The sequence below is a fragment of the Bacillus sp. FSL K6-3176 genome, from assembly GCF_038003325.1.
GTDB lineage: Bacteria > Bacillota > Bacilli > Bacillales > Bacillaceae > Bacillus > Bacillus altitudinis.
Map to the genome: position 1 here is coordinate 1,896,970 of NZ_JBBOOX010000001.1, position 57,671 is coordinate 1,954,640.

At 42.9% G+C, this 57,671-nt stretch carries 44 protein-coding genes and 1 pseudogene (2 of these 45 only partly in view); 19 read left to right on the plus strand and 26 right to left on the minus strand.

Annotated elements, in window-relative coordinates:
* A protein-coding gene (locus MHB38_RS09760; protein ID WP_017367394.1) for a hypothetical protein crosses the window boundary here: on the minus strand, positions 1 to 391 show its 5' portion. Its footprint begins 164 nt before the window's first position; the window shows 391 of its 555 coding nt (coding positions 1–391); the start codon lies at positions 389 to 391; the stop codon falls past the left edge of the window.
* Between the two features lie 125 nt (positions 392 to 516).
* On the opposite strand from MHB38_RS09760, the gene MHB38_RS09765 reads away from it, so the two are divergent.
* The 6 genes from MHB38_RS09765 (at position 517) to MHB38_RS09790 (ending at position 8,250) form a co-directional block, all read left to right on the plus strand.
* Positions 517 to 1,650: a CdaR family transcriptional regulator gene (locus tag MHB38_RS09765; RefSeq protein WP_341003226.1), complete on the plus strand. Its 1,134-nt coding sequence runs from the start codon at positions 517 to 519 to the stop codon at positions 1,648 to 1,650.
* Positions 1,651 to 1,727: 77 nt separating this feature from the next.
* Positions 1,728 to 3,137: a glycolate oxidase subunit GlcD gene (gene glcD, locus MHB38_RS09770; protein ID WP_035391821.1), complete on the plus strand. Its 1,410-nt coding sequence runs from the start codon at positions 1,728 to 1,730 to the stop codon at positions 3,135 to 3,137.
* Positions 3,134 to 4,474, plus strand: a complete 1,341-nt coding sequence (locus MHB38_RS09775; protein WP_341003229.1) for a (Fe-S)-binding protein — start codon at positions 3,134 to 3,136, stop codon at positions 4,472 to 4,474. Before glcD ends, MHB38_RS09775 begins: the two co-directional genes overlap by 4 nt.
* Positions 4,475 to 4,552: 78 nt before the next feature.
* Positions 4,553 to 6,040 (plus strand): spore germination protein, encoded by a 1,488-nt coding sequence (locus MHB38_RS09780; protein ID WP_008346623.1) that lies wholly within the window; start codon positions 4,553 to 4,555, stop codon positions 6,038 to 6,040.
* A 12-nt stretch (positions 6,041 to 6,052) separates the two neighbouring features.
* Positions 6,053 to 7,153, plus strand: coding sequence for a GerAB/ArcD/ProY family transporter (locus MHB38_RS09785; protein ID WP_202734403.1), 1,101 nt, complete (start codon positions 6,053 to 6,055; stop codon positions 7,151 to 7,153).
* Positions 7,150 to 8,250 (plus strand): Ger(x)C family spore germination protein, encoded by a 1,101-nt coding sequence (locus tag MHB38_RS09790; RefSeq protein WP_224563578.1) that lies wholly within the window; start codon positions 7,150 to 7,152, stop codon positions 8,248 to 8,250. Before MHB38_RS09785 ends, MHB38_RS09790 begins: the two co-directional genes overlap by 4 nt.
* A 43-nt stretch (positions 8,251 to 8,293) precedes the next feature.
* On the opposite strand, the gene MHB38_RS09795 is transcribed toward MHB38_RS09790, so the two are convergent.
* Complete coding sequence (locus MHB38_RS09795) at positions 8,294 to 8,524, minus strand: excisionase family DNA-binding protein (protein WP_008346618.1); 231 nt, start codon at positions 8,522 to 8,524, stop codon at positions 8,294 to 8,296.
* Between the two features lie 167 nt (positions 8,525 to 8,691).
* Here MHB38_RS09795 and MHB38_RS09800 point away from each other — a divergent pair, with 167 nt between their 5' ends.
* The 3 genes from MHB38_RS09800 to MHB38_RS09810 are packed head-to-tail and all read left to right on the plus strand — an operon-like array spanning position 8,692 to position 10,641.
* Entirely contained in the window at positions 8,692 to 9,099 is a 408-nt protein-coding gene (locus tag MHB38_RS09800) for a GtrA family protein (RefSeq protein WP_445661575.1), read from the plus strand.
* Between the two features lie 4 nt (positions 9,100 to 9,103).
* Positions 9,104 to 9,985, plus strand: coding sequence for a UTP--glucose-1-phosphate uridylyltransferase GalU (gene galU / locus MHB38_RS09805; protein WP_017359504.1), 882 nt, complete (start codon positions 9,104 to 9,106; stop codon positions 9,983 to 9,985).
* Between the two features lie 53 nt (positions 9,986 to 10,038).
* The gene (locus MHB38_RS09810; RefSeq protein WP_007499192.1) at positions 10,039 to 10,641 is read left to right on the plus strand and encodes a DedA family protein; all 603 of its coding nucleotides are present in this window, start codon (positions 10,039 to 10,041) and stop codon (positions 10,639 to 10,641) included.
* Between the two features lie 39 nt (positions 10,642 to 10,680).
* Here the strand turns inward: MHB38_RS09810 and MHB38_RS09815 are convergent, their stop codons facing one another.
* Positions 10,681 to 11,502, minus strand: coding sequence for a uroporphyrinogen-III synthase (locus MHB38_RS09815; protein WP_255835897.1), 822 nt, complete (start codon positions 11,500 to 11,502; stop codon positions 10,681 to 10,683).
* A gap of 148 nt (positions 11,503 to 11,650) precedes the next feature.
* On the opposite strand from MHB38_RS09815, the gene MHB38_RS09820 reads away from it, so the two are divergent.
* Positions 11,651 to 12,271 carry an acetate uptake transporter gene (locus MHB38_RS09820; protein ID WP_007499188.1) on the plus strand — a complete coding sequence of 207 codons (621 nt, stop codon included), beginning with the start codon at positions 11,651 to 11,653 and terminating at the stop codon, positions 12,269 to 12,271.
* A gap of 38 nt (positions 12,272 to 12,309) precedes the next feature.
* Here MHB38_RS09820 and MHB38_RS09825 read toward each other — a convergent pair whose 3' ends face one another.
* Positions 12,310 to 13,329: an LLM class flavin-dependent oxidoreductase gene (locus MHB38_RS09825; protein ID WP_008346608.1), complete on the minus strand. Its 1,020-nt coding sequence runs from the start codon at positions 13,327 to 13,329 to the stop codon at positions 12,310 to 12,312.
* Positions 13,330 to 13,513: 184 nt separating this feature from the next.
* Between MHB38_RS09825 and MHB38_RS09830 the strand changes: the two genes are divergently transcribed.
* Positions 13,514 to 18,457: a beta strand repeat-containing protein gene (locus MHB38_RS09830; RefSeq protein WP_445661576.1), complete on the plus strand. Its 4,944-nt coding sequence runs from the start codon at positions 13,514 to 13,516 to the stop codon at positions 18,455 to 18,457.
* A gap of 33 nt (positions 18,458 to 18,490) precedes the next feature.
* Here MHB38_RS09830 and MHB38_RS09835 read toward each other — a convergent pair whose 3' ends face one another.
* The 7 genes from MHB38_RS09835 to gltB all read right to left on the minus strand — a co-directional run bounded on the left by MHB38_RS09835 (position 18,491) and on the right by gltB (position 30,187).
* Complete coding sequence (locus tag MHB38_RS09835; protein ID WP_017358859.1) at positions 18,491 to 19,051, minus strand: CatB-related O-acetyltransferase; 561 nt, start codon at positions 19,049 to 19,051, stop codon at positions 18,491 to 18,493.
* Between the two features lie 64 nt (positions 19,052 to 19,115).
* Positions 19,116 to 20,483, minus strand: a complete 1,368-nt coding sequence (locus MHB38_RS09840) for an MATE family efflux transporter (protein ID WP_017358860.1) — start codon at positions 20,481 to 20,483, stop codon at positions 19,116 to 19,118.
* Positions 20,484 to 20,502: 19 nt separating this feature from the next.
* Positions 20,503 to 21,987: a D-alanyl-D-alanine carboxypeptidase/D-alanyl-D-alanine endopeptidase gene (gene dacB / locus MHB38_RS09845; RefSeq protein ID WP_341003250.1), complete on the minus strand. Its 1,485-nt coding sequence runs from the start codon at positions 21,985 to 21,987 to the stop codon at positions 20,503 to 20,505.
* Positions 21,988 to 22,118: 131 nt separating this feature from the next.
* Positions 22,119 to 23,099 (minus strand): pectinesterase family protein, encoded by a 981-nt coding sequence (locus tag MHB38_RS09850; RefSeq protein ID WP_008346597.1) that lies wholly within the window; start codon positions 23,097 to 23,099, stop codon positions 22,119 to 22,121.
* Between the two features lie 99 nt (positions 23,100 to 23,198).
* Positions 23,199 to 23,891, minus strand: coding sequence for a DUF421 domain-containing protein (locus tag MHB38_RS09855; protein ID WP_008346595.1), 693 nt, complete (start codon positions 23,889 to 23,891; stop codon positions 23,199 to 23,201).
* Between the two features lie 223 nt (positions 23,892 to 24,114).
* Complete coding sequence (gene gltD, locus MHB38_RS09860; RefSeq protein WP_008346585.1) at positions 24,115 to 25,599, minus strand: glutamate synthase small subunit; 1,485 nt, start codon at positions 25,597 to 25,599, stop codon at positions 24,115 to 24,117.
* Positions 25,600 to 25,615: 16 nt separating this feature from the next.
* Positions 25,616 to 30,187 carry a glutamate synthase large subunit gene (gene gltB / locus MHB38_RS09865; protein ID WP_138825896.1) on the minus strand — a complete coding sequence of 1,524 codons (4,572 nt, stop codon included), beginning with the start codon at positions 30,185 to 30,187 and terminating at the stop codon, positions 25,616 to 25,618.
* A 153-nt stretch (positions 30,188 to 30,340) separates the two neighbouring features.
* On the opposite strand from gltB, the gene MHB38_RS09870 reads away from it, so the two are divergent.
* From MHB38_RS09870 to MHB38_RS09880, 3 genes are all read left to right on the plus strand, one after another.
* Positions 30,341 to 31,243 carry a LysR family transcriptional regulator gene (locus MHB38_RS09870; protein ID WP_008346581.1) on the plus strand — a complete coding sequence of 301 codons (903 nt, stop codon included), beginning with the start codon at positions 30,341 to 30,343 and terminating at the stop codon, positions 31,241 to 31,243.
* 94 nt (positions 31,244 to 31,337) lie between these two features.
* A complete protein-coding gene (locus tag MHB38_RS09875) occupies positions 31,338 to 33,071 on the plus strand; it encodes an ABC transporter ATP-binding protein (protein ID WP_060832390.1) in 1,734 nt (577 codons plus the stop codon).
* The gene (locus tag MHB38_RS09880) at positions 33,068 to 34,897 is read left to right on the plus strand and encodes an ABC transporter ATP-binding protein (RefSeq protein ID WP_341003255.1); all 1,830 of its coding nucleotides are present in this window, start codon (positions 33,068 to 33,070) and stop codon (positions 34,895 to 34,897) included. The genes MHB38_RS09875 and MHB38_RS09880 overlap by 4 nt, the downstream gene beginning before the upstream one ends.
* A 59-nt stretch (positions 34,898 to 34,956) precedes the next feature.
* On the opposite strand, the pseudogene MHB38_RS09885 reads toward MHB38_RS09880, so the two are convergent.
* Positions 34,957 to 35,779 (minus strand): annotated as a pseudogene (locus tag MHB38_RS09885) (MerR family transcriptional regulator).
* 88 nt (positions 35,780 to 35,867) lie between these two features.
* On the opposite strand from MHB38_RS09885, the gene MHB38_RS09890 reads away from it, so the two are divergent.
* Complete coding sequence (locus MHB38_RS09890) at positions 35,868 to 36,437, plus strand: GNAT family N-acetyltransferase (protein ID WP_236809916.1); 570 nt, start codon at positions 35,868 to 35,870, stop codon at positions 36,435 to 36,437.
* Positions 36,438 to 36,635: 198 nt separating this feature from the next.
* On the opposite strand, the gene MHB38_RS09895 is transcribed toward MHB38_RS09890, so the two are convergent.
* From MHB38_RS09895 to proC, 3 genes are read right to left on the minus strand one after another with little or no spacing between them, the layout of a single operon-like run.
* Complete coding sequence (locus tag MHB38_RS09895) at positions 36,636 to 37,904, minus strand: glutamate-5-semialdehyde dehydrogenase (RefSeq protein ID WP_241511217.1); 1,269 nt, start codon at positions 37,902 to 37,904, stop codon at positions 36,636 to 36,638.
* A gap of 18 nt (positions 37,905 to 37,922) precedes the next feature.
* A complete protein-coding gene (gene proB / locus MHB38_RS09900; protein ID WP_025207481.1) occupies positions 37,923 to 39,041 on the minus strand; it encodes a glutamate 5-kinase in 1,119 nt (372 codons plus the stop codon).
* Positions 39,042 to 39,068: 27 nt separating this feature from the next.
* Positions 39,069 to 39,866 (minus strand): pyrroline-5-carboxylate reductase, encoded by a 798-nt coding sequence (proC, locus tag MHB38_RS09905; RefSeq protein ID WP_234879642.1) that lies wholly within the window; start codon positions 39,864 to 39,866, stop codon positions 39,069 to 39,071.
* Positions 39,867 to 40,335: 469 nt separating this feature from the next.
* Here proC and MHB38_RS09910 point away from each other — a divergent pair, with 469 nt between their 5' ends.
* Entirely contained in the window at positions 40,336 to 41,532 is a 1,197-nt protein-coding gene (locus MHB38_RS09910) for a cytochrome P450 (RefSeq protein ID WP_341003264.1), read from the plus strand.
* 118 nt (positions 41,533 to 41,650) lie between these two features.
* Complete coding sequence (locus tag MHB38_RS09915) at positions 41,651 to 43,690, plus strand: molybdopterin oxidoreductase family protein (protein ID WP_341003265.1); 2,040 nt, start codon at positions 41,651 to 41,653, stop codon at positions 43,688 to 43,690.
* Between the two features lie 46 nt (positions 43,691 to 43,736).
* Here the strand turns inward: MHB38_RS09915 and MHB38_RS09920 are convergent, their stop codons facing one another.
* The 3 genes from MHB38_RS09920 to xylA form a co-directional block, all read right to left on the minus strand.
* Positions 43,737 to 44,423: a glycoside hydrolase family 11 protein gene (locus MHB38_RS09920; RefSeq protein ID WP_007500674.1), complete on the minus strand. Its 687-nt coding sequence runs from the start codon at positions 44,421 to 44,423 to the stop codon at positions 43,737 to 43,739.
* Positions 44,424 to 44,516: 93 nt separating this feature from the next.
* Positions 44,517 to 46,010: a xylulokinase gene (xylB, locus tag MHB38_RS09925; RefSeq protein WP_341003266.1), complete on the minus strand. Its 1,494-nt coding sequence runs from the start codon at positions 46,008 to 46,010 to the stop codon at positions 44,517 to 44,519.
* Positions 46,011 to 46,043: 33 nt separating this feature from the next.
* The gene (gene xylA / locus MHB38_RS09930) at positions 46,044 to 47,381 is read right to left on the minus strand and encodes a xylose isomerase (RefSeq protein ID WP_341003268.1); all 1,338 of its coding nucleotides are present in this window, start codon (positions 47,379 to 47,381) and stop codon (positions 46,044 to 46,046) included.
* A 213-nt stretch (positions 47,382 to 47,594) separates the two neighbouring features.
* On the opposite strand from xylA, the gene xylR reads away from it, so the two are divergent.
* A complete protein-coding gene (xylR, locus tag MHB38_RS09935) occupies positions 47,595 to 48,755 on the plus strand; it encodes a transcriptional repressor XylR (protein ID WP_255233823.1) in 1,161 nt (386 codons plus the stop codon).
* Between the two features lie 46 nt (positions 48,756 to 48,801).
* On the opposite strand, the gene MHB38_RS09940 is transcribed toward xylR, so the two are convergent.
* From MHB38_RS09940 to csaA, 3 genes are all read right to left on the minus strand, one after another.
* The gene (locus tag MHB38_RS09940) at positions 48,802 to 50,409 is read right to left on the minus strand and encodes a glycoside hydrolase family 43 protein (RefSeq protein ID WP_341003270.1); all 1,608 of its coding nucleotides are present in this window, start codon (positions 50,407 to 50,409) and stop codon (positions 48,802 to 48,804) included.
* Positions 50,410 to 50,433: 24 nt separating this feature from the next.
* Complete coding sequence (locus MHB38_RS09945; RefSeq protein WP_341003272.1) at positions 50,434 to 51,825, minus strand: MFS transporter; 1,392 nt, start codon at positions 51,823 to 51,825, stop codon at positions 50,434 to 50,436.
* 516 nt (positions 51,826 to 52,341) lie between these two features.
* Complete coding sequence (gene csaA / locus MHB38_RS09950; RefSeq protein WP_017367427.1) at positions 52,342 to 52,674, minus strand: chaperone CsaA; 333 nt, start codon at positions 52,672 to 52,674, stop codon at positions 52,342 to 52,344.
* 264 nt (positions 52,675 to 52,938) lie between these two features.
* On the opposite strand from csaA, the gene MHB38_RS09955 reads away from it, so the two are divergent.
* Positions 52,939 to 53,418, plus strand: a complete 480-nt coding sequence (locus MHB38_RS09955) for a hypothetical protein (RefSeq protein WP_007500681.1) — start codon at positions 52,939 to 52,941, stop codon at positions 53,416 to 53,418.
* On the opposite strand, the gene MHB38_RS09960 is transcribed toward MHB38_RS09955, so the two are convergent.
* The 5 genes from MHB38_RS09960 to MHB38_RS09980 all read right to left on the minus strand — a co-directional run.
* Complete coding sequence (locus MHB38_RS09960; protein WP_341003274.1) at positions 53,415 to 55,040, minus strand: YndJ family protein; 1,626 nt, start codon at positions 55,038 to 55,040, stop codon at positions 53,415 to 53,417. The two genes, MHB38_RS09955 and MHB38_RS09960, sit on opposite strands and share 4 nt — an antisense overlap.
* Positions 55,033 to 55,638: a DUF4166 domain-containing protein gene (locus MHB38_RS09965; RefSeq protein WP_052320501.1), complete on the minus strand. Its 606-nt coding sequence runs from the start codon at positions 55,636 to 55,638 to the stop codon at positions 55,033 to 55,035. Before MHB38_RS09965 ends, MHB38_RS09960 begins: the two co-directional genes overlap by 8 nt.
* Positions 55,601 to 56,482 carry a hypothetical protein gene (locus MHB38_RS09970; RefSeq protein ID WP_052320502.1) on the minus strand — a complete coding sequence of 294 codons (882 nt, stop codon included), beginning with the start codon at positions 56,480 to 56,482 and terminating at the stop codon, positions 55,601 to 55,603. The genes MHB38_RS09965 and MHB38_RS09970 overlap by 38 nt, the downstream gene beginning before the upstream one ends.
* 151 nt (positions 56,483 to 56,633) lie before the next feature.
* Positions 56,634 to 57,206: a TetR/AcrR family transcriptional regulator gene (locus tag MHB38_RS09975; RefSeq protein WP_008346533.1), complete on the minus strand. Its 573-nt coding sequence runs from the start codon at positions 57,204 to 57,206 to the stop codon at positions 56,634 to 56,636.
* A 3-nt stretch (positions 57,207 to 57,209) separates the two neighbouring features.
* Positions 57,210 to 57,671, minus strand: the 3' portion of a protein-coding gene (locus tag MHB38_RS09980; protein ID WP_052320504.1) for an MBL fold metallo-hydrolase. 258 nt of this gene lie beyond the right edge of the window; only the last 462 of its 720 coding nucleotides appear in the window; the start codon falls outside the window, past its right edge; its stop codon occupies positions 57,210 to 57,212.

Consider the following 57,671-nt stretch of genomic DNA (forward strand, 5'->3'; position numbering starts at 1 on the left):
ATGTTGAGAGCATCTCTTTTAGTAATCCAGTATCTTTTTTAGGACGCTTCAATCCGAATAACACGGTATACGTCTGAAATACTTCATCCCATTCTATGGCAAGTCCGTCGGCTCTCACCACATCAAACCACTTCGACTCGATATAAATGAATTCTTTTTGTTGTTTTTTTACGTATGTAAGAGGTGTATTTAAAAAGGAAGCATTTTCTGTTTGAATCATTTCCTCCGATTCCTTGTCTACACGTTCTATATAAACATCAGCAAAGCGTGCTTCTTCTGTCATTTTTGCCCCTTCTAACGGCCAATTTTGACTTGCGGCTTTGTTATATTCAAAGTCGGTGAGCGCCTGCCCTTCTTTCAATAAATCTTGTAAGCGATTTTGCAGTGACATGACTGTATCTCCTTTCATCTACTTCATATGCGTTTTTTATTTTAGCATAACACATGAAAAGAAAGATATGCCTGAGCATATGATGGTATGATAGTGGAAAAAGAAACATCTCGGAGGGGACCGTTTTGCTCACAATGACACTGGCAGAAAAAATCGTAGATGAGGTCAAAAAGGTACTGACGGAAGAAATCATCATCACACAAACAAACGGTACCATTATTGCTGCAACAGATCCAGCACGCATTGGTCAATTTCATGAAGGAGCATATGTCACATCCTTAGAAGGGCAGAAACGAATTCTCACAAAGGATGATGTGCTGCAGATGAAAGGCGTCAAAGCCGGTATCAATCTGCCTATTTATTTTAAACAAGAAGTCATTGGGGTCATTGGAATGACAGGTGATCCTAGGCATGTCTCCCCTTTTGGCGACATTTTACGTAAAATGACGGAGCTGCTCATTCAAGAACATGAATTTTTTCAAGAAACGGAAACAGATGAACGGCAGCTTGAAGCCTTTGTGTTCGACTGGCTTCATCTGCCAGAGACAGCGGCAGGTATGACCGAGAAAGCGCAGCGGCTTGGCCTTGATGTCAACAAGCAGCGTGTCGCTATTCTCATTGATTGTCAAGAAGAATCGTTTATGAAGCAGGATCAATATAAACTGATGAAGGACAAATTGCAACTCACCAATCAGGAGATCATTGTGCGCTGGGGGCATGCACGTTTTTTGCTCATGCTACAAGCCAAACCAGATGGTCGAGAAACATGGCACAAGCGCTTGTTCCATATTCATGCTGCGCTCACAGCGCTGTCACCATCGAGGATTTTAATGGGGGCAGGAAAACCAGCAGCTTCTCATGTCATGAAGCAGTCCTTTCATCAAGCGTTTCGCGCTTTAAAATTGGCGCATGCTGAAACACCCATTGTGTTTGATGAAGATTTGACGCTTGAACTTTTTATGGAGGAAATCAGTCAGGAAACAAAAGATGCGTTTCTTGATCGAACGATTGCGTCCCTTTTCCCCTATCCCGAACTAGTGAAAACATTGCGGAAACTCATCGCTTCGGATTACTCATTGAAACATACAGCAGAAGCCATGCATGTCCATATTAATACACTTCATTACAGATTAAAACGGATTCAGGATTTAACGACACTTGATCCAAAGCGTATGCAAGATGCGATGCTTTTTTATTTGGCCTTGCTGCTTTTAGATCATGATACAAAAAATACGATAAAACAGCCTGATATTTTGTAGAATCGTCTATAGTCATGTGACGGTTCTTTTTTTATACTGGTAGAAACGAGACGTTAAATGAGCGGGAGTGATTGTATATGCTAGATTCAGAATTTTCAAATCAATTAAAAGAGATTGTCGGTGCGCCCAATGTCCAAGACAGCAAGGCGGATCGTCTTGCCTACTCTTATGATGCGACACCAAATTTTCAACAGATGCCAGATGCGATCGTGCGGCCTCACACGGCTGAAGAAGTGCAGCAAATTGTGAAACTGTGCGCCTCATACAAGGTACCGATCGTCCCAAGAGGCTCAGGGACGAATCTTTGCGCAGGAACATGCCCTACTCAGGGCGGATTGGTGATTCTCTTTACTAGAATGAATCAATTATTAGAAATAGACGAAGAAAATTTAACCGCAACGGTGCAGCCTGGCTTAATTACGCAGGAATTGATTCATCAAGTAGAGGAAAAAGGTCTCTTCTACCCGCCTGATCCAAGCTCTATGAAAATCTCCACATTAGGCGGCAATATTAACGAAAATTCAGGGGGGCTGCGGGGGTTAAAGTATGGAGTGACAAGGGATTATGTCCTTGGGCTTGAAGTGGTTTTGCCAAATGGTGACATCATCAAAACAGGCGGAAAGCTTGCAAAAGATGTCGCTGGATATGATATGACTCGATTGTTCGTTGGTTCAGAAGGAACACTCGGGATTGTCACAGAAGCGGTGCTAAAGCTCCTGCCGCTTCCAGAAACGAAACAAACAATGCTTTGTTTATACGAAAGCCTGGAAGAAGCTGCGACTTCTGTATCGGCTATCATTGCTGAGCGTATCATTCCTGCTACATTAGAATTTATGGATCAGCCGACCCTTGAAGTCGTTGAAGATTTTGCAAACATCGGCCTGCCCACCGACGTTCAAGCTGTGTTATTAATTGAACAGGACGGCAACCCTGAAGCTGTTTCTCGTGATATCCAAAAAATCGCAGAAGTCTGTGAGCAACACGGGGCTACAAGCGTCAAGATTGCACATTCAGAAGAAGAGGCAAGTGCGCTCTTAACAGCGAGACGCTCTGCTTTATCTGCCCTCGCTCGATTAAGTCCTACAACGATTTTAGAAGATGCTACCGTTCCCCGGTCTGAAATTGCCAATATGGTTCGTGCAATCGAAGACATTGCACGAAAGTACGAGGTGAACATTTGTACGTTTGGTCATGCCGGTGATGGCAACTTACACCCCACTTGTGCGACAGATGCAAGAAATGAAGAAGAAATGAAACGGGTAGAAGCTGCTTTTCAGGCCATTTTTGAAAAAGCCGTTGCCCTTGGCGGCACGATTACAGGCGAACATGGCGTGGGCCTCATGAAAGCGCCCTATTTGGAGCTGAAGGTCAAAAAAGAAGGAATCGCTGCCATGAAGGCGATTAAACAGGCACTTGACCCTGCACATATCATGAACCCAGATAAAGTGTTTGGAAAAGCCTCAAGAAAGCGAGTGGTGGTCTCATGAGTTCTTCTTCTAAGCAAAAAGAGATCCAGCAGCAGTTTCAGGAGCAAATGGATGAAAAGGAGCTGCTTAATTGCATGCGCTGCGGATTCTGCCTCCCTTCCTGCCCTACCTATATTGAATCTGGACAACAAGAAACGCACTCCCCTCGGGGCCGAATTGCGTTAATGAAAGCTGTAAGAGATGGTGTCATTGAGCCAGATGAAGATGTTGAACATTCCCTTAATCTTTGTCTTGGCTGCCGTGCATGTGAACCAGTCTGCCCTTCTGGCGTCAAGTATGGACAGCTGCTAGAAGATGCAAGAGATATTATTCAACAACATAAAAAACAATCGTTTCCCGTCAAATTGATGAGACGTGTTGTGTTTAAAGGTCTCTTTCCATCACAAAGTCGTATGCGACAAGCTGCTAGTTTTCTTCGATTTTATCAAACATCTGGTCTGCAAACAGCCGCCAGGAAGACTCGCATACTGAAGGTGCTTCCCTCCCATTTACAGTTGATGGAACAGGCACTTCCAAAGGTGCCGCCTCAAAAGAAAAAACGTTTGAATGAATATAAAGCCATTGGTCAGGCAAAAAAACGGGTGGCGTTTTTTACTGGCTGTTTAATGGATACAGTTTTCTCAAACACAAACAAAGCGACCATTCATCTCTTGCAGCTGGCAGGCTGCGATGTGATCGTTCCTCCTATACAAACGTGCTGCGGCGCGCTACATGGTCATAGCGGAGAAAAAGACCAAGCAAAACAGTTAGCCAAGCTGAATATTGAAGCATTCGAGAAAACAGATGCCGATGCGATTGTCATGAATGCGGGCGGCTGCGGCGCCTTTTTAAGTGATTACGGTCATTTGCTTCAGGATGACCCAGATTTTCAAAAACGAAGTAAAGCCTTCTCACAGAAAATAACCGATATTTCAAGCATCCTTGTAGAGCTGGAATTTCACCGCCACGTGCCACTGGCTCTGCCAGCGCAAGTGATCACCTATCAAGACTCCTGTCATTTACGAAATGGAATGAATGTACTACAGGCGCCGAGGGTGCTTATGAACGCCATTCAAGGAGTAACGTTTAAAGAAATGAAAGATGCTGGCCGCTGCTGCGGATCTGCAGGAATCTACAATATCTTGCAGCCAGACATGTCGATGCAAATTTTAGATCATAAAATGACTGAAGCGAGCAACACAGCTGCAGCTGCCATTGTGACGTCGAATCCAGGTTGTCAATTACAAATGGCAGCTGGCATCAAAAAGGCAGGACATATGCCTAGCATGAGAGCGATTCATCTGGCTGACTTTTTATTAGAAGCCGTTCAATATGGAAAAAAAGCGTCCAGTTCATGAAGCTGAACGCTTTTTTTATGCATATCTTCAGATGATCGGTTGGATAATAGAGGCAAATCGCGGAAGGAGATGGTTCAAGTGCTGAAGAAAAACAAATCAAAACAGAAAGACCCGAATTCAGTATTTGAAGCATTATCGCGCTCTTCTGATTTTATCAATGAATTATCCAGTTCCGGAGGTTTTCTTTACAGAATTTCTTTTTTTCGATCTTTAATTAATGGCAATCTCCTTCATGAACAAATCTTGCCTTTTATTCAACAATTGCATCTAACACCCACCCTTGAAGAGCTGAAAGAACACATCCCAATTGAACAAGCTGTGATTACGAAGGACCTTCAAAAAGTGGAAGAAGCTCTTCATCGAGGCAGTATTGCTGTTCGAATTGAGACAGATTGGGGCAATACGCTTCTCTTGCCGATTGAAGAAAAGAAAGGCAGACAAGTGGGCCCGCCTGAGATTGAATTCGGAATCATTAGTGCGCAAGAAGCGTTTGTAGAAGTGCTCGATACAAATTTAAACTTGCTCAGACGCAGGCTGCCCACTCCTGACCTTAAAGTAGTTGAACACACAGTTGGTACCCTTTCTCAAACGAAAGTAGCCGTTGTATACATAGAGAATATCGCCAACCCGCAGAACATTGAAACCGTTCTTCAGCGGATTCAAGATGTTGACTATGACCAAATTCTAGATTCCAATTATCTTGCGCAAATGCTTTATGATGTGTCCAATACAATCTTTCCATTGTTTTTAAATACAGAACGGCCAGACAGGGTTTCCTCAGGTTTAACGGAAGGAAAAATAGCCATTATGGTTGACGGTTCGCCTCATACCCTGCTTGCACCTACAATTTTACTCGAGTATTTTTCTACAATGGAAGACTATAACATGTCTTGGATCGCAGCATCCTCCTTTCGGCTGTTACGCATTTTTGCAGTGATATTTTCTATTTTTGCAACCCCTTTGTATGTAGCTGTTTTAACGTTTCACTATGAACTGATTCCTAAGGACTTATTAGAAACGATCGTAGCATCACGTTATCTCGTGCCCTTTCCGCCTATTATTGAAGCATTATTTTTAGAGATATCGATTGAGCTACTTAGGGAAGCCGGGTCTCGCCTTCCTGCAAAAGTCGGACAGACGCTCGGGATAGTTGGAGGTATTGTGATCGGACAGGCTGCGGTTGCAGCGGGATTAACAAGTAATATCCTGCTCATTATTGTCGCATTATCAGCTCTTGCCTCTTTTGTCACCCCTATATATAAAATGGGGACAACCATTCGTCTCTTACGTTTCCCATTCCTTTTTGCTGCACAAGTGTGGGGAGCGCTAGGGATTTCGCTAATGGGGGCTTTTCTTCTTACACATTTAATGAAATTAACGTCTATAGGCCAGCCTTACTTAGAGCCAATCTTTCCACTTCGATTGGCCGATTTAAAAGGTAGTTTGATTCGGCCCCAACTCCGCTTTTTGAAAAAACGTCCAGAAAATTTACGCCCGCAAAATGAAACGATACACCGCCAAAAGCCAAAGCAAGGCCGTAAGGGGAAAAATGATTTTTATGAATAAGGAAGTGAAGGCATGAGCTCTTCTTCTGTGAAAGAAAAATTTCAAGTATCCCCTTTTTTTGTGTTTTTTCTGATCAATGCCAATCAAGTTGGTGTTGGTATTTTAAATTTCCAGACGAATCTGGTCCGGACGATTAATAATGATGGGTGGATCGCCATTTTAATTGCTGGTGCAAGCGTCAATTTGATGATCTTCCTCATTTACTTTTTGTTTAAAAAAGCACCTACTGACGAATTTAGTGACATTACACAATCTGTGTTTGGTAAATGGCTTGGACAATTCATCAACATTCTCTACATTTTGTATTTTTCTTCATTATCTTTGATTGTGCTTGTTCATTATATGGATGTAATCCATGTTTGGCTGTTTAAAGAAATTCCCGGTCTTCTATTTGCATCAGTGCTGCTCATCCTCGTCTATTACATTCACACAGGCGGATTTAGAACAATCGCTGGCTGGGCATTCTTTAGCATTGTCCTAACGTACTGGATGACCTTTATCTGCTTTTATGTCATGAAATATAGTCACATCCGCTTTATGTTCCCCATGTTTGATCATTCATTTTCACAACTCATGATGGGGGTCAAAGATGCCTCTTTATCCATGTTTGGTTTTGGAACATTGCTTGTCTATTATCCCTTTATTAAAAAAGCACAAACGTCGCAAAAATTTGCACATATGGGAGTGTTGCTGACTACATGCCTGAATTTGCTTGTATTTCTCGTCTCTATAGCGTACTACTCAAGTGCTCAGCTCGAACTAACGAAATGGCCAACATTGACATTAACCAGCATTGTCAAACTTCCGTTTATCCAGCGCTTTGAATTTATTGAAGTGTCCCTATGGCTTTTGCTTATCGTTCCAAATATCGCCATTCCATTATGGGCAGCCAGTAGAATGGCAAAACAAGTGTTTCACACGAGCCAACGCATGACGTTAATTGTTCTCAGCCTTCTCATTCTCGTCATGTTTTCATTTTTGATCGAGGCCACCTCTTTTGAGACGTTTAATAAATGGGTGGAATATAGCGGATATATCCTCATATATGGATTGACTGGATGTATGATCATTGGGCTGCTGGTGAAAAAAAGGTGGGTGAAAAAACGCGCATGAAACATTATATTCTCGTGTGTCTCATGTTATTGAGCCTTTTCTTAACGAGCTGTGCACAGCCTCGTCTCTTAGATGAATTAAGTATCTCGCAGGCAGCGGGATTTGACTTATTGGATGATGGAGAAATGAAGGGCTTCTTTGTTTTCCCTGTTTTTAAAAGCGAAGAACAAGGCAGTTACCAAATTGTAAGTGCTAAGTCAAATACCATTAGTAATATTCAGTTTCTTGTGTCGGAAAAATCGCCTTTCCCCGTTGTCATGGGACAAGTACTCGTGATTTTAATAAGTGAAAAGCTGGCGAAAGAAGTGGGTATGATTGATTTGATGAATTACATTTATCGTGATCCGATCATTGGGTCCCGTCAAGTATTTGCCATAGTAGGCGGAGAAGTTGAAGATTTGTTGTATACAAAGATGAATCAAACCAACTTAAATATCGGTGTATATCTTTCAGATTTACTGGCTCAAAACATGCGAAACGGCAATCAACCTGTGACCAATCAGCATATTTTTATGAATCAGATGATGGCAAAAGGCGTTGATGCCTACCTCCCTTACATTAAAAATACAAGCAACTCTATTAAAGTGTCGGGTGTCGCTCTTTTTGATCAAGAAAAAATGGTTGGGCATATTCCAGGGGAAGATACATTTACGTTTAAAGCGATGATTGAAAATCATAAAAATGGGATTTATGAGTTTCGATTTAATGACACAAAGAAAACCCATGTTGTCATTGAAAATATCAAATCACATGTGTCTTATCACATTAAACCAACTGAAAACCTTTCAAAAAAGCCTCATATCACCATTGATATCAAGCTGAAAGGTGAGTTGAAAGAATTTATGAAATCAAAAAAAATCGATACGCCTTCTATCTTGCAGCATGTTGAAAAAGAAGTGGAGAAGCGTGTGGCCCAGCAAGGAAAAGACCTTGTTCAATCCTTTAAAAAGCAAAAAATTGATCCGCTTGGACTTGGTTTGAGATATCGTTCTAAAGATAAAGCCATGACACCGGAGAAATGGCAAAAAATCTACCCTGATACAGATGTCCAAGTGAATTGTCATATGAACATTGTCCAAACGGGTGTCAGCCAATAAAAAAGACTGTATGAAAAGGTTCTCCCTTCTCGTACAGTCTTTTTTAATCTTCATCTTTTACGTCCGGGTCCTCAGGGATTGGTTCATTTAAGATGTCTTGAATGAGCTCTTTATATTGTTCTAGCTGTTTCATATGGGTTTGAAACTGCCCTTGATAAATGAGATACGATTCCCCGTCAAATACGTAACGAATCTTTTTTTGCTGGATTAATTTTTCAACATATGCTTCTGATACTTCTAAGTATTCAGCTGTTTCTCCAATTGTTAAATACATGCATGTGCACCACCGTTCGTTTCATCTTACAAATTATATCACGAGCTGGTGAAAAAACAGATATCGCTTGTTCATGTTTTTTTCATCTTTTCTTCACTGATTCGTCAACTCGCTTTTGTACAGTATTCATACACCCACTCAAACACTAGGAGGTGATGATCCTTCGCATGACAAAGAAAAATATTCGGACCTATGCCGCATTTTTAACTGTAGGCGCTAGCAATACGATGATTGACTTTCTGTTCTTCTTTTTTTTCACTGCTTGCTTTGTTCCCTCTTTTCTTGCACAGTGCCTGTCCTATACAGCAGGAATGCTGAACAGTTATGTTTGGAATCGAAAATGGACGTTCCAAGTAAAAAAGAAAGCGGATAGGTGGGAATGGATCAAGTGGGCCACAGTCAACGGCGTCGCGTGTCTCCTCACCTATGTTGTCTTATATGTCATGCAGCAAGCAGGCTTCTCATTATTCATTAGTAAAGCGATTGGTACCCTTCTTGGCATGATGATCACTTTTATTGGAAGCCGCCTATGGGTGTTTCCATCAGAAAATAAACCATCAGAAATGGAGCGATGATTCAATGAATATCAAAAAAGCCGTTATACCAGCAGCCGGATTAGGCACACGTTTTTTACCCGCAACGAAAGCACAGCCAAAGGAAATGCTGCCGATTATCGACAAACCCGCCATTCAATACATAGTTGAGGAGGCTGTTCAATCAGGCATTGAAGATATACTAATTATCACAGGAAGAAATAAAAAATCGATCGAAGATCACTTTGACCGTTCGATTGAGCTAGAACACACGTTGCTTGAAAAAGGGAAAAATGAACAGTTAGCTGAAATCAAACATATTGCGGATATGGCCAATATTCATTATATTCGTCAAAAGGAGCCGTTAGGTCTTGGACATGCGGTATTATGTGCACGTCATTTTACTGGCAATGATCCTTTTGCGGTCCTTTTAGGTGATGATGTCATGGTGTCAGAAAGACCTGCACTCTCTCAGCTCATGGAAGTCTTTGAAGACAAACAAAGAGAGGTCATTGGCGTCCAGCAAGTGGATCGTCTAGATGTCAGTAAGTATGGTATGATAAGACCAGCTAGAGTAGACGGTCAAGTGTTTGAAGTCACAGACTTAGTGGAAAAGCCAGCTATTCATGAAGCTCCTTCCGATTTAGCCGTGATGGGCAGGTATCTGTTAACACCATCGATTTTTCCTATTCTACAAGGAATTGAGAGAGGTGCCGGGAACGAAATCCAACTGACAGATGCGCTGAAAATCATTGCACATGAATCACCCATTTATGCAAAACAATTAGATGGGATGAGATTTGACGTTGGTGATAAGCTGGGCTCATTTAAGGCAGCGGCTGAAATTGGATTGATGCGTCATGATATGCGGACAGCCATGCTAGCATATATGCAAAGCATACTCATGAGAGAAGCAAAACAAGCATAGGCTCTTATAAGGATGCTTGAAGAAAATTCGTATTTAAAGGCAGAGTGAAATGAATGGGAACCTTGTTTAATGAAATTTTAACCTGGCTGACAAGCCTTGGTTACGCAGGTGTTGCACTTGGACTGATGATTGAAATTATCCCGAGTGAAATTGTACTTGCCTACGGCGGATATATGGTGTCAACAGGAAGCATTGGATTTGTTGGAGCCGTCATCGCTGGGGTGATTGGAGGAACACTTGCCCAGTGCTTTATTTACTGGATCGGCCTTTACGGCGGAAGACCTTTTTTAACAAAGTATGGGAAGTATTTATTCATCCATGAGCATCATATTGCCACGGCAGAACGCTGGTTTGACCGATATGGAACGGGTGTCGTATTTACAGCTCGTTTTATCCCAGTCGTGCGCCACGCGATCTCAATTCCAGCTGGTATTGCAAAGATGCCATTTCTGAAATTTGTTCTTTTGACCGGATTAGCCGCCATCCCTTGGTCCATCCTATTTATTTATCTTGGAATGCAGCTTGGGACAAAATGGGACCACATTCAAAGTGTCGCTCACACGTATACAACACCAATTATGGTCATTGCCATCGTTCTCATCGTACTGTATTTCGTTTTGAAAAAAATTCGCACAAATCGAAAACGGACAATCTAACGAAAACGCCTTTCACTCGTCATGTGAAAGGCGTTTTTTCTATGCGTGCGTCGATTGTTTTTTCATATATTGAGATAATTCCATAATCATTGCACCCATTCTTTCAAGTGAAGGGGCTAGAATTCGGCTTATCCCCTCTTCTTTTAATGCTTCAGCTGTGACTTTTCCAACAGCTACAGCTAATACATGCTGCTCGAATAGATGTTGCAGTTCTTCTTTTTTGCCCCATTCTTCTGCTAGTTTGAAAAAGGCATGAACCTGAACAGCGGTTGTAAAACAAACGGCATGGACCTTCCCTTCTTTCATTTCTTGAAGCAAAGTGTCCGCCGCCTCTGGTTCAGGGGGCGTGTGCTGATATGGCATGAGCTGCAAAACGTCTGCTCCCTTGTGATGTAAAAAATCAATGAGAGCTGGTGCATTTTCGCCGTGAAGCTGCACCATGACCCGTTTACCTTGAAGTTCTTTGTCTTCTAACTTTGAAATGAGGTCACGAACGGTTCCATCTTCATCAGAAACATCTGGCTGAATGCCGTGTTTTTTTAGAGCCGCAAACGTTTTGTATCCTCTTGAAGCGATATGGGCACTTGATAAAATGTTCATAAAAGCTTCTCCAAGCTGCAGCTCTAGTGCACTTTCAATTAATGTGTCTGTGCCGATACCCGTTGTTAAAATGACCCAGTCAGCTCCCTTCTTTACAAAGGTTTCTATGCCTGGCTTCAATTCCTCTTTGGCTAAAAATACAGTGCCCTGAAGAGAACGAATAACAGCTTGTCCTCCTTGCTTTTCAACAAGTGTACGCATTTCTTCTGTTTTTCTTGTTCCGCATATGGCAATGGTCTTTCCAGCTAAGCCTTTACTCATTCTCATCCCTCTTTTTCTATCACATGTATGATGTATTGTATTAAATATAGATTTATTTGGAAGACGTTGCAAGTGTCTACTAAAAAAGAGCTTGACGTTTCTATCGAATTCGAGTATCTTTTGTAAGTGCAAATTGTAGGAGGTCATTATGGAAAAACAGAATGTTCAAGCAATTCGATTATCAATCGCAGACCCAACACCACTTGGTTTGTTTGGTTTAGCAATGGTGACGCTTGTTGCGTCTTCACAAAAACTAGGAATCACAGATGGCACATCCCTTATTTTACCTTGGGCTATCTTCCTTGGAGGAATCGCGCAGCTGATTGCGTCCATACAAGATTCAAAGCATCATAATATTTTTGGAGCCACTGCCTTCGGCGCATTCGGTCTTTTTTGGATGGGCGTTGGAACCACTTGGCTCATTCAAGCGGGCGTTTTTGGGAAAACGCTTGCGGGAGCTGCGGACCCAAAACAACTAGGTTTTGCTTTTATTGGTTATTTGATTTTCAGCTTATTTATGACGATCGGTGCAATGGAAACACATAAAGTATTGTTTTTGATTTTCGTCTTTATTGATTTCTTATTCATTGGCCTGTCTCTAAGCTCGTTTGGTGTGATGTACGATGTGACTCATACGATGGCTGGTATTGCAGAATTGATTATTTCTCTTCTTTCATTTTATGGTTCTGCAGCTGTTGTGCTGAATACACATTTTGGTCGTACAGTACTGCCAGTTGGACAACCATTTCGCGTGTTTACTAAAGCATAAATAAAAAAGAACTGCTCTTGGCAGTTCTTTTTTTATTCTTATTTTTCTTGTTCCTCTTGAAATATCTCTGCAATGATTTCATAAGAACGCATTCTTTCTTGATGGTCAAACATATCAGAATTAATCATGACTTCATCTGCTTGAGTCGCCTCAATAAAGGCTTCTAACTCTTTTTTCACCTTTTGTTTATCCCCGATCATCGTCGAACTTAATTGTTCGTCCACCATCGCCTTCTCATATGGACTCCATAACCCATCCATACTTTCAACAGGGGCTTTGAGTTTTCCTGGTGTATTGCGAATGAGGCTCAAGAAGCGCTGATAATGAGACGTCGCCAAATATTCAGCCCGCTCTGTTTGATCAGCAGCAAAAACCGTGACACCAACCATCGCATAAGGTTCTTTTAACACATCTGAAGGTTGAAATGACTGTCTGTATAATTCTAAAGCAGGAATGGTATTTTTAGGGGAGAAATGTGCCGCAAAGGCAAATGGCAGTCCCAGTTCTCCTGCAAGCCTTGCACTAAAACCACTTGAACCAAGAAGCCAAATTGGTATATCCAATCCTTCTCCCGGAACGGCTCTTACATGTTTTTTGACCTGACCAGTCGGTTTGAAATATTGCCGAAGTTCTTCAAGCTGCTCAGGGAAATCCTCCCCATTATGAAGATTACGTCTAAGTGCCCTTGCCGTTAACTGATCTGTTCCTGGTGCCCTGCCAAGACCTAAATCAATTCTCCCTGGATACAAAGTCTCCAGTGTTCCAAATTGTTCTGCAATAACGAGTGAAGAATGGTTTGGAAGCATAATCCCCCCAGAACCAACCCGGATCTTTTCAGTCCCTCCGGCAATATATCCAATTAAGACGGATGTTGCTGAACTCGCAACCCCTTCCATATTATGATGCTCCGCAAGCCAATATCTATGGTAGCCCCACTTCTCAGCTTTTTTTGCTAAATCCATACTATGTTCAAATGACTCTTTGATTGTGCCACCTTCTGTTACAGAGGATAAATTTAACACGGAATATGCTGCACGTTGTAAAACTGATTGACTCATACATGATGCCCCATTTCTTTCAAAAATCATACTAGTTTCATTCTTTCAACACCATAACATAAAACGATTTAACTTTTAAATGATTTGATTCGATGAACTTCGAACTAAAAAATATCATTAAGCTCAATTCCGCTTTTTAAATTTCCACATAGAATAAAATATTAACTTTTAGGAGATGGGGAATTTGTATAACCAGTACGATAACAAATGTCCCTTTTGCGGAAAAAATCATGATTGGCAACCTCATTACAGAAAATCTCGTCACGATAGACCTACATTTGATGATTGCCCTCTTCTTAAACGAGAATGTAAAAAGAAAAAAATTGTTAAACATCACAGCACTTGTGCTAAAGCAAAAGGACGAAAAAAAACAAATAATAAGATTGTAAAAAGAGGTTCTACTGGTGTTACTGGGCCTACCGGAGTTACTGGAGCTACTGGTCCAATCGGTGATACTGGAGCCACTGGAGATACTGGTCCAACCGGTGCGACTGGTGATACCGGGCCTACTGGTGTGACTGGAGTTACTGGTGATACTGGTCCAACCGGTGCGACTGGTGTAACTGGAGCTACTGGCCCTACGGGTGCCACTGGTGTAACTGGTGATACCGGACCTACTGGTCCAACAGGTGCTACTGGAGTTACTGGTGATACTGGCCCTACCGGAGCCACTGGTGTAACTGGTGATACTGGGCCTACCGGAGCCACTGGTGTAACTGGTGATACTGGACCTACGGGTGCCACTGGAGTTACTGGAGATACTGGGCCTACCGGAGCCACTGGTGTAACTGGTGATACTGGACCTACGGGTGCCAATGGTGCCACCGGAGTTACTGGAGCTACTGGAGATACCGGACCTACCGGTGCGACTGGTGTAACTGGTGATACCGGGCCTACTGGTGCGACTGGAGTTACTGGTGATACTGGACCTACGGGTGCCAATGGATCCACTGGAGATACTGGGCCTACCGGTGCGACTGGTGTAACTGGTGATACCGGACCTACTGGTCCAACAGGTGCTACTGGAGTTACTGGCCCTACGGGAGCCACTGGAGTAACTGGAGATACCGGGCCTACTGGTGCGACTGGTGTAACTGGTGATACTGGTCCAACCGGTGCCACCGGAGTTACTGGATCCACTGGAGATACCGGACCTACTGGTGATACCGGGCCTACTGGTGCCACTGGTGTAACTGGTGTAACTGGTGATACTGGGCCAACCGGTGCCACCGGAGTTACTGGAGCTACTGGCCCTACCGGAGCCACTGGTGTAACTGGTGATACTGGCCCTACGGGTGCCACTGGAGTTACTGGAGCTACTGGGCCTACCGGAGCCACTGGTGTAACTGGTGATACTGGCCCTACGGGTGCCACTGGTGTAACTGGTGATACTGGCCCTACGGGTGCCACTGGTGCCACCGGAGTTACTGGAGCTACTGGCCCTACCGGAGCCACTGGTGTAACTGGTGATACTGGCCCTACGGGTGCCACTGGAGTTACTGGAGCTACTGGCCCTACCGGAGCCACTGGTGCCACCGGAGTTACTGGAGCTACTGGAGATAACGGGCCTACTGGTGCCACTGGTGTAACTGGTGATACCGGACCTACTGGTGCTACTGGAGTTACTGGCCCTACGGGAGCCACTGGAGTAACTGGAGATACCGGGCCTACCGGTGTAGGATTAACAGGAATTGAAGCGTTTGATCCGGTAGTAAGTCCTACTTACCCGGTAGGGCAAGTAGTGACCTTTAATGGCAGTACGTATGTAGTAAATACTGCACCACCGACAGGTACACCAGATACTTCCCCAGACTACACATTACTGGCTGCAGCAGGATCAACTGGAGATACTGGAGTAACTGGAGATACCGGACCTACCGGTGCGACTGGTGTAACTGGTGATACTGGACCTACCGGAGCCACTGGAGTAACTGGAGATACTGGGCCTACCGGAGCCACTGGTGTAACTGGAGATACCGGACCTACCGGTGCTACTGGTGTAACTGGTGATACCGGGCCTACCGGTGATACGGGTGCAACTGGTGCCACTGGTGTAACTGGTGATACCGGACCTACTGGAGCCACTGGTGATACCGGGCCTACCGGTGATACGGGTGCGACTGGTGCAACTGGTGTAACTGGAGATACTGGGCCTACTGGTGCTACTGGAGATACCGGACCTACTGGTGATACCGGGCCTACTGGTGTAACTGGTGTAACTGGAGATACTGGAAATACCGGACCTACTGGTCCAACCGGAGTTACTGGAGATACTGGTATAACTGGTGCGACTGGTGTAACTGGTGATACTGGCCCTACGGGTGCCACTGGTGTAACTGGTGATACTGGCCCTACGGGTGCCACTGGTGCCACCGGAGTTACTGGAGCTACTGGAGATACCGGGCCTACTGGTGCCACTGGTGTAACTGGTGATACCGGGCCTACTGGTGTAACTGGTGTAACTGGAGATACTGGAAATACCGGACCTACTGGTCCAACCGGAGTTACTGGAGATACTGGTATAACTGGTGCGACTGGTGTAACTGGTGATACTGGTCCAACCGGTGCGACTGGTGTAACTGGTGATACCGGGCCTACTGGTGCCACTGGTGTAACTGGTGATACCGGACCTACCGGTGCGACTGGAGTTACTGGCCCTACGGGAGCCACTGGAGTAACTGGAGATACTGGGCCTACCGGAGCCACTGGAGATACTGGAGATACCGGACCTACCGGTGCGACTGGTGTAACTGGTGATACCGGGCCTACTGGTGCGACTGGAGTTACTGGTGATACTGGACCTACGGGTGCCACTGGAGCCACTGGAGATACTGGTCCAACCGGTGCGACTGGTGTAACTGGTGATACCGGACCTACTGGTCCAACAGGTGCTACTGGAGTTACTGGAGCTACTGGCCCTACCGGAGCCACTGGTGTAACTGGTGATACCGGACCTACTGGTGCCACTGGTGTAACTGGTGATACTGGGCCTACCGGAGCCACTGGTGCGACTGGTGTAACTGGTGATACTGGGCCAACCGGTGCCACCGGAGTTACTGGATCCACTGGAGATACCGGACCTACTGGTCCAACAGGTGATACGGGTGCAACTGGTAATACCGGACCTACCGGTGCCACTGGTGTAACTGGAGATACCGGGCCTACTGGTGCCACTGGTGTAACTGGTGATACCGGACCTACTGGTCCAACAGGTGCTACTGGAGTTACTGGAGCTACTGGGCCTACCGGAGCCACTGGTGTAACTGGTGATACTGGGCCTACCGGAGCCACTGGTGTAACTGGTGATACTGGGCCTACGGGTGCCACTGGAGATACTGGAGATACTGGAGATACTGGGCCTACCGGAGCCACTGGTGTAACTGGTGATACCGGACCTACTGGTCCAACCGGTGCGACTGGTGCAACTGGTAATACCGGACCTACCGGTGCGACTGGTGTAACTGGTGATACCGGGCCTACTGGTGCGACTGGAGTTACTGGTGATACTGGGCCAACCGGTGCCACCGGAGTTACTGGATCCACTGGAAATACCGGACCTACTGGTCCAACCGGTGATACTGGTGCCACTGGTGTAACTGGAGATACCGGGCCTACTGGTGCCACTGGTGTAACTGGAGATACCGGACCTACTGGTCCAACAGGTGCTACTGGAGTTACTGGAGCTACTGGGCCTACCGGAGCCACTGGTGTAACTGGTGATACTGGGCCTACGGGTGCCACTGGAGATACTGGAGCTACTGGGCCTACCGGAGCCACTGGTGTAACTGGTGATACTGGGCCTACGGGTGCCACTGGTGTAACTGGTGATACCGGACCTACTGGTCCAACAGGTGATACGGGTGCAACTGGTAATACCGGACCTACCGGTGCGACTGGTGTAACTGGTGATACCGGGCCTACTGGTGCGACTGGAGTTACTGGTGATACTGGGCCAACCGGTGCCACCGGAGTTACTGGATCCACTGGAAATACCGGACCTACTGGTCCAACCGGTGATACTGGAGCCACTGGTGCTACTGGAGATACCGGGCCTACTGGTGCCACCGGAGTTACTGGAGCTACTGGTGATACCGGTCCTACTGGTGCCACCGGAGTTACTGGAGCTACTGGAGATACCGGGCCTACTGGTGCCACTGGTGTAACTGGTGATACCGGGCCTACCGGTGCGACTGGTGTAACTGGTGATACCGGACCTACTGGTGCCACTGGTGTAACTGGAGATACTGGGCCTACTGGTGATACGGGTCCTACCGGACCTACAGGTGCCACTGGTGTAACTGGTGATACGGGTCCTACCGGACCTACTGGTGCCACTGGTGTAACTGGTGATACCGGGCCTACCGGGCCTACTGGTCCAACAGGTGCCACTGGAGGCACCGGTCCAACTGGAGCTACCGGAATCACTGGTGCCACTGGAGGCACCGGTCCAACTGGAGCTACCGGAATCACTGGTGCCACTGGAGGCACCGGTCCAACTGGAGCTACCGGAATCACAGGTGCCACTGGAGGCACCGGTCCAACTGGAGCTACCGGAATCACAGGTGCCACTGGAGGCACCGGTCCAACTGGAGCTACCGGAATCACTGGTGCCACTGGAGGCACCGGTCCAACTGGAGCTACCGGAATCACTGGTGCCACTGGAGGCACCGGTCCAACTGGAGCTACCGGAATCACTGGTGCCACTGGAGCTAGCGGTCCAACTGATACGGCACTTTATGCTGGAAATACAACAGGTCCTACAATCATTACTATTGCTGGTGGTACGAACATTGCTTTACCAAGTAATCAAAATATTAATGGATTTACGCCGAATGGTTCAAATGATACATTCACAGTCCAGCAAACAGGTAAATACTATATCACATATCAAGTAAATACCACTACTGCACTTTTAGTGAGCACAAGGCTATGGTTGAATGGATCAACTGCTATTCCAGGTTCAATTCAGTCCTCTGCCGTATCCACAACTTTTATGAGCAATACAGTTATTGTCAATTTAACAGCAGGAAATACAATTTCATTACAATTTTTCGGAGCGGTTGTAACAGCCATTCTAATAGGTGGTGGTGCAACCGGTGCATCACTTACCATCATCAGACTCAGCTAAGTGAAACGAAGATAGAAAAAAAGAAAGGCTCTGTCAGCCTTTCTTTTTTCTATCTTCAATTACGCTTATACAACGGTCAATATCAGGAGATTGCAAGAGGTGAAAAATAGACTGTATGAACGAAAACTCTAAATTCCACCATTCTAATAACTGAAGTTTTTCAATGATATCCGAAGAAAACCGATATTTCATGAGCCGCTGCGGGTTCCCTGCGACAATCGCATATGGAGGCACATCTTTTGTAATCAGACTATTTGCTCCAATGACTGCCCCGTTTCCTATCTGTACTCCTGACATGATTGTTGCTCCATATCCAATCCAAACATCGTGCCCTATACACACATCCCCTTTTGATCGTGGATGTCCTTCAATATGGGCAGCATCTGTGAAAATTTGATTGAAGGGATATGTGGTGACCCAATCTGTTCGGTGTTCACCACCAAGAAAAACTTTTACTTCGTTTGCGATGGAACAAAACTTCCCTACATTCAGCGTTGTTCCTTCTCCCCACGTCAAGACTTGAAAATCTGGTCCGGCATAAGTGAAGTCACCGATATCATACGAACTGAGCTCACTTCTTTGATTTAAAAACATAGAAGATCAGACCCCCTACAAAGTAATCGATCTTCGTATGTATATGCCAGATGATAGGCTCACATTATGATTGGACAAGTGCAACGATCTGCTTTTTCTTCCATACCAGTCGATAATAGCCGTATTGGAGCAATAAGTTTACAAAAAAGGCAGCAGGATATCCTATCCAGATTCCTTTGATCCCAAGCGATGTATGGTGTGATAGCACATAAGCCACTGGTACTTCAACAAGCCAAATGGAACAAATACTAAAGATGGTCGGCCATAGAACTGTGCCACTTGCTCTCATTGTGGCTGCAACGATTTGTGCTGTTCCAAAAATGAGATAGCTCCATAGGGTGATCACGACCAAACTATATGCAACATCAATTGTTGCAGGATCTGTTAAAAAGATAGATAAAATTTGTGGTGCGAAAATATAGACGAAAATAATAATCAATCCGCCTATCGCAAAGTTTAGCCCCAGCCCAATTTTAATGACATCTTTCAAACGATTCATGTTTCCTGCGCCAATGAATTGTGCGGCGAAGATAGAAACAGCAATACCAAGGCTCACTGCGGGCATCTGTACATAACTTACGACTTGGTTAACAACGCCATAAGCTGCGGTCGCCTGTGATCCATAATCGTTGACAAAAGAAATGACAGCAATTTCTGATAAAGAAATGAGAATCATATTAATACTAGAAGGGATACTTAACTTTAATAGCGTTTTTAATAAATCCCCTTTCATCAATAGATGCTTTCTAACCGACGCATCAATGCGCAGCGGGTGCTTTGTTTTATAAAGGTAGATATGAAGAATGATAAACGTAACGATTGTAGAAATCACAGAAGAATACGCAGCACCATATAAACCAAATGCCGGTAAACCAAGCCAGCCGAATAATAAGATCGGTAGCAGTAAAATATTTGTTCCTGTACTAATCATTAAGAAATAAAATGGAGTTTTCGAATCTCCTGTTCCTCGTAAAAAAGTTGTATAGACAAAATAAAGAAATAAGATGGGCATGGAGATGAATAGGATTCTGGCATATGCCGCACTTTCCTCCACAATATTTGCAGGTGTCCCCATCAAATGTAAAATATCTGTGGCAAAAAAACCTCCAATGACAGCTAAAGAAAGTCCGATTAAAAAGGTGAACGAAAGCGTTGTACCGATAATTTCCTTTAACCTCTGCTCATTTTTTGCTCCGTATGCTTGTCCAATCAGGATCGAGCTCCCTGATCCAATCCCAATGGAAAAAGAAACAAGTAAAAAGAAAAGTGGAAAGAATGCCGAAATCGCAGCTACTGCATCCTCTCCAATCCATCTACCGACAAGCACAATGGAAACAAGCTGTCCAATTGATTGCAAAATATTGCTTAATAAAAGTGGAATTAGAAAGATCGACATGGTTTTTACTAAAGATTGATTATTATCTAACGTCATGATGGTTCTCCTTCTCTGTCTAAAGATCCTCAGCTAACATGCTGACAATTCGGTCTTCTATCTCTTTTCCTTTTTCGTCATCAACGAGATGATTCAATAAGATGGAAAAAGCAAGCGTTTTTCCACTCTGCGTTTCAATATATCCAGATAGTGTGCTGACCGTTGATAGTGTACCTGTTTTTGCACGCACTTTTTCTAGTGTAGCTGGTTCTTTCAATCTATTTCTTAATGTACCTCCCACCATACGCTCACTTGCCCCAGCTAACGGAAGTGCATGGACATAGGTGTTAAACCATTTTTCCTTTTGAATGTTTGTCAAAAATAACGTGAATTGATTTGCAGAAACAAGGTTAATCGGTGATATGCCTGATCCGTCTCTCAACACAGTCATAGATGCATCTATGCCATAGGCAGGAAGACGTTCATTCAGCACGTCAAGCCCTTTGTCAAAACTCCCTTTGTTCTTTACCCGCTTCCCAAGTTCTTTTAACAGAATTTCTGCATGTGTATTGTTGCTTAATTTCATCATCGGAACAAGAAGATCGGATAAAGGCATTGATGTATGGGAAGCGATTTTTTTCGCTTTTTTAGGAACTTGTTTTGTTTTGAGTGGTCCTTTCAGCTGAATCCCCTCAGCCTTTAATGCTCGTTTCATTAAGTCTAAAGCATACGTTGTCGGTTCCCATAATGCGACCCATTGTTTAGACGAGGATGCTTTTAGCGGAATCGTTCCAGTCAGTGTAATTTTGTTTGTACCGTGAGAGCGTTTAAAAGATATTTTCTTCTTTCCGCCTTCTGGCACAGTTTTCACTTGATTGACAACTTGAGCGACGTCAGTCTTCGGGATCATCTCATAGCTGGCCTTCTGCCCTGCTTTCTTTCCCGGATTGACTTCGAGAATGATCGTTCCTGCATCATAATCCTCATTCGGTGAAGCAGTAAGAGCAGATATTTGAGCGCCGTAATATTGATCTTCATCACTCCACGGCAGATCGATGGAATACCTTGTGTCATCAAACCAAGTATCATCAGCCGCAAGCTGTCCACGAATCGTATGTATTCCGGCCTTTTTGACTTGTTTGGCTAATGCGGCAAAATCGCTTTCTAACAATGTCGGGTCTCCAGTGCCTCGGAGATAAAGATTGCCGTGCAATGTTTTCTTTTGGATTAAACCATCCATCCAAACGTCTGTTGGAAAAGTGTGTGTTTCACCCAGTAGATCGAGTGCGATAGCAGATGTGAGTAATTTCATATTAGAAGCAGGAGTCAGACGGATGTCCGCTTGATGTTCATAAAGAAGAGAAGTGTCAGAAGTATCGCGTACGCTGATGCCAGCAATTGCGCCCTCTAAATCAGGTGCTGTTCGAATGAATTCGTCTAAAGAAGTGATCCATTTTGATTGATCATCATGAGCTGTTAGTTGTTCATCTTTCACTGAAAAAGGGAGAAATAACATCGACAAAATACATAGTTGTAAAAACATGACCTGTGAGAAACGTTTCACGCAATCCCTCCTTTTTAGAAAAGCAGCCAAATTTAGCAGATTATGTTCATTATACACAAAAGAACGTTTGTTCTCAAAGGTTTTTTAAACAGAAAAGTCAGCTTTCTTTGACGAAAACTGACAAGCCTCTTTTACCTTTTTTCAGGATTCCAGCCATCGCTTCCGCTAAGCACGGCTTGAACGGTGATTTGACTTGCTTCGTTTTTTGTTAATATCGTTGACCACTTCACCCGGTTTGCCACATGACTCCCTGCGCCCGTTGATCCATATTCTTGATATCTAGCCGTTCTTTCGTTGTCTTTGTTCTCCCAGTTATGCCATCCCTCAGCTTTAATATGTTCATCCATTTTTGTTTGGAGGAACGTGACAGCCGAATGAGGTCTCCACGGACGGCCTAAGTACACAGATTGAGACGCAGACGTTCCTTTATTTAACGTGGAATCAATAAAAACGTAGCCATACTTTTGCGCTTCTGTTGTGGATGCCGCTGTAATATATCCATTTCCAAGACTTTTTATTTCAGCTCTTTTAAATACAGCCGTTGCTGAACCAAAGATGAAGTCAACCGTGCCCTCGATATAGCAATCTTCATAATATTGTCTCCCTGTGCCTGTGGCATAAAGTGTATCTTGATAACCGAGAACACGTACGTGTTTAAACACAGCCCGGTCCCCGGATACATAAAGGGCAACCGCCTGCCCTGCGTTTCGGCCAGCTGTATTTTGAAACGTGATATTTTCTGCGTAAAAATGATTTGCCCGAATCATTGTACTAGAGCTATTGGTTGTGCTCCCGCTGCTTGCATTTGTATCATCATACGTCAGAATCGTCTGATACTGATTTTCTCCAATAAAGGACACATACGGCTTATTTTGCGGAAGGAGAATCTTTTCTTTATACACACCATTTTTAATATATATCGTCGTTTGCTGTTGATTGTTCACTGGTATCGCATCAATGGCAGATTGAACCGTTCGAAATGTCCCATTTCCTTTTTGGTCGACAATAAGCACGCGGTTTGTTTGATGGTTGTGTCCAGCTGCTTGCGCATAAGCTGAGTCAAAAAGCAGTAAGGCCAATACCATCATCAGCAGTCGTTTTCCATACTTCATCACACATCTCCCCCTTATATTGTGAACGTTTTCATTGACGTATTCTTTTTGATCCTATTCAGTTATAAAACAAAAAAACACAAAAAAACATCCACTGTGTTAGGTTGTGGATGTTTTTTCATATTTCATCGCATAAATTCCTTCATTTTCAATCCATTCACAAAATAGGACGTCTTTATAGGAGGATATGTGCTGTTTTTTCAATTGCTCTCTCAGCCACGCTTCATCAAATCCAGCTTCCTTTAAATCTTTTTTTAAAATCTCTCCGTCGATAATAAACGTTCTAGGCAATGTGACTTCTTTTCCTTTCACGTTCACATCTTCGGCTGTAGCTGGTGCATATTTCATTTTCGGAAGCACACTCACAGACCCATCCGTTTCCAAAATGGCAAATTCAATTTCATTAAGAGCAAAATGCCCTTTCGCTCGAATCAGCGTCTGCAGCTGATTTAAATCAAGCATATTTTTCTTTAATCGATTGTAGTGAATCTTTCCTTTATCAATCACAAGAGTCGGTCTTCCCTCTAAAAAAGCGCGAATGGATTTGAATTTTTGTGAAAGCCATTCAACTGTGTAGATTAAAACGCCCCAGACTGCAACTGCAAAAAGGATATGTAGCACGCTGACTTCTGGATCAAAAATGGCGTTACCAACCATCTCCCCTAAAATCAGTGCAGAAATAAAATCAAACGGCGTGATTTGTGCAAATTGTGTTTTCCCTAATAGCTTTGTAATGGAAAATAAAGCGAAAAATCCGATAAAGAGTTCAATCAAAATATTAAAAAATGGCACACATATACCTTCCTTTCTCACTGCATGTACTTACAGCATGTACAGGAAAGGAAGGTTCTAAACCATTTATGAAGGCAGTAAAATAAAGACGTCGTCTTCCTCAAGCGTTTTGTTAGATCCATCATCTAGAATTTCAAATCCCATCATGTCTGAATCATAAAAAGCCATGACCACTCTTTGGTCATGGCTTTTCTCTATATATGGTAAACACCCTTTGTTTGACCTATTTTGGCAGAACCGAACTCCCCATTAAATAACGGTCTACCTCATGCGCCACTTGTCTGCCTTCGTTAATTGCCCAGACAATCAAGCTTTGACCGCGTCTTGCATCTCCCGCTGCAAATACGCCTTCTACATTCGTCGTATATTCCCCATATTTTGCGTCAATCCGATTGTTTTTGCTGTCCACGCCAAAGTGTTTCACTAGCGGCTGTTCAGTTCCCTCAAAACCAATCGCAATAAAGACTAGCTGAGCTGGCCATACCTTCTCTGTTCCTGGAATCTCATGAAATTCAAACTTCCCTTGCTCGTTTTTCACCTTTTCCATTTGAATGGTATGAAGCTCTTTTAACTTCCCATTTTTATCAGCCACAATCTTTGTGGTTTGAATCGAATATTGCCGCGGATCTTCTCCAAATTTTGCTTGTGCTTCTTCGTAAGCATAATCTAGAGAGAAGACATAAGGCTGTTCTGGCCACATGTTATCCCCTACACGTGTATCTGGAAGCTTTGGATGCTTTCCGAATTGAACAACACTTTTTGCTTTTTGGCGAAGTGCAGTTGCGACGCAGTCAGCGCCTGTATCTCCTCCGCCAATCACAATGACGTCTTTCCCTTTTGCGTCAATAAAGTTTTTATCTTTGAATCCTGAATCAAGCATGCTTTTTGTTGCGAGTGTTAAATAATCCATTGCCAGGTGAATCCCTTTTGCTTCCCTGCCTTCAATTAACAGGTCACGCTGCTTTTGTGCACCTGTACAAAGGATGACCGCATCAAATTGCTCTTTCAGTTCATCAGCCGTGATATCCACACCAATTTCTGTATTGGTCACAAAGTCAATGCCTTCTTGTCTTAGCAGTTTAACTCTGCGCTCAACGACTTCTTTGTCGAGCTTCATATTCGGAATACCATAAGTGAGCAGTCCACCAAGACGATCAGATCGTTCAAACACGGTTACAGCGTGCCCTGCTTGGTTTAGTTGGTCTGCACTTGCCAGTCCTGCTGGTCCTGATCCGACAATGGCAACCTTTTTCCCTGTACGGCTTGAAGGAATTCTTGGTGTAATCCAGCCATTTTCAAAACCTTTATCAATGATCGTCCGTTCGATATTTTTAATCGATACTGCTGGATCATTGATCGCGACGGTACATGAGCCTTCACAAGGTGCTGGACATACTCTTCCAGTAAATTCAGGGAAATTGTTCGTTTTTTGTAGTCTTTCAAGCGCTTCTTTCCATCTGCCCCGGTAGACAAGGTCATTCCATTCTGGAATTAAATTGTAGATCGGGCAGCCAGAAACGCCGCCCCTGATCTCCATCCCAATTTGACAAAACGGTGTTCCGCAATCCATACATCTAGCACCCTGCTGTTTCAATACCTCATCTGTATAAGGAGCTGAATATTCTTTCCAGTCATTTTGACGAGTGAGAGGGTCACGTTCATTTGGCTTTTCTCTTTTATAATCCATAAAACCTGTTGCTTTGCCCATTGTCCTCTCCCCTTTCTTAATGAGCGACGGCTGCTTTTTGCCCGTTTGCCGTTTCTTTATTTTTCGGTTTTGTGTTTGCTTCAAATGCGAACATAACAGCTTCCTCGTGGCTGAGGCCTGCTTGTTTTTGTTCCTCAATGCTTTGAAGCATCATTTTGTAATTTCTCGGAATGATCTTAATGAATTGATTCTTTTCTTGTGCCCAGTTCTCTAGAAGCGCTGCTGCTTTTGAGCTGTTTGTATAATCAAGGTGTTCCTGAATCATTTGCTTCACTTCTTGTTCTTCTTCGTGATCTGTGAGTTTTTCAAACATGATCATTTCCATGTTACACATTCTTTTGAACTGTTTTGCATCGGATGTATGCACATAAGCGATACCGCCAGACATCCCTGCGCCAAAGTTCTTCCCAACGTCACCTAAAATGACAACACGTCCGCCAGTCATGTATTCACAGCCGTGATCACCGATTCCTTCAACGACCACATTGACACCTGAATTACGAACGGCAAATCGTTCACCTGCACGACCGTTAATATACGCTTTTCCGCTTGTCGCGCCGTAAAATGCAACGTTACCGACAATCACGTTCTCATGTCCATTTTGTACAAAGTGATCAGATGTTTTGACAGCAATTTTGCCTCCAGAGAGTCCTTTGCCGATATAGTCATTTGAGTCACCTGTTAAATATAAAGACATCCCCTTTGGAACAAATGCGCCGAAGCTTTGTCCAGCTGAACCAGTGAACCGAAGTGTGATCGTATCCTCTGGCAGACCTTCTTCTCCGTAGCGCTTAGACACTTCACTGCCCGTAATCGTTCCAGCTACACGGTGAATGTTGCGAATGTTTAGTGACAGATCAACCGGTGTTTGATGATCGAGCGCTTCCTGTACATAAGGGAGAATCTCATTCATATCCAGTGATTCATCAATTTTATGATTTTGCGGCGTTCTGAATGTGCGTGGTCCCTCTGGCTGATATAGCAGGGTTTCAAGGTTCAGCTGTCCTGCTTTCCAGTGTGCTTTTGCTCTTTCACTTACTGATAAGACATCCGTACGCCCAATCAATTCATCCATTGATGTAAAGCCAAGTTCAGCTAAAATTTCTCTTACTTCCTCTGCAATAAACATCATGAAGTTGACAATGTGATCAGGGTCACCCATGAATTTTTTGCGAAGTTCTGGGTTTTGAGTAGCGACTCCGACTGGGCAAGTATCTAAATGACATGCTCTCATCATGACGCATCCTAATACGACAAGTGGAGCTGTCGCAAAGCCGTATTCTTCTGCTCCTAAAATCGCAGCCATGACAACGTCGCGTCCTGTCATTAATTTGCCATCCGTTTCAAGAACGACTCGCTCTCGAAGGCCGTTTAAGACAAGGGTTTGATGCGCTTCTGCCAATCCAAGCTCCCAAGGAAGTCCTGTATGTTTAATACTTGTTTTCGGAGAAGCTCCAGTACCGCCATCATATCCACTAATTACGATGACATCCGCTGTCCCTTTTGCAACACCTGCTGCAATCGTTCCAACGCCAGCTTTAGAAACTAGCTTGACACTGATGCGTGCGTCACGGTTTGCGTTTTTCAAATCATGGATCAATTGAGCCAAATCCTCGATTGAATAAATATCATGGTGAGGCGGTGGTGAGATTAGGCCAACACCTGGCGTAGAACCACGTACGTCTGCGACCCAAGGATATACTTTATTCCCTGGCAGTTGTCCGCCTTCTCCAGGCTTTGCACCTTGCGCCATTTTAATTTGCAGTTCATCTGCATTGACTAAATAATGACTTTTCACACCAAAGCGGCCAGAAGCAATCTGTTTAATTGCACTTCTGCGATCATCCCCGTGCTCATCTACTGTGAAGCGTGCAGGGTCTTCCCCGCCTTCTCCGCTGTTGCTTTTGCCGCCAATTCGGTTCATCGCAATCGCTAGTGCTTCATGCGCTTCTTTACTTAATGAACCAAATGACATCGCACCTGTCTTAAAGCGGCGTACAATGGATTCAGCAGATTCAACTTCTTCCAGACGAACTGGCTTTTGTTTTGAACGAAAAGCAAATAGATTTCTAAGGAAACCAATTCGTTCTTCATCCGCTGCCTTCGTATATTGCTTAAATAAATCATAATCTTCGTTGCGGCATGCCCACTGAAGGGTATGAATGGTTTTTGGGTTAAAGGCATGATGCTCTCCATTTTTTCTCCACTGGAATTCACTGCCTGATTCTAGCGTTTGATCAGTTGATGCCTGATACCCAGCCTCATGACGAAGCTTTGCTTCACTTGCAATGGTGTCAAGATCAATACCGCCTAACTGCGAAGCTGTTCCTGTGAAATACGCCTGGATGACATCTTCACTAATACCGACTGCTTCAAAAATTTGTGCGCCTCGATAGCTTTGGACAGTGGAAATTCCCACTTTAGACATTACTTTAACTACGCCCTCAGTCACACTTTTCCCAAACTTTGTGACAGCTTCATCAAAGCTAATCGCAATCGCTTCTTCAGCAATAAGCTGTTTGTATGTTTCGTAAACGAGGTACGGATGGATCGCATCTGCGCCGTAGCCAATCAGTGCGGCAAAATGATGAACCTCTCTTACTTCTCCAGATTCGACGATTAAGCTCACCTTTGTTCGTAAGCCTTGACGCACAAGATGCTGATGAAGTGCACTCAATGCAAGAAGTGGTGGAATCGGCACTTTTTCTTCTGTCATGTCACGATCAGAAAGAATTAGTAAAGATACCCCTTCACGAATGGCTTTTTCTGCCTCTTCAAACATCGCATCAAGACCGCGTTTTAGGTCATCAGTGAAAAGTGTATGAATCGTTTTGCTTTTAAAGGCGTTATGAACAATCGTTTTCAAGCCGTTGAACTGCCCGCTTGTTAAAACTGGTGTATAAAGTTTAATTCTTCGGCATGAATATTCATTTGGATGTAAAATATCTCCCTCAGCACCTAACCAAGTCATGGTCGATGTGACAAGCTGCTCACGAATGGCATCAATTGGCGGGTTCGTCACTTGAGCAAACAGCTGTTTGAAATAAGAAAACAGCGACTGCGCACGATCTGATAACACAGCAAGCGGTGTATCACTTCCCATCGAGCCTATTGGGTCCTTGCCTTCTTCTAGTAAAGGAATTAAATACTTTTGAATGTCTTCGTACGTATAATGGAAAGCACGCTGACGCGTTAACAAATCACTCATTATACTAGAATTTTCTGAATTTTCTTCCGAGCGATTGACGTGAACCATTTCTTCATCGAGCCATTTTTGATAAGGAAGTTCATTCGCAATCGAAGATTTCACTTCTTCATCAGAAATAATGCGTCCTTCTTCTAAATCGATTAACAGCATTTTACCTGGTTCAAGACGGTCTTTATACTTCACATCTTCTTCATTCGTGTCGATGACGCCAACTTCAGATGAGAAAATGATATGATCGTCATTTGTCACGTAGTATCTCGCGGGTCTTAATCCGTTACGATCTAAGATGGCGCCGATTTGTTTACCATCCGTAAACGAAATCGCTGTTGGGCCATCCCATGGCTCCATTAACGAACTATGGTATTCATAAAATGCCCGTTTCTCTTTTGACATGTGCGTATTCTCCGTCCACGGCTCAGGAATCAGCATCATCGCTGTATGAGCAGGAGTACGCCCTGCAAGCACGAAAAATTCAAAGGCATTGTCTAAAATGGATGAATCACTTCCGTCTGCATTCAGCACTGGCAAAATCTTGTCTAGATCTTCTCCGAAGGCTTCAGACACGAATTGTTGTTCTCTTGCTCTCATCCAATTGATGTTTCCTCTTAATGTGTTAATTTCTCCGTTATGAATTAAGTAACGGTTTGGATGCGCTCGTTCCCATGTCGGGAATGTATTTGTACTAAATCTTGAATGAACGAGTGAAAATGCAGAAACAAATGTTTCATCCTGTAGATCAAGATAAAAAGCATCAACTTGATCTGATGTTAAAAGCCCCTTATATACAATGGTTTGACTAGACAGGCTGACAAAGTAGAATTGTTTTTCCTCTGCTGTTCCCCAATTTTCAGCCTGCTTACGGATGACATATAATTTTCGTTCAAATGACAAACGGTCTGTTACGTTGTCGTTTGCTCCGATGAACACCTGCCGGACAACCGGACAGCTCTTCGCTGCAACCGTTCCAATTTTCCCAGCATCAACAGGGACCGTTCTCCAGCCAATTAATGTTTGCCCTTCTTGTTTAATGAAGCCGTTGATCTTTTGTTCGATCGCTTGACGCGTTTTGGCATCATCATCTTTTGAAAAGAACACCATTCCTACCCCGTAACGGCCCTTTTCAGGAAGTGCAAAGTCTTGACAGTTCTTTCTAAAAAAAGCGTCTGGCAGTTGTACCATTAAGCCGGCACCATCACCTGTATACGGATCACTGCCTTGCCCGCCGCGGTGATCAAGCTGGCACAGCATTTGCAATCCCTTTTTGACGATGCTATGTGTCGCCTCCCCTTTTAAATGGGCGTACAGTCCGATTCCACATGCATCATGTTCAAATTCAGGACGGTAGAGACCTTGTGGTTGTGGTAGTTGATTATAAGTCATCGTTTCTCTCCCCCGTTTAAAAGATCCGTTTTTTCACAGTAATAAAATCTCACAAACTCTGTAACTTATTTTAAGTTTTCAAATTAATATAAACAATATATAATTTAGATCAAAACAATCTCTTTTTGAGATAGATGGGTGTGAAGTGCAAAAATGGAGCTTCGTCAATTACGTTATTTTGTAGAAGTTGCTGACCGTGAACACGTGTCAGAAGCGGCTGAAAACTTACACGTTGCCCAATCTGCCATCAGCCGGCAGATTGCCAATTTAGAAGAAGAACTTGGAGTGGCTTTATTCGAACGAGAAGGACGAAATATCAAATTAACGAAAATCGGCAGACAATTTTTGGACCATGTCAGAACCGCCCTAAAAGCGATAGATTACGCCAAAGAACAAATTGATGAATACTTAGACCCTCACAAAGGGACAGTGAACATTGGATTTCCTACAAGTCTAGCAAGCCAAGTGCTCCCTTCTGTCATTTCCGCATTTAAGCTGGAATATCCAGAGGTCGATTTTTTACTTCGGCAAGGTTCCTATAAGTTTCTGATTGAAGCTGTCAAAAATCGAGACATTGATCTTGCCTTTTTAGGACCCGTCCCGACAAACGATCCTCAAATAGAAGGAAATATCTTGTTTTCCGAAAGCATTTATGCCCTTTTACCGGTTAGCCACCCCTTTAGCGGACAAAGGAGCATTCATTTAAGTGATTTAAGAAAGGATCATTTCGTGTTATTTCCTGAAGGGTATGTGCTGAGACAAATTGCGGTTGATGCTTGCAAGCAGGCAGGCTATGAGCCTACCATTTCATCTGAAGGAGAAGATTTGGATGCCATAAAAGGTCTCGTATCGGCAGGAATGGGTGTTACCTTATTACCCGAAAGTGCCTTTTATGAAACAACACCGCGATTTACAGTGAAAATTCCCATTGATTTCCCTCAAGTGAGAAGAACGGTCGGAATTATTGCTTCTAAATCGAGAGAGATGTCTCCTTCTGCCCATGATTTTTATATGTTTGTAAAGGACTTCTTTTCAAAAATTGAACAATATAAATAATTCATTAAAACAAGACATTTCATTTGTAGAAATAATCCCTCTTTGTATATGATGAGTTACAGAACAACAGACTATATGGAAGAAAGGTAATCGTATGAAATCAATTTTATCGTTTTTAAAGCCCTATCGGCTATCCGTTGTGTCCATTGTGATTCTCACCTTTTTAAGCAGTATGCTCCAGCTGTATTTACCGACGCTTACGGCAGATATCGTTGATGTCGGGATCGTCCAAGGAGATGTCGCTTATATATGGAAGGTTGGGGGCTGGATGGTGGCTTGTTCTTTACTTGCCATCTTGCTCACGATTTGGAAGTCCTACTTGTCATCTAAGACAGCTCTAGGCTTCGGGCGTGATATGAGAAGACAGCTGTTTGTGCATGTCGAACAATTCTCATTAGAAGAATTTCAAAAAATCGGGACATCTTCCTTTATTACAAGATCCACAAATGATGTGAAACAAGTTCAAGATGTCACGATCATGATCTTACAAATGATGACACGGGCGCCTCTAATGCTTGTTGGTGGAATTATTTTGGCTGTATCTAGAGATGCTGTGTTATCTCTCATCTTTTTAGCAGCTCTTCCCCTTCTTGGCGGGTTCATTTATTTGGTGTCAAGAAAAGCGATCCCCCTCTTTGGCCAGCTTCAGAAAAAAACGGACCGGCTGAACTTGATTATGAGAGAGTCGCTTTCAGGCATTCGGGTCATTCGTGCGTTTAACCGAGTAGATGACGAAAAGGAACGTTTTCAAAAAGCCAATACATCGTATAAGGATACTGGCCTTAAGGTCAATCGATTAATGGCGTACTTGTTCCCTTTTATGCTCATTATCATGAACTTCACGAATATCGGTATTGTCTGGATTGGCGCTAATCGGATTGATGCCGGACAGATGGAAGTCGGGAATCTGATCGCCTTCATTCAATATGCGATGATGATTTTAATGGCACTCATTATGCTGTCTATGAGTTTTATTATGGTGCCTAGAGCTCAGGCATCAGCTAAACGGATGAATGAAGTGTTAAATCTAGAACCAAGAATTAAAGACAAAAAAGAGACTGTCACTAAACTTGATCAGCCAGCCCAGTCCATTCGCTTTGAGAATGTGTCATTTTATTATTCAAATGCTGAAAAACCAGCCGTTCAAGACATGACGTTTGAAGCCAAAAAGGGTGAAACGACGGCGATCATTGGCAGTACAGGTTCCGGGAAAACGACCCTTCTTCAGCTGATGACACGTTTTTATGAAGCAACAGAAGGAAAAATTACATTAGATGGTGTCGATATTAGAGAATTGCCTCAAGAGAAACTGAGAAGTCAGATGGGTTATGTTTCTCAAAAAGCCATTTTATTTAGCGGAACCATTGCTGATAATGTGCGCTTTGGCAAACGAGATGCTACAGATGACGAGATTTGGCAGGCACTGCGGACAGCACAGGCCGAAGAATTTGTTTTGCAAAAAGATGGCGGAATTCACGCAGAGATAGACCAAGGGGGTTCGAATCTCTCTGGCGGTCAAAAACAACGTCTTTCGATCGCAAGAGCACTCGTAAGAAAACCTGCATTCTACCTGTTTGACGATAGCTTCTCTGCCCTTGATTACAAAACGGATGCAAAACTTCGGTCAGCGCTAGAAGCTGAAAAAGAGCATGCTGCTTTGATTATTGTGGCTCAAAGAATCAGCACAGTGAAGCATAGCGATAAAATCATTGTGTTAGATGATGGAAAAATAGCAGGTATCGGTACACATGAACAGTTACTGAAAGATAACCTTGTCTATCAAGAAATAGTCGCATCACAGGAAGGTCAGGAGGTGGAGCAAGGATGAGTAAAAAAATGTCTTCTGGAATGGGACATAAAGGCGGTCACCCAAGGGGCCCAGTACAAAAACCGAAAGAATTTAAAAAAACACTTCTTCGTTTAACGGGCTATTTAAAACCGAGGAAATTTCAGCTGATCGTTGTCCTGATTGCAGCGATCGGTTCAACCGTTTTTAATGTCGTCAGTCCAAAATTACTTGGGGATGCCACCTCTTCCCTATTTGAAAGTTTTACACAAGGAACTGGCGTTCAATTTGATGTCATTTCACGCATTTTATTGTTGCTTGTTCTATTATATGTCGTGGCATCTCTCTTCTCATTCGTGCAGCAATATGTGATGGCTGGTGTCTCGCAGCAGACCATTGCTGAACTAAGACAAGAAGCGAGTGACAAACTCACACGTCTCCCTCTTCGTTATTTTGATAAAACAACACACGGAGACACGCTGAGCCGGGTGATGAACGACATTGATAATATTAATACTTCTTTACAGCAGGCACTCACACAAGTGATCACATCTGTTATTACAGTCATTGGTATTGTCGTCATGATGCTTTTCATCAGTCCGCTGCTGACACTGCTTGTTTGTTTGACGCTGCCTCTTAGTTTGTTTGCGATTCGAGGCATTACATCATTTTCGCAAAAGCATTTTAAAGCACAGCAAAAAGAACTAGGGATGATCAATGGACATATTAATGAAATGTTCACAGGACATCAGACGGTTCGTGCGTATGGCTATGAAAAGAAAGCCATTGATACATTTGATCAATTAAACGAACAACTATATGAATCTTCAAGAAAAGCACAATTTATCTCCGGCTTAATGATGCCGATGATGACCTTTATTGGGAATCTTGGCTATGTGGCGGTAAGTGTTGCTGGCGGAATTCTTGTCATTAACGGGAATATTCGTGTTGGGGATGTGCAAGCATTTATCCAATACACACAGCAAATGTCGCAGCCGCTTGTGCAAGCATCCAGTGTTGCAAACTTAGTTCAATCTGCTATCGCTTCAGCTGAACGGGTGTTTGAAATTCTGGATGAGGAAGAAGAACATGCGGAAGAAGATGCAGCGATTGATCTTAAATCCCTTTCCGGAGATGTGGCCTTTGAGCACGTTCACTTCGGTTATGAGAAAGATCAACCCATTATTAAAGATTTGAATTTACAAGTCCGAGAAGGACAAACGGTTGCCATTGTTGGGCCAACAGGCGCTGGAAAAACAACGATTATTAATCTGTTAATGCGCTTTTACGAGCTAGATCAAGGCTCCATTCGCATTGGCGGCGTAAAAACAACCGACCTCAGCCGAGAGCAAGTACGTGACTTATTTGCGATGGTTCTTCAGGATACATGGCTCTTTGAAGGCACAATTTATGACAACATCGCATATGGTAGACCGCATGTTTCAAAAGAGGATGTGTTGAAGGCCGCTAAACATGCCTATGCAGACGATTTCATCCGCACCCTTCCAGATGGATATGACACACTCTTAACAGAAGATGCCGGCAACCTCTCACAAGGTCAACGTCAGCTGTTAACCATCGCCCGTGCCATCTTATCTGATCCGAAGATATTAATCTTAGATGAAGCAACAAGCAGTGTCGATACACGGACAGAGATGCATATTCAAAAAGCAATGAATGAATTAATGAACGGCAGAACAAGCTTCGTTATTGCACATCGACTTTCAACGATTAAAGATGCCGATCTCATTTTAGTTATGAAAGATGGCACGATCATTGAAAAAGGAACTCATCGTGAGCTTTTGAAAGAAAAAGGCTTTTATGCAGACCTCTATATGAGTCAATTTGCCGAAAACCAAGTCGGTTAAACAGCACCAAAAAGGATAGACAGCATGTAAAAATGCCTGTCTATCCTTTTTGTGATGCCTTAAGCTTCCCGTTTTCTGACTTTCACACTAAGTTTCGTCATGTAATCCGCTTCATTTTTAGACATCAGAGAATGAAGTAAATACTCCTCAAAGACATCCCCATCCAGTATCATATCCTCTGCTTCGATGTGATCTAATAAACGTGAATAGGCAGTCTCCATTTCTTCATATGTTCCTTGTTGATACATGACTGCATATAGACCCGCTGGCTTTTTGACTGCATCCGGTCCTTCCATTCGGCAGAACAGCCGATCAGATTGATGATAATGACGCTGCAAAAACTGCTCCTTGTTTAAAATAGAACCATTTGCCGCCGCACCTTTAATACCAATCCCTTTCAGAAATTCTCCTACAATTCGAGAAATTTCTTCTATAGGTGTGTTTGAATCAATTGGGTTTGATGTACTGAGGACGATCGGTTCTTCTGGCAGTTCTTGAAACAAGACCTCCCCTGTTTTCACTGATGATAATTCATTCGTTGTCTCGATCACACGAAAAAAGAAAAGATTGAATATCCTGTAGTTTTTGGATCTCCTCCTCGACCTTTTCTGCTTGCTCAACCGCAAGGCTTTGCAATTTCTCCTGAGAAGGCTCAGTAAAGTATTGTTTTAATTGTTTGATCGGAAATTGAACAGCACGAAGGGATTGAATGGCCATGAAATGATCAAACTGTTCAAATGTATAATAACGGTACCCATTTTCCTGAACACCTGCCGGCTTAAACAAATCGATTTTATCATAATAGAGCAGTGTATCTTTTTTCACTTCAAATAATGACGCAAATTCTCCAGTTAAAAATGTTTTTTGACCATCGCTCATCATTTTTAGGGCTCCTTTCTTGACTATGGAGTTACTCCATCCTTTATGATAACATGCATAAACACCACGTATGTGGAGAAAGGATTTACACATGAACAAAATCGCACAAGATCAAGTCACATTATCACTTGCAAATCAAGAAGACTTCCCTTTGATGAAAAAGGAACTGCAAGATGCTTTCACAGCTGGCATCATTGATGCATTTGGCGATGCAGAAGGTGGACCAATTCCTCCTGATGAGTCGATTGATGAATCTTTTTATTCGACTGAGAACCTTGTCTATCATATTTTACTAAACGGTCAAAAGGCAGGAGGGGTTGTTTTAAAAATCAACCCTCTCACACACCGCAATTCGGTGGACCTATTATACATTTCTTCATCATCTCACAGCCGAGGCATTGGTCAGGCAGCATGGAAAGCCATTGAGGCGCAATATCCAGAAACGAAGGTGTGGGAAGTTGTCACTCCTTATTTTGAAAAGCGCAACATTCATTTTTATGTGAACAAATGCGGCTTTCAGATTGTTGAGTTTTATCACTTGCACCATCCAGATCCGAGCTTGCCTCATGAGAACGATCAAGAAAATAACCCTTTAGCGCCTGAGACATTTGAATTTTTCAAATTTGAGAAAGTCATGAAAAAAGACCGTTCAAGTTCATAAAAAAACTCCCTCTTATGGGGAGTTTCAGATTGTTGACAAAGGGCTAAAATGGACTTTATTTTAGCCCTTTGTCTTCTTTTTCAAGAGTTGTCAGTGCTTCAGCATCGTTTCCATGTCGTTCCCTTTTTTCTCTCTTCTTTCATCAGTCACTAAAAAACACTACCTCAAGTTAGAAAGGTAGTGTTCTTTACATTCATTCTAGCTTCTAATCTGACCATCACCAGATAGAAGCAGCTTTGTTGTTGTCAGTGCAGGAAGTCCCATTGGCCCTCTTGCGTGCAGTTTTTGAGTAGAAATGCCAATTTCAGCGCCATATCCTAGTGCACCGCCATCTGTAAAACGTGTAGATGCGTTATGATAAACAGCGGCTGCATCGACTTCGTTTAGAAAGATTTGTGCGTTTTTTTCATCCTCTGTTACGATGGCTTCTGAATGTTTCGTTCCGTACTGATCAATGTGGTGAATGGCGTCCTCAATTGAGTCAACGACTTTCACCGCAAGATCAAGACTTAAATACTCATCTGTCCAATCTACTTCCTCCGCAGGAACCGCTTCGGAAAAGAAAGATTGAGCGTCTTGATCTCCATGCACAGTGACATGATGCTGAAGGAGTACTTCATTCAATGCTGCACCATTTTCTTTCAGCCAATCGCGATGAACGATCAGAGTCTCAAGCGCATTACAAACGGCCGGACGATTTGTTTTCGCATTGATGACAATCTGAATGGCTTTTTCTACATTCGCTGTTTGATCAATAAAGATATGGCAGTTCCCTGTCCCTGTTTCAAGAACTGGAATGGTCGATTCTTCTACAACTGTTTTGATTAACGAAGCCCCGCCTCTCGGAATTAAAACATCGATCCATTCTTTTAGATGAAACATCGCTTGAACCGATGAACGGTCTGTTTGTTCAATAAACTGTACCGCATCACGAGGGATCTTTGTTTGATCCAATGCCTCATGAATGACGCGGACGATGGCTTTGTTGGAAGAAATAGCGGAGGAACCGCCTTTTAAAATCACTGAGTTGCCTGCCTTGAGGGCAAGCCCTGCTGCATCGACAGTGACATTCGGTCTCGCTTCATAGATCATCCCGATCACGCCGAGCGGTACTCTTCGACTTTTCACATGTAAGCCGTTCTCAAGAGTCCATTCATCCAATATTTCTCCAACAGGATCTGTTAATCTCGTCACAAGCCGCAAACTTTCCGCAAACTCATGAATTCTCTCTTCATTTAACATTAATCGATCCATTAATGCTTCAGAGAAGCCCTTTTCTTTTCCTGCCTCTAAATCCTTTTGATTTTCCTGTAAAATAAAATCACTTTGCTGTTCGAGTGTTTCTGCTATTTTCAGCAGCGCCTCATTTTTTTCCTCTGTTTGAAGTAAACCTAGTTTTTTTGATACGTGCTTTGCTTTTTTCGCTTTTTCTTTGACCGATGTGACAACTTCAGCTGTCAGTGTCATGAAATTCCTCCCTTATGATTAGCAAACTGGTATTGATAAATCTAAATGACAAACAAACGCTTCAAGATCTACGACATGCACCACTTCATCCTGTAGCAAGTCACCGTTCAGTGCGAGTTCGTCGGACGCATAATTGACAATGCCAAGCCCTATTTCTCTTTCATCTTGATCTAAAATACGGACAACATCGCCTTTTTTAAACGAACCCTTTACATTGACTATGCCGTCAGAATCCAGACTTTTCTCACGATGCATGAGAAGCTCCTGTGTTTTCTCTTGAACAACGATTTCGCCTTTTGGGCCAGAATGAAAAGCAATCCACTGTTTTTTATAATTCAGCGGCGCTAAATTTTCGTCAGCTGTAAAATAAGTGCCGTCCTCTGTCCCATTAATGGCTTTGTCTAAAATGTGAGGCGTATCGGCTTTTCCCAAAAAGCCATTGATGCCTGAGGCCATTGAAATTTTAAAGGCGTCGAGTTTTGATTTCATTCCGCCTGTGCCAACGCTGCTTCCCGCATCTCCAGCGGCTGCTTCGATGTCTTCTGTGATTTCTGTGACTTCTAGAATTCTCTTCGCATTCGGATTTGTATGAGGGTTATCTTCATACAAACCGTCAATATCAGATAAAATAGCGAGGAAATCCGCATCAATCAGTCCAGCTACTTTTGCAGACAATGTATCATTATCTCCAAACTTCAACCGATTGATCGTCACTGTATCATTTTCATTAATAATCGGGATGATCCCTCGATCTAATAACACATTCATTGTATTTCGCACATTTTGATAGCGCGTTTCATCTGAAAAATCGCTTCTTGTAATTAATAGCTGTGAAGCAATATAACCGTGCGATAAAAATAAAGTAGAATATGACTCCATTAAAAGCCCTTGCCCTATTGAGGCAGACGCCTGTTTTTCTGGCAGTGTTTTCGGTCTATCAATAAACCCTAATTTTCGGTAACCAGCTGCAACCGCACCAGATGAGACCAAAATGACTTCGTGTCCTTCATCTTTGAGTTTTACAATTTGATTGACGAGGTTTTCTAGTTTTTTTAAACTAATCTCACCTTGAAAGCTAGTAAGAGAGCTGCTTCCGATTTTCACAACAATTCGTTTTCTCTCTTTATCTGCGTACACCTTATCACTCCTGTATTGAGGCTCTATTTATATCGTTACTTTTTGTTTTTGCTGTTCACTTATTTCTTTTGATCGATTGGCAGCATGTTTGACAGCCTGTTTGATGGCTTCTCCTCCGCCAAAATCATCTAATGCATCTAGTCCTGCAGCAGTTGTTCCATTAGGTGACGTAATTTTTTCTCTGAGGACAGAAGGATTTTCAGCTGTTTCTTGCAGCATCTTCGCTGCACCGAGAAGTGTCTGTGTACCGATTTGACGGGACATTTCTTTTGATAAGCCAGCTTCTTCTCCAGCTTCTTCGATTCTTTCCATTAAGAAATAAAAATAAGCTGGACCGCTTCCGGCAATTCCTGTGAAAATATCCATTTGCTCTTCCTGAATGGTATACACTTCTCCCATTTCAGATAAAAGAGCCCGACTCATGCTTACATGTTCATTTTTCACATAACGTCCAGCAGATAAAGCGGTCGCCGACGCCCCAATCGTACTTGACGTATTTGGCATTACTCGCATAACAGGCTGCCCTTCATGCAGCATGTCTTCAATATACGATGATTTCACACCTGCAAGTACAGACAGGATGAGCTGATCTTTCTGAATATGAGGTTTTAATGATTCAAGTGCTGTTTCAGCATCCTTTGGCTTCATTGCCAGGATCAACATATCCATTTCTTCAAAAGGAAATGAATCCATTGTGGCTGTTTGGATTCCGTAGCGTTTCGTTAGTTCGTTTAATCGCTGCTTATTTTGCTTGTTTGTTGCGTAAATTTGGCTGAGAGGCATCCGACCTGATCGCACAATACCTGCAATCATTCCTTCCGCCATAGAACCTGCTCCAATGAAAGCAACTTTCTTTTGATCAATGATATTGATCCTCTCCCTTGTTCGCTTTTTGTTCGTGTTTTTCGCACGTTAGTTATCGTAACATGATGAGAAATCGTGTCAAGAAAGAGCCAGCGCTTTTCAAAAGTCCCGAATACACGCTGAACAGCTTGCGGTATGTATGTTAGCCGTGTTTTTTAAAATCATCAATTTAGATCAAAAGAACTATAAAGATTTGAATCATAGTACCCTTTCGTTCGACTGAATTCACCATTTTATTTTTGGTTTCGGTGACTTCAATTCTAGTTTTTAGAAAGCGCTATCATTTTGATGACTTTCTATTTTCCTATAGGAAGAATGTGTTTGAATCTTTCGATTAGACTATTGACATATTTTACAAAACATGTCCGTTGAAATGCGTTTTTTGTGGTGATACCGTGAAAGGGAATCAAGAGAAAAAGGAGCGTTCATAATGAAAGTAAAAGAAAATTACGTCAATGTCATCCCAATGAAAGAAATCCGATCTACAGATGACCTTCTTTTCCCATTCCCTATCTACAATGAATTACGATCGCAGGGTGATATTCGATACGACGAAACGAGAAAGTGCTGGGATCTTTTTCGATATGCTGATATTCAGTCCGTTCTGAAGCAGCCAAAAGTGTTTTCATCACAGCGAGGAAGAAGCACATCTAAAACGAGTATTTTAACAATGGACCCTCCAAAACATACCAAAATGAGAGCACTCGTCAATAAAGCCTTCACGCCAAAAGCGATCAAACAAATAGAAGAAAAGATCAAAGACTTGACCCATGATCTATTACATCAAGTAAAGGATCAACGAACCTTCGATATTGTGCAAGATCTGGCCGCTCCCCTACCTGTCATGATCATCGCCGAGCTTCTCGGGGCAGAAGTGAAAGACAGAGAGCTGATCAAAAAACATTCAGATGCTCTAGTTGCAGGAGCCAAAGATGATTCAAAAGAAGCTGTTCAAGCCGTTGTCGACATGCAAAAACAAGCAGAAAAAGAGCTGTCAGCGTACTTTGCTCATTTGATCCAAAAACGAAAAGAAACGCCAGCCGATGATTTAATCTCCCTTCTCATCCAAGCGGAAATTGACGGTGAGCGTTTATCAGAAAATGAACTACTTGGCTTTTGTATACTCTTACTCGTTGCTGGTAATGAAACAACGACGAATTTAATTACAAATGCCGTACGACTTTTAACAGAGCAGCCGCATATCGCCGAATCAGTGCGGCAAGACCTGTCTCTCATTCCTCAATTGACAGAAGAAACGCTACGCTATTATCCGCCTGTTCAAGCGATTGGGCGAGTTGTAGCAGAGGATGTTCAGATTGCCGGTTCTCACATTGAAAAAGGAGACTATCTCATCAGCTGGGTGGCATCTGCGAATCGTGATGAACGGAAGTTTGACGATCCAGATACGTTTCGTCTTGACAGAAAATCAAATCCGCATTTGAGCTTTGGTTTCGGCATCCATTTTTGTCTTGGTGCCCCTCTCGCCCGGCTTGAGGCTCATCTAGCACTTGAGATTTTACTCCGTACGTTTCGAGAAATCACCTGTGCGGCAGATCAGCTGAAACCAATTCAAAGCACGTTTGTGTTTGGGGTCAAAGAATTCCCTGTGCAGGTCACCCGTTTTTAAAAGTCCCTTTCATTAGGGGCTTTTTTTCATGTGCTTATCCTTACCTTCCTCGTCTGAACATGCTAAAATAAAATCCATATGTACAGTGATCACGGAATTCGGAAAGGAAGCTAAACGTATGACCGATTACACAGCAATGAAAGACGGAATATTCAAATCAGTTTGTTCGTTAGATTGCCCTGATCAGTGCGGTCTTTTAATCCATAAAGAGAACGGAAAGATCGTTAAAGTTCAAGGAGATCCAGATCATCCAGTCACTCAAGGAAACATTTGCAATAAAGTGCGGAATGTCACAGCTCGTTTATATGATGAAAAACGTCTGACAACACCATTAAAACGTGTAGGTCAAAAAGGTGACCGGCAGTTTGCTCCAATTACGTGGGAAGAAGCGATTGAAACCATTCGTCAAAAATGGACAAAGCTGATCGAAGAAAAAGGACCAGAAAGCATTTTGCCTTACAGCTTCTATGGGAATATGGGAAATCTCAATGCAGAAGGAATGGACCGCCGCTTTTTCTATCGACTTGGCTCAAGTCAGCTAGACCGAACCATTTGTCAGTCAGCCGGAACAACTGGATATAAATATACAATGGGCGCAAGCATCGGGACAGACCCAGAAGAAACCATTCATACGAAGCTATTTATCTTTTGGGGCATCAATGCAGTTTCAACCAATATGCATCAAATCACGTTGGCACAAAAAGCTCGAAAGCAAGGAGCCAAAATTGTCGTCATTGATGTGCACAAAAACCAAACGGGCCGGATGGCAGATTGGTTCATTCCGCTTCGCCCTGGCACTGACAGTGCGCTAGCTCTTGGGATCATGCATGTCCTTTTTAAAGAAGACCGCACAGATGCGTCATTTTTAGAGACTTACACGATCGGTCACAATGAACTTCGCGAGCATGTGAAGCAGTACGATCCAGAAACAGTCGAACAGATCACGGGTGTCCCGAAAGAAGACATCATCACACTTGCGAGAATGTACGCAGAGACATCGCCATCTCTCATTCGTATTGGCAATGGGCTTCAGCATCACGATAATGGCGGCATGAGTATTCGAACCATCTCCTGCCTCCCTGCCCTCACCGGTCAATGGCTGCACAAAGGCGGCGGTGCGATGAAATCGAACTCTTCTTTTCTTAGTTATAATGAAACCGCTCTTCAGCGACCGGAATTATTAAAGGAACGCGAACCTAGAACATTTAATATGAATCAGCTGGGCAGCGTGCTAACGAACGCAGAACCTTCTATTGATTCTCTTTTTGTCTACTCTTGCAACCCGGCTGTTGTGACACCTGAAGCAAATAAAGTAAGAGACGGTTTAATGCGGCAAGACTTATTTACGGTTGTCCATGACTTGTTCATGACAGAGACAGCCACTTATGCGGATATTGTTCTGCCAGCGACATCTGCCTTTGAAAACGAGGATTTTTATACTTCTTACTGGCATCATTACATTCAAATTCAAGAACCTGTCATAGAACGTTATGGAGAAAGCAAATCAAACACAGAAGTGTTTCGTCTTTTGGCTCATGCGATGGGCTTTGAAGATGAAGCTTTTAAAGAGACAGATGCGGAACTAATGGAACAAGCTCTTCATCATCCTGAAAACCCGCACTATGAAAACATTTCATATCAAGCGTTAAAAGAGAAAAAGTGGATCAAAGCAAAACGAGGGCCTTTCGAAGATTTAAAGCTCCCTACCCCAAGCGGGAAAATTGAACTTTACTCTGAACAAATGAAAAAAGATGGATATCCAGCCCTTCCAACCTATGTACCTTTATTCAAGGAAAGTGATTATCCACTAACGTTTATACCGGGACCAAACCATAATTTTCTTAATTCCACCTTCTCTCTTCATGAGAAGCATCAAAAGCTAGAGAAATTTCCGAAGCTTCATATGAATGAACAAGATGCAAAAGAAAGACAGATTGAAGATGGGGACATGGTTCGTGTGCTGAATGATCGAGGAGAATGCGAGCTGATCGTGTCAGTCGGACAAAATGTGTTATCTGGTGTTGTTGTCAGCCAGGGATTATGGGCAGACCAAAAAGGCAAAAAACATTTGGTGAATGGCCTCACACCTGATCGTTTGGCAGATATGGGCGGCGGTGCGACGTTCTTTTCCGGCAGAGTCGAAGTTGAAAAATTATGATAGAAAGAGCCAGGAGTTTTGCTCCCGGCTCTTTTCTTTGACTTTTTTAGTTGCCAATAAACAGCTGATTGGTCATCACATTTGCACTTCCGCTGCTTTGGTAGCCTTCTACAGTAAATGCCGTTTCATACATTTTCCCCATTGGCATCCCTAAACTTTCCCATTTTCTAAAATGCGCACTGACGGAGACCGTTCCGCTTGTACGTTTCGTTTGACGTACACTCCAATATTGCTTGAAGGTTGCGATCCCGATAATGGAAGGCTGATTGACACGGGTTGTTTCATAAATGTCATATGTGCCTCCATCAGCATAAAATGATCCTTTATACGCTCCTGTTGGACGATATGTGCCCCATGAATCAACAATGTAGTATTCTGCTAATGGAGATTGTGTCCAGCCATAGACACATAGATAGGAATTCCCGCCTGGGTTAAAACTTGCGTTGTAATTGATGGAGATGTTGCCAAGTTGATGGTGAGTTCTAGTGGAATCAAACTTTTTCCCTTTTCTAAATAAAGCATTTCCGATATTGTTCCAGCCTGCACTAAATGCCCCGCCGTTATTGAGTGTCATCGAGGTGTTTCCATAATCCTTCCATAATTCATAATCGTACCCGCTATGGTTACCCATTTCATTATTCGTAATGGTTCTCGCATGGGCTGGTACAGCCGTCAGAATAAGCGTCAGTCCAATACACATCACAAACAACAGTCTTAATTTTCTCAAATTCATCTTCCATTCCTCTCCTTTTTCATCCTTTTGATTCTGTCATCTCTAAGATGAAACGAATTCATCACCTCCTTTCATGCCCCACTTACTATTAGATTATCGATACTGTGCTAGCCCCGCATGAATGTCTCTTGTGTGTGTATAAATGCTTTGATACAAACGAAAGAGATGATCATATACATCGACATGCTGTTGATTTGGTGTAAATACGGCTGCTTGATGGATAAACTGATCCGCGCACGCCTCAAGTGACTCGTACCAGCCGCATCCAACTGCTGCAAGCATCGCTGCACCTAACGCGGGCCCTTGCTCATTTTCAAGCTGTATCACCTCAGCTTGAAAAATGTCTGCCTGCATTTGAAGCCATGTATGACTTCTCGCACCTCCACCAATAGACACGATGGAATCAATGCTTTTTCCCGCGTGGCTGAATAAAGCGATCGATTCATTTAATGAAAAAGTGATTCCTTCAAGCACAGCTCTAACCATATGCGCTTTTTCATGCCGGCTGTCTAATCCAATGAAGCTTCCACGAATGACTGAATCTGCATGAGGCGTTCTTTCCCCAACTAAATATGGCGTAAATAGCAATCCATTTGCGCCAGGCGCTATATCCTTTGCTCCGGCTAAAAGGTCTTTAAACGAATCATTTGGAGCAAGTAAAGATTTAATCCAATCGAGGCTATAACCTGCTGATAAAGTGACTCCCATTGTATAAAAAGCATCTTTTTTTGCATGATGGAATAAATGCAAGTTTCCATTCAGCTCTCTGTTATGATTTTCTTCATAGGAAAGAATGACACCTGATGTGCCAATGCTGCATAATGTGTGACCTGATGATAAAATGCCGGCACCAATGGCACCGCAAGCATTATCCGCTCCACCTGCAAAAACCTTCGCCTCTTCTGCCATCCCGGTTTCCTTTGCGATCTGCGGCAAGAGTGTTCCAACCTCCGCCTCCGATGAAACGAGTGGCGGGCAAATACGAATCGGAATATCAAAGGTTTGACAAATCTCCTCACTCCATGTTTGTTCTCCCATATCCAACAGTAACGTACCAGCCGCATCAGAATAGTCCATATGAATAGCGCCGGTTAATCGATATCTGACATAATCTTTTGGAAGTAAAAACAAATGGATTCGTTGATCAATTTCTGGTTCATGTTCCTTTACCCATAACAACTTTGGCAGTGTAAACCCTTCTAACGCCTGATTTTTTGTGATCGCTTGCAGCCTGCCTCCTAGCTTTTCTGTCATGCGCACGCATTGCGGTGTTGTTCTTGTGTCATTCCACAAGATGGCAGGCCTGAGCACCTGAAGGGATTCATCCAATAAAACAAGTCCGTGCATTTGTCCAGAAAAACTGATGCCTTCTACCTGCATTGACTGAACAGGCTTTCTCTCCATAAGTTCTGTCATCGCGGCCACCGTCTGCTCTACCCAGTCTTCAGGATTTTGCTCACAATAACCTGGTTTGCTTTGAATGAGGCGGTAAGATTTAGTCGTCTCGCAGCATACCTTCCCGCTCTCATCTACTAATATCGCTTTAACTCCACTCGTTCCAAGATCAATTCCCATCACATACTTCATGTGTTCACTCCTTCAAAACATTCGCCCGCTCCATTAATCTTCTAACAAATATTGATTTAATCTGGCTTTCAGCTGTTCCTCTCTGCCAGATTCGTTTCTGATGAGCGGATGTTTCAGTGCATATTCTTCTAATGTATGAAAGTTTGCCGTTCCTTCTGAAATCTCCCGTCCAATTCCTTCAGAAAAACTGCGGTACCGGTGCATGATCACATCTTCAAACACACGGTCTTCTATGAGTCTATGAGCCACCCGCAGCCCTTTTGCGAATGCATCCATCCCCGCAATATGGGCATACAGAAGATCTTCCAGTTCAAAGGAGGCTCTTCTGACTTTTGCATCAAAATTGAGACCGCCTGTTCCAAGTCCGCCATTTTGCAAAATTTCATACATGGCGAGTGTTGTGGCATATAAATCCGTTGGGAATTCATCAGTGTCCCAGCCTAGAAGGGAGTTTCCTTGGTTGGCATCAACGGAACCGAGCAGTCCATGAATTCTTGCTACACGCAGCTCATGCTCAAACGTATGACCCGCTAATGTCGCATGATTGGCCTCGATATTTAATTTAAAGTGTGTATCCAATCCATATTGTTTTAAAAAGGCGATTGATGTCGCTGCATCCGTATCATATTGATGAGTTGTCGGTTCCTTCGGCTTTGGCTCAATTAAAAATTGACCTGTAAATCCAATTTCTTTTGCATAATCGACCGCCATATGCAAAAAGGTCGCCAAATGGTCAAGCTCTCTTTTCATATCTGTATTCAGCAGTGTGTCGTAACCTTCTCGTCCTCCCCAGAAAACATAATTTTCTGCGCCGAGTTCCTTTGCTGTTTCGATGCCCTTTTTCACTTGTGCAGCTGCATAGGCAAATACATCTGCATGACAGGATGTCGCTGCACCGTGAACAAATCTTGGATGCTTAAACATATTAGCCGTGTTCCATAGAAGCCGAACCCCGCTTTGCTGCATGTAATCTTTCATTCTTTCTATGATGATGTCTAACTGCTGATTGGTCTCTTGAAGCGTGTCGCCCTCTGGTGCAATATCACGGTCATGGAATGAAAAATACGGAACATCCAATAAATCAAAGAGCTGAAAGGCCACTTCCAATCTAGCTTTCGCCAAATCCATTCCACTATAAGAATCCCAGGCCCTTTTCATCGTGCCAGTTCCAAACATGTCTGTTCCATCAGCAGTCAGTGTATGCCAATAAGCGACGGAGAATCGCAGGTGATCTTTCATTGACTTTCCGCCAATCATTTCGCTCGGATCATAATATTTAAATGCGAATGGGTTCTTTGAATGTTTTCCTTCATATTGAATGTTGCCAATCCCCTGTAAACGACTTAACGAAGTCATATTTGATTTGACCATAAGTGATTCCCCCTATATATTCACTTAGTAAGTTGATTCAACAAACAAACGAACGAGTTGACCAACTAATCTCTTTGAATTTTCCATATTTTTTAGTTTTTTAGAAATATTTTCGTTATAATAAAGTGAAAAGCATGTTTTATAGAGAAGGAACTCGACAAAAAACGGCTTTTCTTCACTTAATCTAAAGACGAAACAAATGGAGTGGATACAATGGATATTGCGGATCAGAACTTTGTGAAAAAAATAAATCAAAAGCTATTGCTAAACGAAATTCTGCACCATGCACCAATTTCCAGAGCAAAATTATCTGAACGCACTGGGTTAAATAAATCGACCGTTTCTTCTCAAGTGAGTACATTAATGAAAGAACATCTTGTTTATGAAATCGGTCAAGGCGAATCTAGCGGCGGAAGAAGACCCGTGCTTCTCATGTTTAATAAACGTGCAGGTTACTCTATCGGCATTGATGTCGGTGTTGATTATGTCAACGGCATTTTAACAGACCTTGAAGGGGCGATGATTCATAATGAGCAGCTCAAGCTCCCATCCAGCACACCTGATGTGACCGTCCGTATTTTAATTGAATTGATTCAGCAGTTACGTTCACATATCCCTTCTTCCCCATACGGGCTGATTGGTATTGGGATTTGTATACCTGGTCTGGTCGATGCAGATGAACAAATTGTGTTTACGCCTCATTCAAAATGGAAAAATGTCGATCTAAAAACAAGTCTCCAAGACACATTCCAAGTACCGGTTTTTATCGAGAATGAAGCAAATGCCGGTGCGTACGGTGAAAAAATCTTTGGTGCTGCTAAACATTATGACCACCTGATCTATGCAAGTATCGGCACTGGTATTGGAATAGGCATCATTATCAATCATCATTTATATAGAGGCACGAACGGTTTTTCTGGTGAAATGGGACATATGACGATCGACTTTAATGGACCGACATGTAGCTGCGGAAATCGTGGTTGCTGGGAACTGTATGCATCTGAGAAGGCACTGTTCCAATCGCTCCAAACAGATGGTCAGCCATTCACCTATCAAGATATTGAGCGGCTAGCGAAGTTAAATGATATGAAGACACTCAATGCCTTGCGTAACTTTGGCTTTTACATTGGGGTAGGTCTCACAAACGTTCTGCATACCTTCAACCCACAAGCCGTTATTTTACGAAACAAGGTCATTGAATCTGAGCAGGCCGTCCTAAGTGTCATTCAAGATGAAGTATCCTCTAGAATGGATGCACAATTCAGCTCACGGGTGGAGCTGCTCCCTTCGTCATTAGGACAAAACGCACCAGCCTTAGGGATGACATCTCTTGTCACTGAAGCTTTTTTGCGTGATGTCACGCCTTCACCATAATGGAATACATGTTAAAGAGAGACAGCCTTTAGAGTGTTGTCTTTTTTTATTCAGTTGTTTCTTCGTATCGAAAATACTTAAAATCGGCAGGCAGACGCTCGCCGCTTGTGTCTTGGCACTGCATTCCGACAAAAGCCCCTGTAAAGAACCCCCCTCCTCGAATAAAATCATCTGATAAATGAGTCGATTCAAGCGGTACATCTATTTTTTCCCACTCTTGTTGATCAAAAGAATAAGAATACGCGTACGTCTCTCTCTTAACGGTCACTTTTAAATACACATACGGAATCTCGTCTGGGATGATGATTTTTTTGATTAGCGGCTGAGAAAAGGCCAGATTTTCACACACAGATAATTCAAGGATACGGCCAAGCGCCTCGTCATAAGTCACCTGAAGTGCAGTCCAATTTTCCGTATTATAATAATTCACAAGACCTGCCGCTTGCTGAAAGTTTTTCGGAAAGAAGGAAACCGCTGTCTCTGCTTCAAAATAAAAGCTTTGCCAGCGCCTCGCAACAAACGCTTGGGTAAATTTAGACGTTAAAGATTCCTGCCCATACAGCCTTAAATGATGAGGATTTTCCGTCACTGAACCAATCTGATCCGTAAATGGGATTCTTAATGTTTGGAAATGTCTATTTAACGATGAATCTTTAAATTCATCGACTATGTGATAGGTTGGAGAGAACTCTTTTACGCTCATCGCAGGCGCTTCAACCTCTAGAAGCCCCTCTTTTCCGCCTACCACATACGGCCAGCCATCTTTCCATTCAAGCTTTTGTATGGCTGTCTCTCTTCCTAAAGGACACCAGCCTCTTTGCTGAAAAATGGATTCCTTACTTGAATGAATTGGGCGGCCAGTCAGATGAGCCAAATACCATTCATTTGTATGCGTTTGTACAATGGAAGCATGCCCGCATTTTTGTAGTGGATGGCTAGGCGCATGAAAAGCCGTTAAAATTGGGTTGTCAGGATGAACCTCGTACGGCCCATCAATACGCGAGGAACGGGCGATTGTGGCTGCATGTTCGTAACGTGTTCCCCCTTCAGCTGTTAATAAATAATAGACATCATTGATGTAATAAAGATGCGGGGCTTCTGTCAGTTTGATTGGCGTGCCTTTAAAAATGACCTTCCGCTCACCGACCAGTTTTTTTTCAGATACACTATATTCCTGCAAGGCTATACCTGCAAAAGAATGATGTTTTTCTCGATGGTCCCACAGCATATTCAACACGTATTTCTTTCCGCTTGGATCATGGAACAAGGAAGGATCAAACCCAGAACTATTGAGTCGAACCGGATCGCTCCACTCGCCATCTACTGCATCAGCTGTGACCAAATAATTATGACCATCCTTAAACGGACCATCTACTACTTTAATATCAGAATAGATGAGCCAAAACTGACCATCCGCATAACTTAAACACGGCGCCCAAACCCCGCCGGAATCTGGATTTCCTTTCATATCGAGTTGAGAAATTTTTTGCAAGGGACGCGCGGCGAGCCGCCAGTGGACGAGATCCTTCGAGTGATAAATTTGCACCCCCGGGAACCATTCAAATGTAGAAACCGCCATGTAATAGTCCTCTCCCGCACGGCAAATACTTGGGTCAGGGTTAAACCCTTTGAGCACTGGATTGGTAATGTTCATTGAACTTCCTCCTCTTTCAGAGAGCTACATTTTAAAGTCGTCCATATGATCGATATACACCTTATCTCTATTCTCAAGCTCTCGTATGACTTTTTTATGTTTTTCTTCATCTAGGTTATAAAAATTAATATCAACCATCGCTAAAATGAGTAAGCATACAGGAATCACCGTTGTCGTGATTAAAATGCCCAGTAAAGCTTCTGGTGTTTGCACTTGATTTGCAATATAACCAAATCGGTCAAGGACAAGCCCTGGAACGATGCCGCCTAAGGCCATCCCAAATTTAAAGAAGAAGCCAATCACTGCGTAAATCAGTCCACCCATTCTTTTCCCTGTTTTATATTCGCCATATTCAACGGTTTCAGGAATGAGTGCCCACATGTAAGCACCTGCTGTAATACTCCCTGCAGCCGCAACGAGCCTGAAATTAAGTATTAAAGTGATTTGACTCGGCGGGATCACAAGTAAGGCAAGAAGGCCTACAATATTCAGCAATAATGAATAATTCAGCAGCTTTTTCTTTCCTAACAACTTGTGTAGCTTAGGAATAAACGGCAACACCATTAAAGCTGGCAGACTGCCAATCAGGCCGTACCACTTCACTAAATCTTCTCTGCCGAGGTTATACGTCACATAATAGATCCCGACTGAGTTGCTGATCGAGTTCACACCAAAGATAATGATAAAAAATATGCTTAACACAACAAGCGGACGATTCACTCGTAACTGGACAAAGAGATCACTGAACTTGATCTTTTCCTCTGGCTTTTGAAGCGTGACGCGCTCATTCGTACTTTTAAAACAGAAAATCAGTAATCCGCCCCCAAGTACGCCGAGAAATGCCATCGTGATCTGCCAGCCAAGTGCTGTATTTCCTGTTGTATCACTCAAAAACGTCGCAAGAAACGGAACAAAAAAAGCAACCACTAAACCACCGAGATTTGCAAAAAGCATACGAACAGACGTAATACTGACGACCTCTTGGTTATTTCTTGTCATTGCGGAAGTTAAAGCACCATAAGGAACATTGATGAACGTGTATGTAAGCGATAAACCAACATACGTGATGTACGCATAAATGAGTTTTCCCATTTCGGAAAAATCCGGTGTCGTAAAACAAAGAATGGCAAGAACGGCAAAAGGTAACGCACCAAATAACAAATAAGGTCTAAACCGGCCAAAACGGCTGTTCGTTCGGTCAACCATCGCCCCAATAAACGGATCTGCAAGCGCATCAATGGCCCGAACCACCAAAAACATCGTCCCTGCTGCTGCTGCTGATAATCCATAGACATCCGTATAAAAAAATAATAGATACGTAGAGACAGTTGCATAAATTAAATTACATGCGAAATCTCCTGAAGCATACCCCACTTTTTCAGACATACGAATCTTCTTTAAATTCTCACTCACCATGAGTTTTCTCCCTTCTTCACTTAGCCTCTTCTAACGGACAGATGGTGCAGGGCAGCAGCAATCAATAGGTCAAAAATAAAGCGCTTTCAATTCGTTGTAAAAATGAAGCTGAACATCTCTTTCTTTCAGCTTAGCCCACATAGCAGCAAATCATTCGCTTTAAACAATAGATCAATAGATGATCGCCATCTTAGTTTATCGATTAAACAAACTAAGATGAATTCATTTTATAAAATATGATCTGACTTTTCAATATTTTTTGAAAAAATAATCCAAATAATTGATTTCTTGTCATTTTTTCTATGATATGAGGATATGAATCTCTTTTTATCTTCCAAAATCAAAGAGAACTCAAATAATGGTTGCATTCATACCAATCCCATGCTATATTAATCAAGCGATGAGCTGAATTGTGTAAGTCGGGTAACACGTCTCTTTGAGACACACACGAATGTGGCGTGTGGTTATTCCGCCTCAATACGCAAAAGACATCTTCTGATGAAGATGTCTTTTTTCTTACCCTATTTTGGTGCCATTTTCAACCGGCTCATCAGTGGCAAGCAGGACAACGTCTTCTTTTGACGGCATGCCTCCTAAGACAAGTACCTCTGATTTAAACCCGGCAATTCTTCTTGGCGGGAAATTGACCACTGCAATAATTTGTTTCCCAGTGAGATTCTCAGCCTGATATCGTTTTGTCAGCTGTGCACTAGATTGTTTTATGCCAATCTCATCCCCAAAGTCAATCTTCAGCTTGAAAGCAGGCACTCTCGCTTCTGCAAAGAACTCTGCTTCTACTATCGTCCCAACACGAATGTCTAACGCCAAAAACTGTTCAATATCTGCCATTAGAATCTCTCTCCCTTTCAATCTTTCATAAAAAAGGTCACATTTTTCTTCTGCTAGATGACCACTTGTCTTCCACTAATTTCTTAATTGTAGCACACCCTACTCTTCTAAAAGAAAGGGTTAAAAAGCCTATTGATTGAAATTTTTTAGTTTACATAATCATTTTATAGTAGTCTATTAAATGTTTGCATCATGAAAATGAATTCGGTAAAATGGCAAATAATCCTACTGCTTCCTCTCGAATATTTCAGGGAGGGTTAACACTTGTTTACATTATCAGATATGTGGACGTTTTGCTGGTCGTTTTTCGTCATTCTTCCTATCGTTGCCATCTTGCATCAGCTGGGCCATATTGTAGTCGCCTGGCTGTTTGGAGCAAAGGTTTCGTTTGCACTTGGCAGAGGCAAAAAAGTATTGAAAATAGGCGTCGTTGAAATTAGAAGAATCTATTTTCTAGATGCTTTTTGCCACTATGAAGAAATGAGGAGAAATAACCGTTTCTCACACATTCTTGTCTACTTAGGCGGATCATTATGCAACCTGCTCAGTGTTCTTATATTGAACACAATGATCGCCAACGATTTCCTGCCAGAACATCAATTTTTCTATCAATTTGCTTACTTCTCAGTCTACTATGTATTTTTTGCTTTACTTCCAGTACAGTATGCAGATCATCATCCGAGTGATGGGCAAGCGATTGTGAACATCATTCGTCACGGTGAACCATGCGACATCATTGACTAAGATGAGTGGCTTTCACTGTCGATTTGATACTGAATCGTTAAAAAAGGAATACCGAATAGCTTCATTTGATGAATCGCTGTGAGACTTTTTTCCGTCTCTGCTTTCATATGAAAGCTTTCTTCCATTGGCAGTTTCATGGTGATGAAAGACGTATGCAAATACAATCCTTCATCACCCGTACTGCCTTTTGGACTTTTACTTTTTAATAGAAAATCTTCCTTTTCATTCAAAGGTTTTAAAATAGCCGTAAGCTGTGAAAAAGGAAGCGGCAAAGCAATATTCATATAGACTGTCTCTTCATCATGGTGCTGAGCATAGAGCGCATAAAAGACTTGCTCGCCTTTCTCATTGCGCCTGATCCACACACGTACATTCTCCCTTTCTTCAAGAGGATGTTGAAATCTTGAAAGACTCCCCGACATTTCATATGGCATTCGTGATGACCCTAAATAGAGCTGTCCTATTTGTCTAAAAACAGGCTGAAGCAAAAAGACAAACGGCCTTACCCACCAATGAAAACAGACGGCTGCTTTTAACGTAAAGGACATCGGGTCCTCATAAAATCTGCGAATAACAGGTGACACACTCTCTGCTGAAAATGCCTTTCCATTTAATTGGTCAAGAGAATCGACTAAACCAATCTTCTCATCATGCTGCATGTCGTCATGTTGAAAAAACATGATCTGAAAACGACCGTGAACTCTCGATACCGGAAAATCCTTCTGTTTCAATCGATCAGCTGGTTTTTCAATCAACCATCCTATGAGGCCTGGTAAAATAACCAAACTTGCATTGATACTGCCATGAAACCAAATCATTTGATCCATGCTGATGTAGGTAACATGTAAAAGCATTCCGGCAGAATAAAGGAATGATAGGACGATGGTTCCCATTAACATGATGCTAGAAAACACAACGAACCCTTTTGCGACAGTTGAACGAAAAGAAGTTGTCATACATAAAACTCCATACAAATAAAGTGCGATCACATAAAGAACGACGCTGAACGTATCAAACAGGCGAGAATAGCTGATTCCCACAGCAATCATCACTGGCGACAGTAAAATAACCCAGCCACCCACTTTGTATAACGTCGTCTCTTTTTTCCGCTGCCTTCCTAATAAGCCATAAAAGATTGGGATAAAAAAAGCCGAATAATGAAAATGAATAGCTGTCAAAAGAACAATCATCGGTGAAAATGTCATCACTTGTATATCTGCTATGTACAGCCAGAACCAAAGCCCACCTAGAGCGATATACATACATGCGCCATCGATCATCAGCTCATGAAGCGGATGGGCCCCTCTTTTCAGCAAACGGGTGAAACCAAATAAAGCCAGAATCATTGTAAAGAAAAGCCATCCCAATGCAAGCCAAAGAGAGTGGTAGATGAATGCGCCTGTTGCACATAGAGCTGCTACTGGAAAGGCTTTCATTATGAAGCTGATCAGCCCCTTCTGCTGCCGTTTCTTCTCTTCCTGATAAAAAAAGTGTAAGAAAGCGGGAAGAAAAAATAACATCGCAATCAAAACAAAAAATTCTGGTATGGGAGCTGTCGTCAAACGTGTAACGAGAAAGCAAGCCATCAACACGATGCTACACATCAAATGCCATTTATTCATGAGATGACACCCTTTCCGTAAACCGGCCCTTATACGTAAAAAGAGTGCCAAAAAGGCGATTTTTCACTTGAACATCAATCGTATACTCACCTGCACGCTCATCGTACCCTTCTGTTACATCAGATTCACCATAAAGCCAAGAAGGGAGCGGCCACTCCCGCCCAAACAGCAAAAACTTTTGCTTACCTGATTGAATGTGCAAGAATCCTTTTTCCGTGACTGTAAAATGAAGCTCTGACACAAGAAGCCTAGGTTTTCCAAAGTAGTCTAGTACTTGATGGCTCTTCTGATCAATGATCATATCTGCATCAAAATGTCTTTCCTTGTCAGGAAAATAGAACGTTCGAAACCAGTGCATCCCTTCTTCTCCCTTACTTGTCGTAAAAGGCTTGTTCACAATTTGGAAGTGAATATTTCGCCCTCTTTCAGGAAAAAAACAGCGAAACAATGGACCGACTTTGAATAACAATCGGATGAGCTTTGTCCCGCCTCCTATTTCCTCCATGATGCCTTCGGCCGTAAACGCGCGGTTATAACGTTCTTTTAATGCTGGATGCAGCTTATCGTAGTCCTTTACTTGATGATGATGAACGACCATGTCTACCTCCCCTTTTTCGTTTGATCGAAAACACATCTACACAATCTTTTAAATTAATCATTCCTGCAACGGATAAAATGAAAAATGCACTCAGCACCAGCGGCTCGTGCAGAGTCGTTTCTGGCGATAAAATCCCTATACCAAGCATCAGTAGCAGAAAAATGCTTTGAAGGATAAATATATATTTTTTTGGCAGTTTAGGCATGAGCCATGATACACCTAATAGCGCATAAAACAATCGAAATCCGGTGCTATGATCAAAAGCAGAAGGTGAAAAAGGAATGATCGCTTGACATAACCAGACGATGGCAAACAACAAACAAATGCCATAATGGGCAAGTGTTCTCTCTAGCAGCAAACGGGGATGCGTTCCCTTTTCAAGCCACGTCTTTAATGCGCCAAAGCTAAAGACAGTCATAAACCCCATCATTGGCCGAAAAAAGAACCGGTCTGCCCATTTCCACCCTTTTCCTTCCTTTGTTTCATAATCAAATTGCGTTTGAAACACAATGTGATCATTCGTTTTCATGTATTTCCAATACCCTCCGCCTTCTTTGATGAAAGACAAAGGGTGTGATGATTTAAATTGAAGTGAGGATGCTCTTTCATGACGCTCATCCTTCACGCTCGTTCGATACGCTCCTGTCCCAGTTACACTAATGCCAAATCCAAGGTGTTTCTCATACAAAAAGGATTGGGGCTGTTCATCACTAGGTCCATTTAATGAAATGGTCGAAAATCGCAAATCCCATTGTTCATGAAGCTTTGGATTTTGCGTATACTCCCATACTTTTTCAATAGGTGCTTGAATGGTTGTTTCCACATAAACAGGCTTTCTTTTCATCTGCCTCTACTCCTCTATGTGAATTATTTCACATAATAAGCATACCATGTTTCACAAAACTGTCAAATCTTTATTGGTTTTTTGCCCAAAAAATGTTTTGATTTGTTTACATCTCCTTCATCATGTCGGTTCGATACATAAAAAAGACCTGTCAATGAGACAGATCTTCTTGCTCTTTGATGCCTGCAATATAAAGACGGACCGCATAGCTCACACTATCTTCAAGCTGCTCTTTCCGTTGAAATCCTTTTTTGTTTGAAATATCTCCAAAGCCGTGCAGTAAGCTTCTAAGCCCTCTGACGACATGCGTCATGTCCTCTTCTTTTACACCAAAACGAGACATGATGGATTGGACAAAATCAGCAAGATTCTCTGCAGCCACACTGACTTCTTTTTCATTCATATGTGAAAAAGCAGCCTCATAAAGGCCGGGATGCTGACGAACAAATTGAACATATTGTCTTGCAAATGCTAAAACAGCGTCTTCTTTTTCCAGCCCCGCTGTAACTTGTTTGCCGGCCTCACAAAGCATTGTCAGCCCCTTAACAGCAAGAGCTGCCTGTATTTCATGAAGACCGGATATATGGTTGTAAAGAGATGGTGGTCTGATGTTAAGCCGTTTGGACAATGTAGCAATGGTCAAAGCGGAAAAGCCCTCCTCATCGACAAATTCGATGGCAGATTCAACAATTTTTTCTTGTGTGATACCCATTCTTGGAGACATGGCTTACTGTCCTCCCTTTTGTAGCTGATGCTTCCTTTTTTCGATAGCAGCTCTGAGCTTTGCCTCAGGCTCTATGATAAGATCACCATGTCCTGCTGCGAGACAAGACAAGCGAAGTGCCAGTAATTTTTCAGCGCTTTTTAGTGCTGTTTCTGCATCCCAAGTGGCAAAAGCCGGGAATGGGAAGGTGAAGCGAAACTCACCCGTTACAAATAAACCGCCTTTTGTCACAACTGCATCACCCGCAATGACAACCCCTGACTTTTCATCGTATAAAGAGATGCTTCCTGGTGTATGTCCTGGTGTGGCAATGACTTTAAGTGACCCAATCTCGTCCCCTTCTTCAACAAGCACGTCTGGTTTTGTGAGAATGTCTTTTGAAAAACTGCCTTTGACTTTTTTCTTCGGTTCACCAGGAAGTAAAGAGAAATCGCCAGCAAACAGGCGAGCATCTCGTTTCGATAA

Coding starts and splice junctions, on each gene's coding strand:
- glcD (WP_035391821.1), top strand. CDS start 1,728: ATGCTAGATTCAGAATTTTCAAATCAATTAAAAGAGATTGTCGGTGCG.
- MHB38_RS09775 (WP_341003229.1), top strand. CDS start 3,134: ATGAGTTCTTCTTCTAAGCAAAAAGAGATCCAGCAGCAGTTTCAGGAG.
- MHB38_RS09785 (WP_202734403.1), top strand. CDS start 6,053: ATGAGCTCTTCTTCTGTGAAAGAAAAATTTCAAGTATCCCCTTTTTTT.
- MHB38_RS09790 (WP_224563578.1), top strand. CDS start 7,150: ATGAAACATTATATTCTCGTGTGTCTCATGTTATTGAGCCTTTTCTTA.
- MHB38_RS09795 (WP_008346618.1), bottom strand. CDS start 8,524: ATGTATTTAACAATTGGAGAAACAGCTGAATACTTAGAAGTATCAGAA.
- MHB38_RS09800 (WP_445661575.1), top strand. CDS start 8,692: ATGACAAAGAAAAATATTCGGACCTATGCCGCATTTTTAACTGTAGGC.
- galU (WP_017359504.1), top strand. CDS start 9,104: ATGAATATCAAAAAAGCCGTTATACCAGCAGCCGGATTAGGCACACGT.
- MHB38_RS09810 (WP_007499192.1), top strand. CDS start 10,039: ATGGGAACCTTGTTTAATGAAATTTTAACCTGGCTGACAAGCCTTGGT.
- MHB38_RS09815 (WP_255835897.1), bottom strand. CDS start 11,502: ATGAGTAAAGGCTTAGCTGGAAAGACCATTGCCATATGCGGAACAAGA.
- MHB38_RS09820 (WP_007499188.1), top strand. CDS start 11,651: ATGGAAAAACAGAATGTTCAAGCAATTCGATTATCAATCGCAGACCCA.
- MHB38_RS09825 (WP_008346608.1), bottom strand. CDS start 13,329: ATGAGTCAATCAGTTTTACAACGTGCAGCATATTCCGTGTTAAATTTA.
- MHB38_RS09835 (WP_017358859.1), bottom strand. CDS start 19,051: ATGTTTTTAAATCAAAGAAGTGAGCTCAGTTCGTATGATATCGGTGAC.
- MHB38_RS09840 (WP_017358860.1), bottom strand. CDS start 20,483: ATGACGTTAGATAATAATCAATCTTTAGTAAAAACCATGTCGATCTTT.
- MHB38_RS09850 (WP_008346597.1), bottom strand. CDS start 23,099: ATGAAGTATGGAAAACGACTGCTGATGATGGTATTGGCCTTACTGCTT.
- gltD (WP_008346585.1), bottom strand. CDS start 25,599: ATGGGCAAAGCAACAGGTTTTATGGATTATAAAAGAGAAAAGCCAAAT.
- gltB (WP_138825896.1), bottom strand. CDS start 30,187: ATGACTTATAATCAACTACCACAACCACAAGGTCTCTACCGTCCTGAA.
- MHB38_RS09870 (WP_008346581.1), top strand. CDS start 30,341: ATGGAGCTTCGTCAATTACGTTATTTTGTAGAAGTTGCTGACCGTGAA.
- MHB38_RS09875 (WP_060832390.1), top strand. CDS start 31,338: ATGAAATCAATTTTATCGTTTTTAAAGCCCTATCGGCTATCCGTTGTG.
- MHB38_RS09880 (WP_341003255.1), top strand. CDS start 33,068: ATGAGTAAAAAAATGTCTTCTGGAATGGGACATAAAGGCGGTCACCCA.
- MHB38_RS09890 (WP_236809916.1), top strand. CDS start 35,868: ATGAACAAAATCGCACAAGATCAAGTCACATTATCACTTGCAAATCAA.
- MHB38_RS09895 (WP_241511217.1), bottom strand. CDS start 37,904: ATGACACTGACAGCTGAAGTTGTCACATCGGTCAAAGAAAAAGCGAAA.
- proC (WP_234879642.1), bottom strand. CDS start 39,866: ATGGCGGAAGGAATGATTGCAGGTATTGTGCGATCAGGTCGGATGCCT.
- MHB38_RS09910 (WP_341003264.1), top strand. CDS start 40,336: ATGAAAGTAAAAGAAAATTACGTCAATGTCATCCCAATGAAAGAAATC.
- MHB38_RS09915 (WP_341003265.1), top strand. CDS start 41,651: ATGACCGATTACACAGCAATGAAAGACGGAATATTCAAATCAGTTTGT.
- MHB38_RS09920 (WP_007500674.1), bottom strand. CDS start 44,423: ATGAATTTGAGAAAATTAAGACTGTTGTTTGTGATGTGTATTGGACTG.
- xylB (WP_341003266.1), bottom strand. CDS start 46,010: ATGAAGTATGTGATGGGAATTGATCTTGGAACGAGTGGAGTTAAAGCG.
- xylA (WP_341003268.1), bottom strand. CDS start 47,381: ATGGTCAAATCAAATATGACTTCGTTAAGTCGTTTACAGGGGATTGGC.
- xylR (WP_255233823.1), top strand. CDS start 47,595: ATGGATATTGCGGATCAGAACTTTGTGAAAAAAATAAATCAAAAGCTA.
- MHB38_RS09940 (WP_341003270.1), bottom strand. CDS start 50,409: ATGAACATTACCAATCCAGTGCTCAAAGGGTTTAACCCTGACCCAAGT.
- MHB38_RS09945 (WP_341003272.1), bottom strand. CDS start 51,825: ATGGTGAGTGAGAATTTAAAGAAGATTCGTATGTCTGAAAAAGTGGGG.
- csaA (WP_017367427.1), bottom strand. CDS start 52,674: ATGGCAGATATTGAACAGTTTTTGGCGTTAGACATTCGTGTTGGGACG.
- MHB38_RS09960 (WP_341003274.1), bottom strand. CDS start 55,040: ATGAATAAATGGCATTTGATGTGTAGCATCGTGTTGATGGCTTGCTTT.
- MHB38_RS09965 (WP_052320501.1), bottom strand. CDS start 55,638: ATGGTCGTTCATCATCATCAAGTAAAGGACTACGATAAGCTGCATCCA.
- MHB38_RS09970 (WP_052320502.1), bottom strand. CDS start 56,482: ATGAAAAGAAAGCCTGTTTATGTGGAAACAACCATTCAAGCACCTATT.
- MHB38_RS09975 (WP_008346533.1), bottom strand. CDS start 57,206: ATGTCTCCAAGAATGGGTATCACACAAGAAAAAATTGTTGAATCTGCC.